We start from the raw sequence: 57,671 nt of genomic DNA on the forward strand, positions 1-57,671 counted from the left end.
GCAGGCCCATGGTGCGGGACGAGGTCGCCGTGATCCGGCGGGCCGTCATGTCCGGCAGGGTGGACAGCTTGTCGGGCTTGGGATCCTCGGACGTCCACGCCGTGCGGTCCCGGGAGGCGGTGACCTTGGAGCTGGGCGGGTCGGTGAGGGTGCGGCCCACGACGGTGCCGCCGGCCTTGGTGTAGCTCAGGGCCTGGTACGGGGTGCCGGCCAGCCAGGGGCTGTCGGTGATCTCCTCGTCCAGGGCGTTCTTCACCTTGATGCTGCGCTGGGACCCGTCGGACTTGTAGTCGCCGTCCATGCCCTGGAGGTAGGACACGGTGTTCTGGGTGATCGGGTCCGGTGCCGCGCCGGTGGTGGTGGTGACGGTGCGGAAGCCCCGGAAGTCGTTCCAGGTCCGGTGCTTGTCGTCGGTCAGGTCGGAGTCGTCGCGGTGCCAGGCCGCGCCGCCGCTGTAGGTGTAGTTGGTGACCTTGGCGGGCGAACCGGCCTTGGTGCGGTCGCTGTCGGTGACCTGGGCGACCAGCGTCTTGTGGAACCAGTCCTCGATGGGCTCCACGCCGCCGGGTGTGTTCCAGAACACCGGATAGCAGGCCATGGTGTTGCTGTCGGCCGCGTCCGGCATCTTCTTCTTCTCCCGCGAGCACTCCGGTGCGCGGTAGGTGACCGCGACCGACTCACCGGTCTCGGTCTGCACGCTGGAGATCCGCGGGTGGAACAGCGGCGGGGCGGCCGGGGTCAGGCCGTCCACGCGGTTGTCCATCTCGATGCCGGCGAACGTGACCGGGTCGAGGGTGATGGGCTTGTCACCGCCGGCCGAGGTGTCCTTGCCGGTATGGACGATGGACGAGAGCCACATCACCGACTGGAGCGAGCCCGTGCTCTTGGGGTCCTGGGTGTTGCCGGTGACCGGGTCGTAGGTACCACCCGCGTCCGAGAACACCTGCTTGAGTTCGTAACTGTCGACGTCCTGCCAGCCGGAGGCGGTCCGCACCGAGGTGTCGACGCCCTTGAGCCGGTACGTCGACCAGAAGGTCGGACCGGAGGTCAGACAGACGCCGTCGGTGTCGTCGTCCTCGACCTTGTTCTTCCAGTCGGACTCGCAGTGCAGGTCGTAGGGGGTGTCCGGCCAGTCCTTCGCGGTCTTCGAGGAGAGGTTGTCCGCCTTGCAGACCGTGTCGGAGGTGGTGCAGCGCTGCGCAGCACGGAAGACCACCTTGGCGGCCGGCTCCCGGCCTGCCCTGGCGTCGGCCAGCTGGTAGCCGTACGAGATCTGGGTGAGGCGCCCGCCGCGGACGTACTTGGTGATCTTGCCACCCTTGTCGTCCTCGGCGACCTGCCCGTAGCCCATGTTGTAGTAGTTGGACTCGGTGGCCCAGTCGTAGCGCTGCACGTTGCCGTGCGGGTCGACGACGAAGTCGAGGTTGAACCGGTACCCGACCGGCTTGTCGCACTGCGAGTCGTCGCCCTTGTCCGAGTCGTGGCAGGGGTCGCCGGACTTGGGGTGGTAGACCGGCACGCCCCAGGCGCTGTTCGTGGCGTCGTCGTCGGTGGTGCCGGGGGCGTGGTTCAGGCCCAGGTAGTAGGCGGTGCCGTCGGTTGTGGTGACCTTGAAGTACTCGCCGTCCCAGAGGCCGTTGGACGCTCCGGTGAGCCGTTGGATCCGGGTGCCGTCGTCGGCCTGGAGGTGGTACTCGCCGTCCGAGTCGCGTACCAACTGGCCGTTGTGAGTGCCGAGTTGGATGGTGGCGTTCCAGCCGCCCCAGCACTCGTCACCGGAGTCCTTGATGCCCTGGTCCTTGCAGCTCTTGTACGAGCGCTCGATGAACCCGGGGCTGTAGGACCAGCCGTCGCCGACCCAGGAGGACTGGGAGTTGCGTGCCGAGGTCTCGCCGTCCACCGACTGGGAGTCGTAGGACAGGCCGACGTTGGGCGCCTCACCGCCGAGGGAGGGTGGCACCGTGATCGGGTAGTTGTAGGTGAAGGCGCCCGAGGCCGAGGAGGACCAGGCGCCCGAGGCCGACAGCGAGGTGGCGCCGAAGTCTCCCTGCGAACCGTTGCCGCCCGCCACCGCGGCGACCGCGACACCCGAGGAGGCCAGGGCGGCGGTGCGAGCGGCCGTCTTGCCGGTCGCCTTGGCGGTGGTCCCGCCCATCGACTGCGCGGCCGTTCCGGCGGGCACCGCGAGGGTGCCGGTGACCTTGTGGGACCGCGAGTCGTTGACCGACTCCAGCGGCGTGCGAGTACGGCAGGCGGCGACCCGAGGCGTCGTCAAGGCACAGGCCGGCATTGCCACCAGCCGCAGCCGGGAGGCCCAACCGCCGCCGTACGCCTGCGCGATGGCGCTGTAGTCCAGCGAGATGGACACACCGCCGGCGCCGGTGCGCCGGTCGGTGCGGGACAGGCCGACCAGCAGACCGTCGACGCCGGCCCGCTTCGCCTGCCCGCGGTCCGCGAGCCGCACCCGTACCGTGCCGGCCGCCTCGACCGGCGTCCTGCCGAGGAGTGCCCTGGCCCGGTCGCTGAGCGCCGACGGAGCGGCGGACGACAGCGAGACGGGCGTGGAGGCGGCCTTCACCGTGCCGCCCGCCGCGGCCGCCGCGCGGCCGCGCACCTGGGGCGCCTTGCCGAGATCCACGGTCGCGGTGGCACCGGCGGGCCACTTCGGGGCCTTCACCTCGTGTCGGGCGAGTTCGCGGGCGCCGGACGGCGGGGTGGGCTCTTCGAGGCCGGGGCTGTCCGCGGGGTGTCCCGGGACCTTCGGCTGCTCGGGCAGCGGATCCGCCGCCCAGACCTCGTCCTTGTACTGGTAGCCGCCGACCACCACGTCGGCCACGGCCGGCTGAACGGTCAGCAAGAAGGCGGCTGTTGCGGCAGCCCAAAGGGTTGTCCGCCGCATCCATGCCCGCTTTCGGGCAGCTTGAACTCCGCGCGGTCCTGCGCGCATGTGTGATCCCCCATGTGAAAGGTCCAGACGCCGAATTGATCAGTGGTCAGCTGACGGTGCGTCTGAGCGGTTCGAAACGGTATTGCCATGTCAGGGGCACGGCAATACCCTTTCCCGGCGGTCACATCGTTCTCAGTCTTCACACAGGCCCCTCATAGGTTCTTCACAGCGGGGCGCGACGTACAGAACTACCGCAAATCCGACACGCGGCGGCCCACGGGGGGACGTGCCCCTGTGAGAAGAACCACAGGGTTACGCCGAGGGACGCCGCCCACGCTCCTCGAAAGGGCGATTCATGGGGGAGTACACCCGCGTCCGGAGTCATCCGGCGCGCAATCTGACGCGCCGTCTGACGCTGGCGGCGGCCGTGACCGGCCTGCTGATAGGCGCCGTCGGCCCGGTCTCCGCGGCGGAACCGGCCACCTCGGCGGCCGCCGACGGCACCGACGGCTCGCCACTCGCTACCGCCAGTGCCGAGGCGGCCGGCAGCGGACAGCCGGTCACCGTCGACCAGTTGACCACCGAGACCTCGGAGACCGTCGCCAACCCGGACGGCACCTTCACCCTGACCACGCATCTCCAGCCGGCCCGCGTCCGCACGGACGGCGGCTGGACGGACGTCGACGCCGGACTGGCCCGGAACTCCGACGGAACGTTCTCCACCAAGGCCACCCCGTCGGCACTGACCCTGTCCGGCGGCGGCGACGGACCGCTGGCCACCCTCGTCGACGAGGCCGGACACCGGCTGTCGTACACGCTCCCCTTCCGGCTGCCGGCCCCGGCCGTCACCGGTGACAGCGCCCGGTACGACGACGTGCTGCCGGGAGTGGACCTCAGGGTGACCGCCACCGACCAGGGCGGCTTCCACGAGGTTCTGATCGTCCACAACGCCGAGGCCGCCGCCGATCCCGACCTCGCCTCGCTCCGGCTGACCACCGGTACGAGCGACGGCATGGCTGTGAGCGCCGACCGGGACGGGCGGGTGACCGCCACCTCGGCCGACGGCACCGCCCTGTTCAGCTCGCCCACCCCGATGATGTGGGACTCGTCCGGCGCCTCCGCCCCCGTCACGGCGACGAAGGCGGCAGCACGTCGCTCCGTCCGCGCGGCGGACACCCCGCCCGTGGAGGGCGGCGGCAACGGTGGGACCGCCTCGACCGCGGAACAGCCGGGCAGCGCCGCACAGGTGCGGGCCATCGGCGTCACCGCCGAGCCGGGCGCGCTCACCCTCACCCCCGACGCCGACCTGCTCGGCGGCAAGGACACGGTCTGGCCGCTCTACATCGACCCGTACACCAGCCCGATCACGAGCAAGAAGAGCCACTTCATCACCGTCAAGGAAGGCTGTCCCTCCCAGAGCCCGTACGACGACGCCCAGGACAACGGCGAGGGCGTCGGCTACGAGCACTGGCGGGACTGTTTCGGCCTCAACCGGGCGTACTACGAGCTGAACACCGGCAACCTCACCAAGTCGATGGTCATCTCCAAGTCCGTCGTACACCTCACCTCGACCTACGGCGCCTCCTTCGACTGCGACAACGAGACGAGCGTGCGCCTCGCGACGGTTTCGGGGATCAGCAAGAACACCGACTGGGACCACCAGCCCAAGCTCGCCGGCGACGGCTACATCGGTGGCACGCAGAAGGTCAAGAGCTCCAACATGAGCCAGCACTGCGGCAACCACGACGTCAACTTCGATGTGACCGGTCAGATCAAGAAGCTGGCGGGCAAGGACGACAGCTGGACCTTCGGGCTGTGGGGCAACGAGTCGAAGTCCTCCGGCAACGACGACTTCGTGCGGTTCGCCACCAACCCCTACCTCACCACGGTGTTCGACATCGCACCCGCGGAGCCCGACCGGCTCGGCACCACCCCGGCCACGATCAACCCCGCGAGCAACGGCTGCGACGGCGCGGCGGACGGCTGGATCGGCCAGTCCGGGCTCGCCGGCGACACCTCCGACATCACCCTCAACGCGCACCTCAACACCGACATGAGCGGGGTCAACCTGCGCGCCCGGTACGAGGTGTGGGACACCAAGACCGCGGACGACGACGGAGGCTCGACCAGCAAGAGCAAGCCGGTCAGCGGCTGGGTCAGCGACGGTGGCACCACCCGGGTCAACATCGGCTTCAAGGTCGCGGACGGCCACCAGTACGGCTGGCACGTCAGGGCCGACGACGACACCCTGATGAGCGGCTGGTCGCCGAACTGCTACTTCAAGATCGACCTGAGCTCGCCGAGCATCCCGTCCTTCACCGACTCCGCCGTATTCCCGCCGCTCGGCGCCGACCAGGCGCCCACCGGCCATGCCGGTGACGAAGGCGTCAAGGTCAAGGTGACCGCGAACGACCCGACGCCCAGCGGCTGCACCCGGGGCAGCTGTGTCAGCAGCGGCATCGACCGGTTCGAGTACGCGCTGGACACCAACATCCCCGGCAGCGGCGCCGCCAAGGTGGACGCCGTCGCCACGAGCGGCGGCACCGCCACGGCGGAGGTCCCGATCGTGCTCAGCGCCGCCCAGTGGGGCGCGCACACGCTCTACGTCCGGGCGGTCGACAACGCGGGCAACACCCAGGGCACCGTGGGGCAGTACAGCTTCTTCGCCCCCTGGAACCCGAAGACCAAGGTGACCGCGGGCGACCTGGACGGCGACGCCGTCCCCGACCTCGCCGCCCCCACCACCGACGGGGACCTCGTCCTGGTCCGCGGCAACGCCGACCCGGCGGCCCCGCCCGTCCCGATGTCGACCAAGGCACAGAGCCCGGACGGCACCGGCTGGGACAACTACCTGGTCGCCCACCGGGGCACCGCCACGGGCAGCAACGTCGACGACCTCTTCGCCTTCGACAAGAAAACGCACGAGCTGTACCTCTACCCCAACGACGCGGTCACACCCGGTCACGCCGCCGGGCACTTCACCCTGACCCAGAACGTCGTCCCGATCCGCAACTCCGACTCCTGTCCCGCCAAGGGATCGGACGGCACCTGGAACAACGTCACGCAGATCCTGGCGCCCGGCAAGCTGGCCCAGTACGCGGACGTGCCCGACCTGATCACGGTCGACAAGGGCGAACTCTGGTACTACCCCGGCACCTTCCAGGCCGGCTGCAACCTCGGCCAGGGCGTGAAGATCGGCACCGGTGACTGGTCCGACACCACCCTGCTCGCCCCCGGCACCGTGGGCGGCGTCCCGACGCTGTGGGCCCGGGACAACACCACCGGCGCGATCAGCAGCTTCCCGCTGACCTTCGACGCGGGCGTCCCGACCGCCAAGCTGGCCGCACCGCGGCACGCACCCCTGGTCTCCGGCGTACTCGACACCGGCGGCAAGAACCTCTGCCTGGACATCGCCGGCGCCCGCACCGCCAATGGCACCGCGGCGCAGATGTACACCTGCAACGACTCCGACGCCCAGAACTTCAGCCTCGGCGCGGACCACACCGTGCACGCGTTGGGCAAGTGCCTGGACGTCACCAAGGGCGACACCGACAACGGCACCCTGGTGCAGCTCTACCAGTGCAACAACACCGGTTCCCAGGAGTGGGTCCCCGGCCCGTACCAGGGAACGCTCAAGAACCCCCAGTCCGGCCGCTGCCTCGCCGACCCCGCGAGCAACCGCAATCCGCGCACCCGGGTGGTGATCTGGGACTGCAAGAACATCGCCGACCAGAGGTGGACCGCCACCGAAGGCAATGCGCTGCCCGCCGCCCAGCCGGTGCTCCCGGTCGGCGTCGGCGAGCAGGACTACCCGACCGCCGCCTCTCCCGGCGACGTGCAGGGCACCGGTTTTCCCGCGCTGTACGCAACCTCCCGGTCCGGCCGGATGGTCGAGTACCCGGGCGCCGCGGCGGACGGCGGGCTGGCGCAGTTCGCCGCTCCGGTGAGCGTCGGTCACGTCCACCGGCCCGCCGACTGGTGGCAGCTCAAGGACACCGCGGACAGCGTTCGCCCCGCCAACGGCCTCGCCCTGAACGGCGGCGCCACCGTGACCGCCGACACCGCGCGGGGCGGGGCACTCGTCCTCAACGGCAGCAGCGGGTACGCGGCCACCTCGGGACCCGTACTCGACACCAGCCGCAGCTACACCGTCTCGGCCTGGGCCAACCTCAGCAGCCTGACCGCGAACTCCACCTTCGTCTCGCAATCCGGCACCAGCGCCAACGGCCTTCAGCTCTACTACTCCAGCGGCGCCCACGCCTTCGCCTTCGGCCACGCGCACGCGGATGACACCGCGGGCGAGTTCACCAGCGCCTATGGACCCACCACCGGGGCGCAGAGCCCGAAGACCAGCACCTGGTTCCACCTGGTGGGTGTCTTCGATGCCGACACGCAGCAACTGCGTCTCTACGTCAACGACGACCTGGCCGACACCGCCGCCTACGCCGGTACGGCCTGGAACGCGACCGGGCCGCTGCAGATCGGACGCCGCATCTACCAGGGCGCCTACGGGGAGTACACCGCCGGCAAGGTGGCCGACGTACAGCTCTTCACCGAGGCCCTCACTCCGGGCGGTGTCGCCTCGCTCGGCAGGAACCGCCCGGTTCCCACCCAGCTCTCCTGAGGCCGGGTTCCACATGCGGCGGCCTGCCACCCCCGGGGAGGGGGTGGCAGGCCGCCGTGCTCATGTCGTAGCAGCCGGGGCGCGGCAGGCACTGCCCCTGCGCAGCAAGCGGCACCGTCCCTTTGTCAGGTGCGCGTCCGGTCAGCGCGAGTCGGCAGGGCACGTGAGGCCTTGTCGTGGCCACCCTACGGAGAGTCATGCAGCCGAAGTACGGAAAGGCGTGCTCCCGCGACTGCACGATCTTCAATCGGAGCCGCTGCCGGAAGCGGCGACGAGTTCGGTGAGGGGTGCAGGAGCGTGCTGAGCAGGACGCGCTCGGCCGGCGTGAACGCCTCGTAAGGCAGCGGGCCTGGCGCTTTCCGGAGCCGTCCGGAGCTGTTCAGATGAACGCACGGTGACCGCCGGTCTCACTACCCTGAGTGGCGCCCTCCAGGGGGCGAGTGGCAGCCACGCCGGAGCTGGCAGAAGATGAGAGCACTGCTCCCGCGCCGCGCCGCCAAGGAGGCCCGGACATGCGCTGGTGGTCCTCGCTGGTCACGATCAGCCGGGACGGGCTGCGCGTTCAACGGGCATTCGCCGCCCCGTCGGCGATCGCACGGGCCGTACTGTCCGTGCTGCTCGCCACGGTCCTCGGCCTGGTGCTGGACGACCCGGTGGCCGGGGCCATGGCCAGCGTCGGTGCGTTCATCTGCGGCATCGGTACGCTGCTGAGCCCGCTGCGGCACCCTGTGGTGAACGCGCTCGGAATGGCCGCGGCCTTCAGCGCCATGGCGGTGCTGGGGGCCCTGGTGCACGGCACTACCTGGCTGTTCCTGCTGGTGCTCGCGGTCGCAGCGTTCGCCACCGGGCTGTGGCGGACGATGGGCATCGCGCCCGGCATCCGGGGGTGCCTCGCGGTCATCGGGCTGATGATCACGGCTGATCTCGCTCCCGACGTACATGGCGGCCTGGTGATCGCCGGCTGGATCGCGGTCGGGACCGGAGTCGTCGTGGTGGTGCAACTGCTCCCCCCGTACGGTCCGCGGTTCGCCGCCCAGCGCCGCGCCCTTGCAGCTCTGTACCAGTCGCTCGCCGAGGCTTCGGTCGCGGCCGGCTCCGCCGGCCTGGGCGGGTCCGCACCGTTCACGGCGGCCCGGCAGGCCCTGGACGTGCTGCCGCAGTTGAGCCGACCGGCGGCGGCGGCCATGTTCGGACTGCTGGGAGAGGCCGAGCGCATCCGCCGCGCGCTGCACACGGTGCGGCTGACGGTAGCGGCGGCCGGGAACCGGGAGGCACTGGCCGCTGCGGCGCAGGTGCTGGGCGACATCTCCCGTACGGTGGCCTCCGGCCGCGAGCACCGCACCCCCGAGGAAGCTTGGACCCTCCTGGAGTCCTGGGCGGCCGTCTCGCCCGTGCGCGGCCCGGGCGATCTGGCCGCACGGCTACGGACGGCCGAGCAGCTGGCCCGACGCTCGACCGACGACCGCCTGGGCGATGTACTGGAACCCCACACCGAGGTGCCGGGCCTGTACGCGGGCACCCCCTCCGTAGCACGCACCGCCCGGCGGATCCGGGCGCAGCTGCACCCCCAATCACCGATCTTCCGCCATGCGGTGCGGCTCGCAGTGGGCGTGGTGCTCGCCGAGGTCATCGGCCGGTCGATCGGCGGGTGGGGCGGGCTGGGCATCTCCACGCACGGCTTCTGGGTGGCCCTGACCACCATGCTGGTGCTCTTCCCCGAGTACGGTCATACCCTCGCCCGCGGCTGGGGACGTGCGGCCGGGTCCGTGCTGGGCGGCCTGTTCGCCTGGGTTCTGTCCCTGCCGAACTGGACGCCCGTCGGCCTCGCGGTCGTGGCGGTAGTGCTGGCCGCTGCGTCGTTTGTGACCCTGCGGACCGGGCAGTTGATGCTCAATCTATGGCTGACCACCTGGATCGTCTTCCTGATCCACCACGTCGGCGGGCTGCCCGGGCCCACAGCGTGGGCGCGCGCCGCCGACACGGTGGTCGGCGCCGCGATCGCCGTGCTCATCTTCCTGGTCTGGCCGACCTGGTCCACCCGGCGGGTGCCGGGCCTGCTCGCGGAGTGGCTGCGGGTGCAGGACCGGCTGCTGCCAGAGCTGCTGACCGGCTACGCCGACGTCGGGGCGACCGACCCGGCAGCCGTCGACGCGCTGCGGGCGCGGTCACGGCAGGTCAGGGAGCACCTGGAGGCCGCGGTGGAGCAGTCGCACGCCGAGCCGGCAGAGCACCGCGGCCCCTGGTCGAGTGTGCAGCTGGAGCAGCTCAGGACTCAGGTGTCCACGGTTGCCGGATGCGCCACCCTGCTGGGCGAACACCTGCCGCGCACTCCTCAGGACACCGTGCCGGAGCTGACCGAACTGGTCGATCCGCTGCACGAACACCTCACGGCCCTGGCCCGCGCCGCCGCCGGAGCCGAGACAGTGGCCCCGGGCGCATTGCGGTCGGTCTTCGACTCCTTCACCGCCCGCTCCGGCTTGCTGGCCGAGACACCCGACGGCTTCGGCAGCGCCCCGACCAGCCGCGCCGTCGTCCTGAGCACCGCGACCGTCGACGCCGTGGAGGCCCTGACCGCCACCATCGCCTCCCGCCACCGCCGCGGTCGCCACGCGGCAGCCTGAAACTCCGCAAAGTCGCTGTCCGCCCTGACGGTGGGGTCCCTGCCGGGGGGTGACGGGCGAAGCCGGATAGGCCCTGGGGATCGACGCCAGTGCAGGGCGGCGCGACGCGTTCCGGATCCCTACCCCGACCTGACCATCAAGCCGGTACCTGTCGAGTTGCGCGCACGCGCCAGGTCGCGCGACAGCAGCTCCGTGCCGATCGCCCCGGTCAGAATGGCCGACTCTTGCGTTCACCAGGCTGCCAGTGTCGTCATCGGTCGGGCGAGGGCGTCGATGGTGCAGTCACCTGGCAACGGCAACCGTAGATCGGCAATCTCGATCAGCAGGATCCAACCACCGCGCAGCGATGCCGCAACAGGCTGGTCGGCCGTGGCCGAAGCCTTCTCAATGGCGTGTTGACGGGCTTGCCCATGGTCATCGCGCACCCTGTAGCCGTGCCGGCATCACGACCGCCTTGCCATCACCGGTGGACGCGGCCTGCTACCACAGGTGGCGGACCGATGGGGAGAGGGTGGTGCGCTCACCTGCGGATGACGTGGTCCGACGGATACGGGGTGGTCGGCGTGACAGGTGGACCTCCGGCCGCTGCCGCCATCGGTTGCGCGTAGAGAAAGGGAACCGGAACCGCAGAGGTGGGAGGGAAGCCCGGCCTGGCGGCGTCGAGATGGGCATCCAGGCTAAGCGCGGCGGTGACAAGGGCGAGGTGGGTCAATGCTTGTGGGAAGTTGCCGAGTTGCTCGCCGGTCAGCCCGATCTCCTCGGAGTACAGGCCGAGATGGTTGGCGTAGGTGAGCATCTTCTCGAAGACGAGTCGCCCTTCACGCAGATGACCGGCGCGAGCGAGGGCTTCGACGTACCAGAAAGTGCACGCCGAGAAGGTGCCCTCGAAACCGAGCAGTCCGTCGGGAGAGGCAGAGGGGTCGTACCGGTATACGAGGCCGTCGGACACGAGATCTTTCCTGATCGCGTCCAAGGTCGAGAGCCACCGCGGATCCTGCGGGGGGATGAACCCGACCGCAGGCATCCGCAAAAGCGCGGAGTCCAGGACGTCGCTGCCCAGGGACTGCGTGAACGCTGCACGCTCCGGGCTCCACCCTCGCCGCAGGATCTGCCAGTAGATGGCGTCGCGTTCCTTCGTCCAGCGCTGCACCTCGGCGGGACGGCCGCTCCGGGTGGCCATGCGTATGGCCCGATCCAGCGCGGTCCAGCTCATGAGTCGTCCATAGGTGAAGTCCTTGTCACCGCCTCGCGTTTCCCAAATACCGGCTTCGGGACGGTCCCAGTTCTCGCACACCCAGTCCACCGTGTTGATCAGCCTCTGCCAGATGCGGCAGGTTGTCGGCAGACCCTGCTGGTCGGCGAAATGGAGGCACTCCAGTGCCGATCCGTAGATGTCGAGCTGCAACTGGTCAGCGGCACCGTTGCCGACCCGCACCGGAGCGGAGTGCCGGTAGCCCTCCCAGTGGCCCAGGGTCTGCTCTGCCAGGTCGGAGGAGCCGTCGACGCGGTACATGACCTTCAGAGGGTGTTCGCCAGGACCGGTGTATTCCTGAACGCGGTCGCCCAGCCACTCGGTGAACGCCACGGCTTCCTCGGTGAATCCCAGCCCGAGCAGCGCGTGAAGGGACAAGGAGGCATCACGCACCCACGCGTAGCGGTAGTCCCAGTTGCGCTCGCCTCCGACCTGTTCCGGCAGACTGGTGGTCGGAGCCGCGACCATGGCCCCGGACGGGGCGTACGTCATGAGTTTGAGCGTCATGGCGGAGCGGTTGACCGTCTCCCGCCACCGTCCGGTGTAGCGCGAACGCGCCAGCCAGTTGTGCCAGAAGGCGATGGTGTCCTCCAGTAGCTGCTCGCATTCCTGCGGCGAAACGATGCGTGGCGGACCGTCAGCGAACGTCTCCAGCACCAGGCCGCGGGTCGTACCAGCTCGCAGCCTTACAGTCATGCACACGCCACCTGACCGAATCCTGCGATCGCTCACGCACTCAACGTCAGGTGTGTCCACCACATGGACGGTCACGTCCGTACCTCGGCTGGCAAAATGCCAGCCGCCCATATGCGAGGTGACCTCATATGGTTGCTGCGCGTAGTCGAACCGAGGGGCGATCTCGATGTCGAACGAGATCTCGCCGCGTGTGCACCGCAGCATGCGGACCAGCCGGTGATTGCTTGTCGGATTACGTGGAGAAGCAGGCGGCATGAAATCCACGACCGATCCGACGCCTTGCTCGGTCATGAATCTGGTGAGCAGCACACAGGTGTCCGGGTAGTAGAGCTGCTTGGTCGCGTACGTCGGCGCCCGGGGGGCAATCGTCCAGTGACCGCCGTTCGCACCGTCGAGCAGTGCTCCGAAGATACTCGGCGAGTCGAACCGCGGGCTGCAGAACCAGTCGATCGTTCCCTCGGTGGAGACCAGCGCGGCCGTCTGCAGGTCACCGATGAGTCCGTGGTCGTCGATCAGCGGATATTCGTTCATGGGGCCTCTTCCCGTCCCGCCTGGCATGAGCGGTGACGTCGCTGCTACCGCCGTGCCCCTCGCGGACACACCTTGCGCCCCCCACCTCCAGACTGCCCGGCATGCCGCGGGTTCGCATTACTCCTCCGGTAGCCCTGGGGAGGTGAGGTACGCGCAGGGTGGTGGGCTGACCGACGCCGAGAGGGCCGCCCGGGAGCGGATCAGGTTGCAGGCTGTCGTCCGCTTCCAGGCCGGGCGGTCCCGGCTCAGCGAAACGCGGATCGCCAGGCTGGAGCAAGAGTTGGAGCGTGGCACGCTGGTCCACGACCGGGCGGACCTGCGGTGGACGCCGGCGCGGATCAAGACGTTGACCGGCCGGCTGTTCCACGTCTCCTGCACCGTTGAGGGCACGTAGCGGTTGCTGAAGCGGCATGGCTGGAGCCGGCAGCAGGCCAGGCGGGCCATCGAGCGGAGCGGGGCGATTCCGTGGTCGAGGTGTGGAAGAAGAAGGAGACCTGGCTGCGGGGTAAGAGCACCGCCGCGAGCACGACGCCTGGATCGTCGACGACGAGGCCGGAGTCCGGGTGGGCACCTCGGCTGGGGCCTCGATGGGGATCAAGACGAACCCTGGCTTCGGCAACTGTGGCAGGGGTCGACCCACGGGAGGATCCTCTCCCGAGGGACTGCCCGACAACAGCAGCCCTGGACCTACCGAGAAACGGTGTGACCACAGCGGTAACACCGCCGTTCCCATTTTGATACCGCCTTGCCGGCGTCGACTACGCCAGACTGGACAGAGGGGTGCGCCAGGCACAGCATCCCGATGGCTCCCGTGCTGGAGCTGGAGCACGCCCGCGGCAGCCCGCTGCCCGATCTCGCCCTTCCCTCACACCACGCATCCTCCCAGGAGCGCACATGCCTACCCTTGACCGCCAGGACAACGTCTTCGTGCTCGACCTCGGAGACGGTGAGAACCGCTTCCACCCCGACTGGATCGCGTCCGTCGACGCCGCCCTGAACGAAGTGGAGAAGGCAGAAGGACCGCGAGCCCTGGTGACCGCCGCGACGGGCAAGTTCTACTCCAACGGCCTGGATCTGGAGTGGCTGTCCGGCCACGCCGACCAGCACCAGGACTACATCGTCTCCGTCCATGAGCTCTTCGCCCGCGTGCTCTCGCTACCGATGATCACCGTGGCGGCCCTGCAGGGGCACACCTTCGCCGCGGGCGCGATGTTCTCCCTCGCGCACGACTTCCGCGTCATGCGCGCCGACCGTGGCTACTGGTGCCTGCCCGAAGCCGACATCAACATCCCCTTCACGCCCGGCATGTCCGCCCTGATCCAGTCCCGGCTGGCGCCGCAGACCGCGCACGAGGCCATGGTCACCGCCCGCCGCTACGGCGGGTCGGACGCCGCGGCCGCCGGCATCGTCGACCAGGCGGTCGCCGAGGACGCCGTCCGCTCCACGGCCGTGGCGATCGCCCAGGCACAGCTGAGCAAGGCCGGCGACACCCTCGGCACCATCAAGGCACGCATGTACGCCTCGGCTCTGGCGTCCCTCCGCGACACGGTCAACCCACGCGGCTGACGCCGTCAGGCAACCGACGGAGGGCGCCGGGCCCCCACTGCTGCGGGTGCCCGGCCCACCGGAAACATCTTCTGTCCCTCACCCATGACCTAAGCCCACCATGAACTGAGCGGCAGTTGACCAGCCATCGTCGTCGAATGCCCTGATGTCCAGCCGGAACGGGGGTTCGGGGAAAGCCTCGCCGCGCAGCTCGACCCATACGCCGGCCCGACGATGAGAACGGTGCCGTCAGTCGGTCAGCCCCCTCGGGGGCGCCGGGTGATCGCCTGGGGGGAGGCTGCCGGCCTTCCAGTAGCCGTCGAGGATCGTGAGCAGCCGTTCCGGCTCGCGGAAGAGCTCGGCGATCCGGTCTCCCTTGAGAAGCGGGTCGTTCTCGACCATTTTGCGTTCAGCCGCGGTGAAGGAGGAGGAGTACGCGTGACAGTTGCCGCACCACAGGTAGTTGATCCATGAAGGGGTGGGGCGACCGAATTCCTCGTGGTGGTAGTCCCGCATCACGGCGTGGCCGCAGATCGGGCAGATCCGTTCGGCCAGGGGCAGGTGCAGTTGGGCGCCGAGCGCCTCGCGGTGATGTTGGTCGTAGGGTCGGACCACGGATCCGCCTCTCGGAGGGGCTGGATACAACGGTCGTGGGGCTGGTCTCGGGGAGCATGCTCCCCGAGACCAGCCCGGCTTCATTTTCCTGTCAGCGACACGGAGTCGTCCGGCCGGTACGGTCCAGCGTCACCTGCGCCCGGATATCTTCCGCCACATCACCTGTGCGAATGCCTCCGGGTCCTTCTCGGTTCCGGTGTTCCCGTAGTTGGCCATGCGGTAGTGGTGGTAGGTCTCGTGGAAGAACGTCACCACCGGCTCCTCATGCTTCGCAGTGCCTTGTTCGAGAGCTGGATGACCGGCAGCCCGTTGCGGCCCAGGTTCGGGCGTTCGGTGTACGGGTGGGTCGTCTTCATCGTGTGCGGGCTGTTGCCGAAGTTCTACTCTCGGGTGGCCGGGTCGATGATCGAGTCCTCGTGAACCACGTCGCACTTGTCCCACTCGGAGCGGGCACGGCGCTTCCGGCCTTAAATGCGCAGGTCAACCTGCACAGAGTGTTCGTACTACCAGCAGACGAAGAACCCGCTGGTGTCGTACTCGGCGAAGAGGCCCGGCTTCTTCCAGACGCATGCGAAAAGGGGCCTGACCTGGGTTTTCACCCGTCAGGCGCCTTTCACTCAGGCCATTCTCGACCTAGCGCGGCTTGCGCGCCAGGAGGGCCGGCGGCGCCCCTTCCGCAAAGCCGCCCTCGTCAGCCGGTCATTCGCCGACCGCGGCGCCATCGAATACGCGACCGTCCTCGCGACCGACCGACACGACTCCCGTGCGAGCCATGGATCAGGGACAGACCCGCACCGCCGACCCGACGGCTGCGACACCGATGCGTCTACACCGTTCGAGGAATCCAGCACCGGTCGGTCATTCGGCGTCCGTGTCGAGTCGATCCGCCGCTTCGAGCAGATACTGAGGCACCTTCCTACGGGCCGCCAACACCTCCACGCCGATCAGGCGGCCGTCCGCGTCGAAGTCGAGATTGATCATGCCGGCGTCGATGGGATCGCAGGGATACATCCGCGCGACCGCGCGCTTGGACTGCGGCTCGGCGAGGGAGATGTACACGGCGTCCGCCTCTCCGTCGAACGTCACTTCGACTTCTGCCATGTTCAGCGGCCCTCCTTGAGACGCGCGATGTAGTCCGGCTTGACATCGATGATGATCGTATTCACGTTGCCATCGATGGTTTTGGCAACAAATATCTTGGACTTCGGGTCGTAATACCCGATCTTACTCTGACCTTCGTAGACGTAGCCGAAAGGCTCTCTCTCCATCACGGCCATGGCGGTGTCTCTATCCACGTCACGGTCCATCAGGCGTTGCACGGCGTGCTTGGTGAACTCGTCGGAACCGACCGTCATGTCCTCGGCCGTCTCCCCACGGGCCGCGGCCCCCCAGGCAGCCTCGCTCTCGGCGGCGACACCGGCCGCCTTGCCGCGCGGAACGGCGGGCTGCCCCCAGTTGCAGTAGCACTCCTCCGCGTGCTCGGAATTGCCGCAGGAATTGTGCACCAGCACCGGCACGTTTCCGGCCATCACGTAGTACGTGTGGAGTTCCCGGACGGTGAGGTTGTACATGTCCGCGGCGCCGGGGCGAGCGCGGACCGTGTCGATGCGGACGTGGTGGCCGGCGGCGGTGTTGAGGACGTGGCCGGGCTTGAGTTCGCCGGCACGGACCCAGGCGTGGAGCGTGCCGTCCCAGAAGGGGTGACGCGCGGTGGTGTGCAGCGTGGCTCTGTGGCCGTCGGAGCCGCGCACCGTCACGTCGACGAGATCGTGGTCATGGTGAACCAGCCGGGCGGTGACGGTGCGGAGTCCGCGGTGCCTGCCGTTCTCCGGGTCGGCGCTCTCCACGCGGTCACCCGGCTTGATCTTGCCTATCGGTTTCGTCTTCCGGTGCGCCATCAGCACCGGTGTCTTGGAATCGAAGCTGCAGAGGGGGACGCCCTCCATCGCGGCCTCGAGGGCTATGCCCGCGGCCAGGTCGCCGAGCGACTGGCAGAGGCTCACCGCCTCGCAGGGGTTGCTCGGGATGTCCTGGACGTCGTCCCAGTGGTGATAGAACGTCGAGAACCCCTGGCAGGAACTGGTCCAGAGAAGATCTTCACCGGTGCACCGTTCACGGAAGTAGACTTCGACGTTCTTCACCGGGGAGATGTCCGGTCGGTACGTGCCGTATCCGATCATCATCCGGACGGTGGGTATCGGATGCGCCGAGTTGAACTGCTTCAGGTACTTCATCGGCGGCAGGTAGCCCTCGTCGCCAGGCGCGTCGTAGCTGGTCCCGTCGTAGTCGGGTGCCGCGGGGTCGTTGTGCGACTTGTAGGTGCCGTACGTGCCGTTGGTGCCCGAGCAGAAGTGCGGGTAGCACGATTCGAGACCGGTCGGGTCGCTGCCGGAGATGGGGTTGTCGGCGGCGTAGGTGTAACCGCCCAGTTCCTGGGGATTGCCGGCCTCGAACACCGGGTCGACGCTGATGAAGCTGCCGAGGCTGGGGTCGTACTTGCGTGCTCCGACGTCGGTGTAGCCGGTGTTCTTGTCCTGTGGCTGACCGAGGTAGGAGCGGGTGGGGTCGGGCCAGGCCGTGGTGTTGGCGCTGGTCCGCGGCTGTCCGTAGGGGGTGTACTGCTGGCGGGCGATCTGTTGGGTGGTGGCGTCCATGGCGAGCGTCGCCGTGCCGTGCGCGTCGCTGAAGAGGTATTTCAGTCCGCCGCCCGGGAGGGTGGAGCGCACGGCCACGGGCATTCCGGAGCCGCCGTGGCTGTAGGTACGGACGCCGCCGAGCAGGACGTTGGGGGTGACACTCGTGTTGACGACGATCTGGGTGTCGCCGGTGAAGAGGGTGGTCTGGCCGGGGTCGCGACGGATGAGCTGGTTGCCGTCGGCGTCGTAGAGGTACTTGGTGGTCGTGGGGCTGGCGCCACCCGTGTCCACCTGGGCGAGTCTGCTCTCGTCGTCCCAGGTCAGGGTCTGGCCGGGGCCGGTGGTGGGGGTGCGGGTGTGCAGGTTGCCGTCTTCGTCGTAGGTGAAGGCGGTCGGGTTGGTGCCGCCGGTGGTGGCGGTGAGGGTGTGCGGCTGGGCGCCGGTGCGGTTGCAGTTGGCGGTGCAGCCGTGGCCGTAAGTGGTGGTGGCGGTGGTGCCGGAGCCGCCGATGGCGTGGTCGACGCTCTGGTGGCGGTTGCCGATGGCGTCGTAGCCGAAGGACTGCCAGTAGGAGCCCGGTGTCGTGGTGAGGGTGGTGCCGGTGGGCGGGTTGGCCGTGCAGTTGTCGTTGGCGGTCCAGGCGTCGGTGAGCCGGTCCAGGGTGTCGTAGCTGTAGCACTGCTGGTCGGTGACGGTGTTACCGGTCTCCGACTGCTGGTCGGTCGTGGACGTCGGGTTGCCGAAGGCGTCGTAGGCGTACTTGGTGTCGTCGACCGTCGGTCCCGGCGCCTGGGTCCGCGAGATCACCCGCTCGGACAGACGGCGGCTCTGGTCGTCGTAGCTGTAGGTGGCCCACGCCGGGTTGGTCGAGGCGCCGAACGTGACCTGCGAGGGTTCGGCGTAGTTCGTGTAAACGGTCCCGGCGACGTACGTGTTGATGCTGCTGCTCGTCTTCGTCGGGTTGCCCAGCGCGTCATGGCCGAAGGTGACGGTCTCGCTGTTCAGCCCCTGGACGCGCGGGTCGGTCTGCGTCGCCGGCAGCTGGTCCCGGGTGGTGTAGGTGTAGGTCGTGGTGTACGTCGACGGCAGCGGCGCCTCGGAGTCGGGCAGGGTGATCTTGGTGCCGGTCGACTTGCCGAGGGTGGTGTAGCCGGTGGCCGCGACGGTGTAGCCGCCGGTCACACCCTGGACGTAGCGGGTGGAGGAGGTCGGCTGGCCGATGCGCAGGGTGTCGTAGGCCCACGAGGCGAACTCGAAGTCGGACTTCGAGTGGTCGGTGGCGGTGAGCTTGCGGCCCAGGAGGTCGTAGGTGTAGTCGAGTTCGACCTGCCTGGCGTCGGTGGTGGAGACGAGGTCGCCCGCGTCGTCGTAGCCGTAGCTGCTGGCGCCCGCGTCCGGGTCGCTCTGCGATTTCTTGCGGCCCAGCAGGTCGAAGCCGAACGTCCACACCGTGTTGTCGGGGCCGGTGACCCGGGTCTGCTGGCCGGCGACGTTGTAGCCGTAGGCGGTGGCCGAGGTGGTTCCGCCGGTCACGGTGAAGCCAGCCGCGGCCGAGCCGCTCAGGCTGGGCAGGGTGGTGTACTGGTCGAGTTCGGTGGTCTGACCGCGGGCGTTGACCACCGTGGCCGTGGCCACGCCACCCTTGGCGGGCAGGACGGTGGTCCTGTCCCCGGTGCTGGCGGTCTCTGTGGTCCAGGTCTTGGCACCGTCGTGTTCCTCGGTCACGAGGTCGGCCCGGCCCTGCCCGTCGTAGTCCGTGACGGTGGTGTCGGGGATGGAGACCTGGGAGACCGAGACCAGGGCGTTGCCGGGATCGCCGCCCACGTTGTAGGCGTTGTTGGTGACGACCTTCCAGCCGTGCGAATCGTACTGGGTGTCCGAGACGGTGGTGCTGGAGTTCTCCGCCGTCTCCTGAGTCTGGAGCGGCCTCAGCAACCCGTCGTACAGCGTCTCGGCGGTCTTGTAGCCTCCCCCGTCCAGGAGCGTGTTGGACGCGATCACCGAAGGCGCCGACTTGGACAGGGTGTAGGTGTAGGTCATGTTCGCCGGCGCGCCGCCGGCCTTGCTCTCGTTGGGCAGCCACACCCCGGTCGTGCGGCCGAGCGCGTCGTACGTCAGTGAGGTCAGCAGGCCGGCCGCGTCCGTGTTGGCGGTGGTCAGGGCCCTGGCCGGGTCCAGGGTGGTGCCGGAGAGCCGGCAGTCCTTGGAGGAGACGGTGACCGCGGAGCAGTCCACGCCGGGCGTGACCTGGGTGACGGTCGTGCTGCCGGTGGGCAGTCCGCCGCTCGCGGGGGTGTAGGAGGTGAAGACGGTCTGGGCGAGGCTCTTGCCGTCGGGCGAGGTGGACTTCGGGGTCCGGGTGACCTTCGTCGCGCGGCCGTAGGAGTCGTACCTGGTGGCGGTCTGGTCGACGAAGGCGGTCGCGGTGGCGCCACTCGCGGCGGACGCCTGCTGGACGAGGGTGACGTCACCGGTCGTGGGCAGGGCGGGATTCTGCTGCCCGTCGCCGTCGTAGGCGAAGCCGTTGGTGTCGTACGACGTACGCGTGTCGGAGATCAGGGTGCCGCTGGGCGTGGCACCGGCGCTGGAGCAGTCCTGCGCGGTGGTGATGGTCTCGGCGGGCAGCACCTGGGTCGACGGGGTACCGGTGAGGTAGCGGGTGAAGGTGCACTTGGCGACGTTGGCGCTGTCGGTGGGTTCGCCCCGGTCGTCGACCTGCACCGGCATGCCGGTGGTCGACTTGCCCAGGGTCGTGTTGTAGAAGGTGTCGCTCTCGGTCCTGCGCCAGCCGTACGAGACCTTCTGCCGGGTCAGCGACTTGGCGGGGCGGACCATCTGCGCGGTCAGGTCCGGCACGCCGCTGCGACTTCGGGTCGCGGTGGGACCGATGACCGTGGGCACGGAGACTACGGCCTTGTCCAGGCTGCCGGTGGCGCTGGCGTAGGTGTCGGTCTCGAACGTCTGCCCCGCCAGGACGTCGTCGTCGGCGACGGTGGCGGTGGTGCCGTCCTGGCTGGTCAGGTCGGGAACCGAGCGGGTCTTGCCGCCGGGCAGGGTGTCCCCTTTCATGCCCAGGAAGTAGTACGTCTTGGTCAGGGTCTTCTGGTCGTGGACATCGACACCGTTCGTCTTGTGGAAGACGTTCGGGTCACCGGTGGTGACGTCCACTTCCGGGTAGCCGCGGAACTGGCCCCAGGTGCGGTTCTTGGCCTTGACGAGCTCGTTGTCGTCGTAGTGCCAGCCGGGGTTGCCCTTGTAGGCGTAGTCGGTCTCCAGCTCGGGCTGGGTGCCGTCCTGGTAGGAGTTGTGCGGGTCGGTGGTGACGACCGAGGTGACCTTGTACTTGTAGAACCAGTCCATCCACGGCGCGGGCTGCCCGTCCGGGGTCCAGTAGACCGGGAAGCAGGAGAGCGTGTTGGTGGACGCGAACGTCCTGGCCGCCGCGTCATTGGGGTCGTCGGGGTCGCTGGCCGGGGCGCTGGAGCAGTTCGGGCGGTCGTAGGTGACCGTCGTCTGTGCGCCGGTCTCGTTGGTGACCGTCTGGATGCGGTCGTGGTACATCAGCGGCATCTGCGGGATCGTGCCGACCCGGTTGGGCAGTTGCAGCGGCGGGTCGAAGCTCACCGCCGGAGTCGAGGTGCTGCCCGAAGCCCCGCCGAGGGTGTCCAGGCCCGTGTGCTGGACGGAGTCAAGCCACAGGGTGGGGGCGTGGTCGCCGCCGTCGGGGAAGGACTGGGTGAAGGTGTACTTGTCGACCTGCTTGGTGGTCCCGCCGGTCTGGATCTGCGTGGTGATGGCCGTCAGGCGCTTGCGTGACCAGAAACTCGGGCCGTGGTTGGTGCAGTTCGTGGAGCCCGATGTGCAGTTCAGGTCCACCGGTACGTCCGGCCAGTACGCGGCGTTGGCGGGGGTGAACTGACTGTCGGCGCAGGTGTTGCCGGCCGGGGTACCTGCTATGCAGCGCTCGGCGGTGTCGAACAGGATCTGCTCAGGGGCTGTACCGGAGTAGATCGTCGAGGACGTCATACCGTAGTCGACGCGCGACAGGGTGCCGCCGCGGACGTAGGACACCGCGTCGTTCTTGGCGTCCGCGCCGTAGTAGCCGGTCTCCGGGCTGTAGTACCAGGCGGTGGCGTTGCCGTGAGTGTCCACGACGTAGTCCAGGTTGAAGCGGTAGCCCAGCGTGCAGGCCGTGTCGGCGAAGGTCGTGCTGTCCGGGCACGCGGACACCCCGCTGTGCGCGTGGTAGACCGGCTCGGTCCACACGGACTTGGTCTCGTCCTTGCCGCTGGACCAGCCCGGCAGCCGGGAACGGCCGAAGAAGTACTGCACACCCCCCTCGGTGACCTTGAAGTACTCCCCGTTCGCGGTGCCGTTCGTGGCACCGGTCAGGTCCTCGATCTTGGTGGTGGAGTCATCGGCTGCGGGGCGGAAGGTCTTGGCCGAGTCGTCGTAGACGATGTCGGTGGATGTGCCGTTCAGTGACAGGGTCAGGATCTGTCCCGCCCAGCACTGGTCGCCGTCGTTGTCGGGGGCTCCGGACGAGGAGTCGTCCTTGCAGGACTTGTAGGTGCGCTCGACGTAGTTCTCGGTCGAGGCCCAGCCGTCGCCCAGCCAGGAGGACTGGTTGTTGGTCCCCTCGGTCCGCGTGTCCTGGCTCGATGAGCTGTAGGAGAGATCGACGTTCGGGACCGCGCCACCGATCGCCGGCGGTACCGGGATCGGATAGCTGTAGGTGAACGCGCCGGTGTTCCCCGAGGTCGACCAGGAGCCGCCCGGCGACAGACTGGTCGCCGCGTAGTCCCCGGCGCCGCCCGATGCGCCGGCGGTCGCGGCCATGACCACCGCCGCGCCGGAAGGCGCGGCCACCGACCGGGAGGAGTCCGCTGCATTCGGCGTCGCCGCCCCCGGGCTGACGACGGCGACCTGAGCGGACAGCGGGGTCCCCGCGGTGGTGCGCACGGGTGTCTGGACCTGGCACTTGGCCAGCTTCGGCGTGGTCAGCGCACAGGCAGGCAGTTTTACCAAGTGCAGGCGGGCGGCGAAGTCGCCGCCGAACGCGTAGCGGAAGGACGAGTCGTCGACCCGCAGCGCGCCCCTTCCACCGCCTGGGCTGATGCGCTGCAAGGTGAACAGCATGCCGTGGACCCCGGCAGAGCGCGCGGTCTTCTGGTCCAGCACCGTGACCCGCACACGTTGCGAGCCGACGATGGCGGCGGAACCCGGCCGCGCACCCGTTGCCGCGCCGAGCAGGACGGGCGTGGCACCCGCCCGCACCTGGGGTGCCCTGACCCCCACGGGCGCGACCGCGGTGGGGAGGGTCACCACTGCACGGGCCGGCGTGGGCAGCTTCGCATGTCCCGTGGGATCGAAGTGCTTGAACCGCTCAGGGGCGTGGACCGGCTTGGGCTTGGCATGAGTGAAAGGGATCAGCTTGCCACGCGGAACGGCGGGGGCCGGCACACGCCCCTGTTCCGAAGGGGTCCCTGCGGCGACGGTGGCGGGCAGCAGGCCCGCCACCAGGACGCCGACCGCCACCACTGCCGTGCGCCGAACGCTCTGGGCACCCCAGGCCGCCCAGCCGCGTCTCCACCTCGTAGTCCGCCCCACGACGAGTGTTCCCCTCCCCCGCTTCAAATCGCCCGACTGCCTTGGAGACAGGGCGATTTGATTGCATGTCAAAAGGAGGCATACATCGGTCGAGCCCCCGTGAGAGGTCACGCTAGGGCCTGCGAGCAGCCCGTCAGGTAAAGCGATTCCCGAGAAAATACCAAGGAAGTGCACAGCGGAGAGCGCAAGTTGACCACAATGTGTCACAAACGGACTGCGTACTGCCATCCGGCGAAGCGTTCGATCGCCTCCCGTACCGAGCGGGGCAGCGGCACCTCCCTGCCCCCCGCCTTGCGATGCTTCAGCTTCGCTGGCCGGTGCGTGTTGGAGTGAATCTGCTCATGCACCCGGTACACGTCGTCCGCCATCGCCCCCTTGTCGTAGGCTCCCGCAGAATCGCCTTGAGGGTGCGCAGTATGTTGACCTGATTGCCCCGGCCGACGCCGTCGACCTCCAACTCGTCCAGGAAACGCTCCACCACGACAGGGGCCACGGATATCAACTTCCGTGAACCCAGACGCGGGACGCGGCCGACCCGCCGACGAGCAGCACCCTGTCCACCACGGCCGGCTCGTACTGGCAGTCCTTCAGCTACGACGCGGTCGGCGACCGCAAGCAGAGCGTCGACCACGCCATCGGCAGCACCGGCACCACCGTCACCACGACCTACGCCGACGGCTGCACCACCGGCTGCAACAGCACCGGCGCCCAGCCGCACACCCTCACCGCCACGACGGGAGGCACCAACCCGACCAGGTTCGGCTACGACGAGACCGGCAACCTCCACACCCGCACCCCCACCACCGGCCCCGGCCGGACGTTGACCTGGGAGGACGAGAACCACCTCGCCCAGGTGGACACGGGAGGCGCCGGCCCCACCACCAAGTACCTCTACGACGCCGACGGCGGCCAGTTGATCCGCCGTGATCCCGGCCAGACCACCCTGTTCGCCGGCGACACCGAGATCATCGTCAACACCGGCGTGACGCCCAACACCCTGCTCGGCGCCGTCCGCACCTACAGCCACGGCGGCTCGGGTACCCCTGCGGCCGTTCGCTCCAGTCTCGCGGGCGGAGGCACGAAGTATCTCTTCAACGACCCGCACGGCACCGCCTCCCTGGCGATGGACACCACCACCCAGCAGGTCGCCCGTCAGCAGTACACCCCCTACGGCCAGCCACGCGGCAGCGCCAACACCACCACCTGGCCCGACCCCACCCACTCCTACCTGGGCATGCCCCCCAGGCCCGAGGGCGACCGGATACAGTGCGCGAGACGGCAGCCCGGTCAGGGAGGGGAAGCGTGACCGACACCAGCAACACCCGGCCCGCCGAGGGTGAGGCGCAAGCGCCGCGGCAGAACCCACTGATCCGCCTGATGCGCTACATCCCCCTGATCGCCCCCGTCCTGCTGTGGGCCGTGCCCTGCTGGGTGCTCCTGTACGGCGGCCAGCACTGGCCGCTGCCGGTCACGCTGGTCGGCACCGCCCTGTTCGCCCTCGGCCTCATCGGTATGCCGCTCGCGATGGTGCGCGGCCACGGCCGGCGCCAGCAGGACCGGGCGGCGATCATCGGTGACACCCTGCTGGGCACCAGCTGGGTTCTGTTCACCTGGTCCGTGCTGATCGGCGTCCTGTTGCGGCTCGCCATGACCGTGGCCGGCGTCGGCGAGAGCCAGGACCGGGCCCGAATCGTCACCTGGGCCGCCCTCGGCGTCTCCGCCGTGCTGCTCGCCTGGGGGTACGCCGAGGCCCGCCGCGTGCCGCGCGTGCGCCGGCTCGACGTGCGACTCCCGCGACTGGGCGCCGGGTTGGACGGCCTGCGCGTCGTCCTCATCACCGACACCCACTACGGTCCACTCGATCGCGCCCGCTGGTCGGCACGGGTCTGCGAGACGGTGAACGCCCTGGAAGCCGACCTGGTCTGCCACACCGGCGACATCGCGGACGGCACGGCCGAACGCCGCCGCGCCCAGGCCGTCCCACTCGGTACCGTGCGGGCCACCCGGGCCCGGGTGTACGTCACCGGCAACCACGAGTACTACACCGAGGCCCAGGGCTGGGTCGACCTGATGGACGAGCTGGGCTGGGAGCCGCTCCGCAACCGCCATCTGCTGCTCGAACGCGGCGGCGACACCCTCGTGGTCGCCGGCGTGGACGACGTGACCGCCGAGTCCTCCGGCCTGGCAGGCCACCGCGCCCATCTCGCCGGAGCTCTGGACGGCGCCGACCCCGACCTGCCCGTCCTGCTCTTGGCACACCAGCCCAAGTTCGTCGACCGGGCGGCAGCCGACGGCGTCGACCTCCAGCTCTCCGGCCACACCCACGGCGGCCAGATCTGGCCCTTCCACCACCTGGTCCGCATCGACCAGCCCGCGCTCGCCGGGCTCAGCCACCACGGCACCCGCACCCTCCTCTACACCAGCCGCGGCACCGGCTTCTGGGGCCCGCCGTTCCGCGTCTTCGCCCCCAGCGAGATCACCCTGCTCGTGCTCCGCTCCCCGCACCTGCCCACCTCGCCGTAGCCGTACGTGTCCTGGTGGCGTCGGGTCTCGGTGTGATGCTCGGAGCTCCAGGCGGCCAGCCGCTCGGGCTCCGTACCGGGCGCCGACGCACTGGTGGAGGCGGTCGCTCCGCGTACGGAGCAGCGACCGCCGGGCGCTTCCACCGTGTTCCCGCCCCGTCCCTCCGCCACGGTCCTCCGCGACGGGTGCTGCCCCGCGGACGCGTCAGGCGGTCGGAGGCAGGGTGCCGGCGCGCCGCTTGAGCTGGTCGTTGACCGTTTCCAGGAGTTCGTCGGAGAGCTCCTCGTCGGCCACGGCCCGGGACATGAGCACGGCGCCGACCATGGCGCTGAGCGTGAGCATGGCCTCGGCCCTGGCGTCGTCCGTGGCGTCGTCGTCCAGGCCCGCGATCAGGTCCAGGTACGCGCGGACCTGCCGCTCGTAGGCGTCCTTGAGGTGGAGGTCGCCCTCGGTGCCGTCACGTCCCGCGGCAGCGCCGAGCGGGACCAGGGCGCAGCCGGTGGCCGGTGTGTCGCGGTGCTGTTTCCCGAGATACGCGTCGAGAAGGCCGGCCCGTGCGTCCTGGTCGTTCTTCCGCGCGGCCCGCTCCATCTTCGCCGAGCCCTCGGCCAGGGCCGCGGCGGCGGCCTGGGTGACCAGGTCGTCACGCGACGCGAAGTGCTTGTAGAAGCCGCCGTGCGTGAGTCCGGCCTCCTTCATGAGGTCCGCGATGCCGAGGCGGCCGACGCCGTCGGTGCGGACCTTGCGCGAGGCGATCCGGAGGACCCGTTCGCGGCTCGCCGCCTTTTCCGCCTGCGAGTGGCCCATACCGACCCTGCCTCTCCTGGATCGACGCGTGCGCCATCGCGCAACTGGATGACGGTCATCATACACCCGCGCCTCGCAGACGTGCCGGGGGCATTCGTTTGACATTCAGGATGACCGGCGTAATCCTGAATCTGGATGTCAATCATCAGCCAGATTGGAGCTGGACTCATGTCCCAGACCTATGACCCACGTCGCACGGCTGTTCTGCTGATCGACCCCTACAACGACTTCCTGTCCGAAGGCGGCCAGATCTGGCCGCGCCTGGAGTCCATGGCGCACGAGATCGGCCTGCTGGACCACCTGCGCTCCGTGGTCGGCTCCGCCCGTGCGGCGGGCGTACGCGTGGTGTTCGTCCCGCACCGGCGCTGGGAGCCGGGTGACTACGAGACGTGGGAGCACCCCAACCCCACCCAGCGCAGCATCATGGAGCGGCACAGCTTCGCCCGCGGTACCTGGGGCGGGGAGTTCCACCCCGACTTCCAGCCGCACGCCGGCGACGTCGTGATCGCGGAGCACTGGGCGCAGAGCGGGTTCGCCAACACCGACCTGGACTTCCAGCTCAAGCAGCACGGCATCACCCACGTCGTGCTGGTCGGACTCCTGGCGAACACCTGCATCGAGTCCACCGGCCGGTTCGCCATGGAGCTCGGCTATCACGTGACGCTGGTGCGCGACGCCACCGCCGCCTTCGAGCCCGCGATGATGCACGCCGCGCACGAGCTGAACGGCCCCACCTACGCCCACGCCATCACCACCGCGGACGAACTCACCGCCGCGTTCGAGGGAGCGCACGCATGACCCTGACCGGAGACCTGCTGATCGGCGCGGCCCGGGTGCCCGCCACCGCCGGGACCATGAAGGCGCTCAACCCCGCCACCGGGGAGTTCCTCGAGCCGGAGTTCGCCTTCGGCGGCACGGCCGAGGTCGACCGCGCGGTCCGCCTCGCGGACGACGCCTTCGACAGCTACAGCCACACCTCACTCGCCGAGCGGGCCGCGTTCCTCGACCTCGTCGCGGACGGGCTGGAGGCGGTCAAGGACGAGCTCGCCGCCCGTACCGCGCTGGAGACCGGCCTGCCGGCCGCCCAGCTGGAAGGCGAGGCGGCGCGGACCGCCGGCGTGTTCCGCAAGTTCGCCGACGTCGTCCGCGCGGGCCGCTTCCTCCAGGCGGCCGTCGACACCGCGCAGCCGGACCGCCGGCCCGCGCCGCGCATGGACCACCGGCTGCAGAAGGTGGCCCTGGGACCGGTGGTGATCTTCGGCGCCAGCAACTTCCCCATCTCCTACTCCGTGGTGGGCGGCGACACCGCCTCCGCTCTCGCCGCCGGCTGTCCCGTCGTCGTCAAGGCCCACAACGCGCACCCCGGTGCCTCCGAGATCCAGGGCCGGGTCATACAGCGGGCGGTCGCCGCGGCGGGACTGCACGAAGGGGTCTTCTCCCTGGTCCGCGGCGCCGGCAACGAGATCGGCGAGGCGCTGGTCGACCATCCGCTGGTCCGGGCGGTCACCTTCACCGGCTCCGAGGGCGGCGGCATGGCCCTCCACCGCCGGGCCCAGCGGCGTCCCGACCCCATCCCCGTGTTCACCGAGATGACCAGCGTCAACCCGACCTTCGTCCTGCCCGCGGCACTGGCGGCCCGCGGCGCGGAGATCGGCGCAGGCCTGGCGCAGCGCGCCATGTACAACGTCGGGCAGGCCTGCCTGAAGCCGGCCGTCCTCCTCGCCGTCGACGGGCCCGGCTTCCGGGAACTGCGGGACGCCGCGACCGCCGAGGTGTGGAAGGCGGCCGCACGGACCATGCTCACGCCCGGCATCCACGACTCCTACACCCGCAACGCGCGGCGCTTGGAGGACGGCGGCGCCACCCTGATCGGCACCGGAACGGAACCGGCCCGCGCCGGGGAGGGCCAGTCCCTGCTGTACGAGGTCACCGGTGAGCGACTGCTGGCCGAACCCGCCCTGCGCGAGGAGGTCTTCGGCCCGGCGGTCCTGTTGGTGAGGCTGACCGGTGCGGAGCAGTTGTTCGAGGTGGCCCGCGCCTTCCGGGGACAGCTCTCGGCCACCCTGCACGCCGATACCGCCGACCGCGCGGCGGCCGAACGGCTCCTGCCGATCCTGGAGCGGCGCACCGGCCGCATCGTGTTCAACGCCTTCTCGATCCCGCAGGAGGTCTCCCACGCCGCCACCCATGGCGGCCCGTTCCCGGCGACCTCCGACAGCCGGTTCACCTCGGTGGGCATGGGCGCGGTCGAGCGGTTCGTCCGTCCGGTGACCTACCAGAACTTCCCTGACGACCTCCTGCCGGAGCCACTGCGCGAGGCGAACCCGCTGCACGTCTGGCGGCTCGTCGACGGCGAACCCGGCCAGCACTGACCAACCGGACGGGCTCCGTCCGCCCTCCCCGGACGGAGCCCGTCCGTTCCCCCGGAACGAAAGGCGACCCTGCCATGTCCATATCCGACCGAACGGCGGCGGAGAACGAACGCGCGGCGCGTGACGAGGTCCGCGAGAGGCTGCTCGGCGCCTGGCGACTCGTGTCGTACACCGCCACGAGCACCGACGGGGAGGTCATCAGCCCGCTCGGCCCCACGCCGTACGGCTTGATCGTCTACACCCCCCAGGGATACATGTCCGCCCAGCTGGGCCGCGGCGACCGGCCGCCCCTGCGGTCGGCACGCCTTGAGGACGCGGCGGCGGACGAGCTGGCCCGGGCGGCGGCCGGCTACCTCGCCTACGGCGGCCCGTTCGAGGTCGTCGGTCCGGCCACCGTCGAGCACCACGTCACGACCAGCCTCTTCCCGAACTGGATCGGACGGTCCCAGGTCCGGCGGGTGAGCTTCGACGGCCCGCTCCTCGCCCTCCGTGTCGCCACCCCCACCCGCTTGTGGGGCGCGGACCGCACGGCCGAACTCACGTGGAGCAGACTGGCCTGAGGCGGGCCGGCCAACGGGCACCGCGCGCCGTGCAGCGACAGGCGCGGTGCGGGGGTATGGGGCCGCATGCACCCAAAGCACTGGAAAAGGCGATGCGGAACAGGCGTGCGCGAGTCGGCGGCCACTGCCGGGCCGGTACCCCCTGTGGCACGCGCGGGCCTGCCCAATACCCGCACGGCGCGGGGGCGATGACCGGACCGGGCCGGCCGGAGGGTGCTTGCCCGCCGGTTCTTCGGGTACGGCGTTTGCATAGGTGATACCTGCAATGGCAGCGGGATTCGGAAAGCGATGCCTCCGTGACTGGTCTCAGTGGCTCCAGAGACGAACGATCAGGCCGACCGCGCGACGGTCCGCTCCCCCTCGCCTCGGCACTGGCCGAGGCGGTGGACTGTCTGACCCACCTGTGGTCGGACGCCGCGCAGAGTACGGAGCTGCGCCTGTCGCCGCACCAGCTGCGGGCACTGCGGATCCTGGAGGAGGAGCCGGGCCTCAACCTCACCGCCCTGGCGGTGGGCATGGAGATCGGGCTGCCGACCGCCAGCCGGCTGTGCGGCCGGCTGGAAGCGGCCGGTCTGCTGGAGCGCGTGCTGCATCCGCGCAAACGGCGTGAGGTTCGACTGCTCCTGACACGGCAAGGCCACCGGGTACTGGACGAGATGGCCTCGCACAGAGCCCGCGCCCTGGCCGTCGTGCTCGGGTCCATGGAGCCGGCCGCGCGGGAGGCCCTCCGGCAAGGGCTCCAGGGCTTTCTGGCCGCCGCCCAGGACCGCACGGGGCACGATCGGCACGACAGCGACCTCTGACCGGACCCGGCGCGTCGGCCCCGACGGCGGTACCGGCCTGGACCGGCGGCCGTACCGGCCGGGACCGCGGAAGGAGGGCGTCTGCCGTGCGGCCGGGGCGCGTCGGCGCACGGCGTCTGCCGTGCCGTCGGGCCGCGTCGGCGCACGGCGTCTGCCATGCGGCCGGGGCGCGTCGGCGCACGGCGTCTACCGGCGGTCGGGGGGCGCCGGCGCAGCGGGCCCTCCGTCGCCGGCCGGTCCCGCCGGGCGTTCGCGCGGCACAGGAGCGGGCGGGAACCCGCCTCCCGGGTCACGCCGGGCGGGGGCGCCCGCGCCAGTCCAGACAGACGGCCAGGGCGTCGTCCTCGGCCCTGACGGCCTCACCCCGGTGGCTTGCCAGTTCGCGCAGGATGGCGCGGGGCACCTCGGCGGCGGGCAGCAGCCGGGTGGAGTGGATGGCCCGGGCCAGCGCCCGTTCCCCGTATGCCTCGCCCTTCGGGGAGTACACCGCGTGGACGCCGTCGCTGACGAAGACGAGCCGGTCTCCGGGCTCGACCTCGAATTCCTGCGCCACGTAGTCCGTCTCCTCGAACATGCCCAGGGGCAGTTGTGCCTCGAAGGGGACGCGTTCGACAGTCCCGCCGCGCAGCCGCAGGAGCTGCGGCGAGCCCGCGTCCACGACACTCACCCGCCCGGTGTCCAGGTCGAAGTCGAACATGAGGACGGACAGATAGCGGTGGCCCCGGTAGTGGGCGTAGACGGCCTGGTCGGCCAGGGCGGCCTGGTCGGCGATGGAGATTCCGGCGCGGCGCGCGTTGCGCAGGGCGTTGATGGCGAGGCTGGTCAGCAGAGCCGCCTCTATGCCCTCGCCCATGCCGTTGGTGACGTACAGCATCAGACGGTCGGCGGTGGCGGACCAGTCGAAGTTGTCCCCGAAGACGGCGTAGGCGGGCTCCAGCTGGCCGCCCAGGTCGTACTCGGGCCGGGTGCAGGAGCGACCGGGCAGCAACTGCCACTGCATCTCGGCCGCCAGGGTGAGCCGGTCCTTGCGCCGGGCCTGGAGATACAGGTCCGTGTCGCGCTCGGCCACGAGCACCTCGTGGGCCAGGACATCGGCGATCTCGGCCAGTTCGGACACGTACCCGCGTGCCGCCTCGCCGGCGGGCAGCGTCACGGACAGCACGCCGAGCCGGTCGCCGCGCACGCTGACCGGCAGGTGGACGCGCATCCGCCGGTCCTGGCCCTCCTCGCAGTAGGGCTCCTGCGAACCGAAGGCCCGCCCGGCCGGGCTGCCGTGCACCGGCACCGGCACCAGGTTGTGCGGCCGCACCGACACCGGCTGCAGTGCTGTCAGGCCGTAGTCGGCCATGAAGAGCTCGACGGCCTCAGCGCCGTACTGCTCGGTCAGCACGACGCGGACGGCGTCGAGCAACGCGTGGGGAGCCGCTGTGCGCAGGGCACGCTCAGCGGTCTGGAATCTGTTCACAATGAGGAATGCACCATTCTTTCTCCCGGCCACGTGCGGGCCCGGCCGAGTGGGCGGGGCTTCGCGAGAGCCGCGTCGGTCGTTCCGAGGGGGGTCCGTGTGGGGTGGGGCTCCTAGTAGGCTGAAAGGTGCCCCAGTGCCTGCGAGAGTGTGATCGTGACTGCCTTCCGCCGCCGCCCAGAGCCCGATGAGGTCGCACGCGTGACCACCAAGGCCGTTGAGCTGTTGGAAGTTGTGTGGGGCCGTGCCTCGACCGCGCCTACCTCTGCCTCCCAGTTGCGGGTGCTGCACATCCTCGAGCACCACGACGGCATCAATCTGCGCACTCTCGCCGAGTCCCTCGCCTCCACTCCTCCGTCCACGAGCCGGCTGTGCGACCGGCTACAGGCCGCGGGATTCATCGAGCGCATGGTGGGCGCGGAGGACCGACGCGAGGTACGGCTGCATCTCAGCGGCCGGGGGCGCTCCTTCCTGGCCGATCTGCGTGCCCGCCGGGAGAGCGAGCTCCAGAAGGTGCTGGCGGACATGCCCGCCGCCAAGCGTGTCGCCCTGCTGGAGGGGCTTGAGGCGTTCTGCGCCACCGCGGCGACGCAGATACCCGACGAGGCCCCGGAGTCCGACAGCCGGACCGCCTGAACAACCCGTACGGCACCGGTGCCGCCACCGCTCCCTGACGATGGCGACCGGCATGGGGGGCGGCCCCCGTCCACCGGAACATTCCAGGTCCTTCCCCGTGTACGTCCGACTCGGCTACTCTGTTGCTTCATGGCTATTATTGTCAAACGACAACAGTTCCTGATGTCGCGCTTACCCTGTCCGACTACCCCCGTTCCGATGCGATCCGCGATAACCGTGCGATATGTCTCGTAAATCCCGAGACTGAACGTGATACAAGGATGGCGCGATGCCCGCGGCTCCCGAACTGAGAGCGCATATCGACCGCGACGAGCAGACCTTCGTGATCACCGTGCGCGGCGATGTCGACTACGCCGACGCCGACGGTTTCGAACAGGCCTGGGAGGCTGCCGATCGTGCGGCGATGCCCGTGACGGCGGTTGACCTGACGCAGGTCACCTTCGCCGACAGCATGCTTCTCAACGCCCTCATCGAGGCGCGTCTGCGCCATCAGGCCAGCGGGCGCGACCTGGTGCTGATCGGCCCCCTGCGGCCGGCCGTGAGCCGACTCCTGACGATCACCGGAGCCTTCCGGCTGTTCACCATCACCGAGACCGGCAGGTGACGGTCAGCGGGCCACGCGGTGCCGTGCCGCGTGCCGGAGTCTGACCGCGGCGTAGACGAGGTCGGCGAGAAGCACCACCGCACCGATGATCAGCAGGTAGAACAGCCCATGAGCGGTGAACCCGATGATGCCCAGGACGAGGGCCACGAGGATCAGAAGCAGGAACAGGCTCATCGGCTCTCCTATCGACCGTCGGCTTCGCTGGGTCAGCGGCGGGCCAGTCGGCGCTCGCCGCCGGCGCCAGGGGTGTACTCGAGTGCGTAGTGCGCGAAGACGGAAGGCTCCTGCGAGGCCGGCAGCTCGCCGTCCGTGTCGATCGCGGGGGCCTTCTTGACCGTGTCCTTGTCGTAGGCGACCTTCAGATAGCCCGGACCGACGGTCGCGTTCGCGAGCGGGACGAAGACCAGGCGCCGACGAGTGGGCAGGCCGACCGTCACGGTGGCGTAGAAGGGCTGGTCGGTCGCCGTGTCGACGTAGACCGATTCCAGGACTCCGACCTTGTGCCCGTGGGTGTCGACCACGTCGTGACCGCGCCACTCCCGGATATCGCCTGCTTCGAACATCTGACACCTCCGTAGGGACGGGTACCCCTGATCGCACGGTTGACGCCGTCGACCGGGCCGAACCACCGCGAGGGCGCGCCGTGCGTCCACGGAGTGCCGCTCCCCCGACGCCGGCAGCGCCGAGGCCCCCGTCCCGGCGGCGGCCCGTCAGCTCGGCGCCACGCGGATGCCCACGAGACAGGTGTCGTCGTCGGTGTCGGATCTGCTGTGGGTCAGCAGGCGGTCCAACTGCTGCTCCAGGGTCGGCGGAACCATGCGCGCGGTCGTCAGCATCTGCGCCAGGGACTCCTCCACGGATCGGTCACGGCGCTCGATCAGGCCGTCCGTGTACATCAACAGCGTGTCGTCGACGGCGAGTTGGACCTCGTGTTCCTGGTACCCGGCCTCGGGCACGGCACCCAGCAGCAGCCCCTGGACCAGGGGCAGCGGCTCCGCCTCACCGCCACGGACCAGCACGGGCGGCAGATGACCGGCCCGCGCCCAGCGCAGGGTGTGGCGGTCGGGGTCGTAGAGACCGCACACCGCGGTGGCCGTGACGGAACCGGTCAGATGGTGGGTCACCATGTTCAGCCAGGACAGCAGCTGCCCGGGTCCGGCGCCGGTCACGGCGAGCCCGCGCAGCGCGTTGCGCAGGACGACCATGCTGGTGGCCGCCTCGATGCCGTGCCCGGCGACATCGCCCACGCAAACCAGCACCAGCCCGGACGGCAGCACGACCGCGTCGTACCAGTCGCCGCCGACCAGGTGCTGGGTCTCCGCGGGCCGGTAGCGCACGGCCAGGTCCAGCCCGGGGACCGCCAGCGGGGCGTGGGCGGGCGGCATGATGGCGTGCTGGAGCTGGAGGGTGAGCCGGTTGCGTTCGCTGGCCTGCTGCTCGGTGTGGGCGAGCTGGTCGCGGGTCGCGGCGAGAGCGACCTCGGTCCAGTGGTGTGCGGAGATGTCCTGGTAGGCGCCGCGTACGACGTACAGCTGCCCGCCGGAGTCGAGGACCGGTTCGGCCGCCAACCGGATATGGCGGGTGACGCCGTCGGGGCGCTGCAGGCGGAAGGCAGTGGACGCGGGCCGGCGGTGGTGCAGCAGGGTGCGCAGGAAGCGGCCGATGGTGACGGCGTCGTCGGGGTGGGCATGGGCGGGCAGGTCCTCCAGCGGCACCGGGGCGTCGGAGGCGGGCTTGCCGTAGAGGTGGTAGAGCTGGCCGTTCCAGGTGATCTCGCCGGTGAGGAGGTTCTCCTCGAAGCCGCCGACACGGCCCAGCCGCTGCGCGTGCTGGAGCAGGCTGGCCAGGCGGGCGGTCTCGTCCTCGATGCGCCAGATGAGCAGGACGCAGCCGCCGTGCCGGCTGACGTTGATGTCGGCGACCGCCGCCAGCGGGACGTCGTCGACCAGGGCGGTGAGCCGCATGCGGTGGGCGCGGTAGGGCTCGCCGGTGGCGTAGACGCGCTCGATCCGCTCGAAGAGCTCGCTGTGCCCGGCGGCCATCGGATAGGTCTCCAGCAGCAGGGCGCCGTTGATGACGGCCCGTGGCCTGCCGCCGGGGTCCAGGAAGCGGCTGTTGACATGGTGGATGCGGAAGTCCACGAGGTCGCGGTCGGCGTCCAGGTGCGGAATGAGCACCAGGGCGGGGTCGTGGAGTCCGTCGGCCAGGTCCATCAGCTCGGTGACGCCGGGCAGGACGGGCCGGCCGGTGTCGCCGTGGGCCTGGTCCGGGGATCCGGTGTCCAGGGTGTGCGCGCACAGCGCGGCCAGGGCCTCGATCTGCCGGACGACCGGCGCGGGAGGCATGTCCAGCGGCACGGGCCAGACGATCTCCAGTACGCCGTGGATACGCCCGCCGGTGCCGGCCGCAACGGCGACCCGGCCGCCGTCGGGATGGTGGTGCTGGCCGATGGAGGGCAGCCCGGTCTCGGCCAGGCTGCGGATCCAGTGCCCCGAGCGCTCGGCGAGGCCGCGGCGGCCCACCGTCGCCACGCCCGGCGGTACATGCCGCCAGCGCCCGGCCTCGGCGGCGGAGAATCCGGCGTTGCCCGCCAGGGTGAGCGAGCCGTCGGCGCCCAGTGCCCAGATCGCGACCGCCTCCGCGCCCAGGGGCGCCAGCGCATGTTCCAGCAGGGACTCGGCCACGGCCTGGGTGTCCTGGGCGGCCAGCGCACCGCTCTCGGCGGCCCGCAGCCTTACGGCGGACGAGTGGCTGTCCTCGGGGTCGACCGCCTCGGCACGGACGGCGGTGGCCGCGAAGAAGGCGGCGGTCACCTCCGACATCCGGTCCCGTGCGGCCTGGTTGATGACGTCGACCGCGAACTCCAGAGGTGTCACCCCCGCCTGCTCGGCGAGTTCGGCCAGCTGCCGGGCCGCCTGCGCCGGGCCACAGCTCAGCCGTTCGACCAGGATGCCCTTGGCCAGCTCGATCAGGGCACGCCCGTCGGCCTCGGCGTGCGCCGCCCGCACCTCGCGGCGCAGCCGCTCCACGGTCGCCGCCAGTCTGCCGAGGGGGGACGACCGGCCGGGCTCGTCCGGCTCACCGGTGGCGGCTCCCCGCGTGTTCTCGACGACGCCGGGCGGCTCGACGCCCACCGGGCCGATGCCTTCCGGCATGCGTGGGTCGCCCGCCTGGTCTTCGTAACCGGGCGGTTCGGGAGGTTCGGGCGATGGGCGGAGATCACTCACGGTGGGCCTGTTTCTCGGCTGGGACGCCCCGGGGCGTTACGCGGCCTGCTGGTGGACGCCGTGGCGGTGGCGCGTTGTCACACGGCCAGCCAGCGACGGACGCGGGCGATGAGGTCGTTCGTGTCGACGGGCTTGGTGATGTAGTCGTTGGCCCCCGAGGCGAGGCTCTTCTCCTGGTCGCCCGGCATGGCCTTCGCGGTGACGGCGATGATGGGCAGCTCAGCGTACTGGGACATGGCGCGGATCTCCGCCGTGGCGGAGTAGCCGTCCATCTCCGGCATCATCACGTCCATCAGCACCAGGCAGACGTCCGGGTGGGCGAGCAGCATCTCGATGCCCTTGCGGCCGTTGTCGGCGTGCAGGACCTGGAAGCCGTGCAGTTCCAGTACGCCGCTGAGGGCGAACAGGTTGCGCGCGTCGTCGTCGACCACCAGGACCGTCCGGCCGAGGAAGGAGTCGTCCACCACCTGCGCGGCCGGGCGGTGCGGCTCCTCGGCGCGCACCAGCGACAGCACGTCACCGGGCTGTTCGGCGGACAGGTGCAGAGTGATGCGCTCGCGCAGCTCGTCCAGACTGGACAGGAAGTCCAGCGGCCGGCCGCCCGCGAGGGCACGCAGCGCCTGCTCCTGGGCCAGATCCACCCGGTGCCCGGTGTGCACCAGGACGGGCACGCTGGCCAGCGCCGAGTCGCCGCGCATGGCCTCCAGGAAGTCCGCGCCCTCCTTGCCGGGCATGCCCAGTTCCAGGACGACGCAGTGGCAGGGCTCGGCCGCCAGCGTGCTCGCCGCCTCCTGCGCCCCCACGGCGGTGATGAGGTCGATCGCCCCGTGCGGGTCGCCGGGGTCGTGCGCGAGGTCCGCCACGGCCCGCTCGGCGACCAGGGTGAGCAGACCGCGCGGGCGCTCCTCGATCACCAGGAGCCGGCGCCTGCGGTGCTCGGGGACCGGCACGGAAGCGGGCAGCGGCCGGGGCGTCGGTGCCGTCTCGGACGCGGCGACGGCGCGGGGCTGCTGCTCCACCGGCCGGGCGCCGGTCTCCAGCAGCTCCTCGAAGTCGGCGCGCGCGACGGGCAGGTACAGCGTGAACGTACTGCCCTGGCCGGGGGCGCTGTCGACGGTGACGGCGCCGCCGAGCAGATGGGCGATCTCCCGGGTGATGGACAGGCCGAGACCGGTGCCGCCGTACTTGCGGCTGGTGGTCCCGTCGGCCTGCTGGAAGGCGCCGAAAATCGTCTCCAGCTGCTGGTGGGGGATGCCGATGCCGGTGTCGACGACCCGGAAGGCCACCACCGGACCGCCGCGCAGCACCCCCGGCGGCACTTCCCGGTCGGCGGCCGGCTCGATCCGCAGCTCGACGCCGCCCTGTTCGGTGAACTTCACCGCGTTGGACAGCAGGTTGCGCAGGATCTGGCGCAGCCGGGAGTCGTCGGTGAGCAGGTCGGCGGGCGTGCCGGTCGCGGTGGCCACCGTGAACTCGAGGCTCTTCTGGGAGGTCATCGGCCGGAAGGTCGCCTCGACGTACTCCAGCAGCTGGCGCAGCGGGACCCGCTCGGGAGTCACGTCCATCTTGCCGGCCTCCACCTTGGAGAGGTCGAGGATGTCGTTGATCAGCTGCAGCAGGTCCGAGCCCGCCGAGTGGATGATGCCCGCGTACTCGACCTGCTTCGGGGTGAGGTTGCGGGAGGGGTTCTGCGCCAGCAACTGGGCCAGGATCAGCAGGCTGTTGAGCGGGGTCCGCAGCTCGTGGCTCATGTTGGCCAGGAACTCCGACTTGTACTTGGAGGCCAGCGCCAGCTGCTGCGCACGGGTCTCCAGTTCCTGCCGCGCCTGCTCGATCTGCAGGTTCTTCGCCTCGATGTCACGGTTCTGCGAGGCCAGCAGGGACGCCTTCTCCTCCAGCTCGGCGTTGGAGCGCTGCAGTTCGTCCTGCTGCACCTGCAACTCCTCCGACCTGGCCTGCAGTTCGGAGGTCAGCCGCTGGGACTCCCCCAGCAGCTCGTCGGTGCGGGCGTTGGCCACGATGGTGTTGAGGTTGACACCGATGGTCGGCATCAGCTGTGCGAGGAAGTCCTGGTGGATCTGGGTAAAGCGGGTCAGCGAGGCCAGTTCGATGACGCCGAGGACCTGCTCCTCGACCACGATGGGCAGCACGACCAGGGCGCTGGGCACGGCCTGCCCGAGTCCGGAGGAGATGGTGACGTAGCCTTCCGGCAGTTCCTCGACGGTGATGACACGCCGGTTGCGTGCGGCCTGCCCGACCAGGGAACGCCCGACCGGAATACGGGTGGGCCGCTCCGCGTCGTCCGGATAGCCGTACGAGCCGACCAAGCGCAGTTCGTGGCCGCGCTCGGTGTCCTCCGCCAGGTAGAAGGCGCTGTACTGGGCCGACACCAGCGGAGTGAGCTCGTCCATGATCAGCTCGGCGACCACGGGCAGGTCGCGGTGGCCCTGCATCAGGCCGGAGATGCGGGCGAGGTTGGTCTTGAGCCAGTCCTGTTCCTGGTTGGCCCGGGTGGTCTCGCGCAGGGACTCCACCATGGAGTTGATGTTGTCCTTGAGGTCGGCGACCTCGCCCGACGCCACCACGGTGATGGAGCGGGTCAGATCGCCCTCCGCGACGGCGCTCGTGACCTCGGCGATCGCCCGCACCTGCCGGGTGAGGTTCCCGGCCAGTTCGTTGACGTTCTCCGTCAGCCGCTTCCAGGTGCCCTCGACACCCTCCACCTCGGCCTGACCGCCCAGCCGTCCCTCGCTGCCTACCTCGCGGGCAACGCGGGTGACCTCGGCGGCGAACGACGACAGCTGGTCGACCATCGTGTTGATGGTGGTCTTCAGCTCGAGGATCTCGCCCCGGGCGTCGACGTCGATCTTCTTCGAGAGGTCGCCGTTGGCCACCGCGGTCGTCACCAGGGCGATGTTGCGCACCTGCCCGGTGAGGTTGTTGGCCATGGAGTTGACGTTGTCCGTCAGGTCCTTCCAGGTCCCCGCCACGTTCGGCACATGGGCCTGGCCGCCCAGACGGCCCTCGGTGCCCACCTCGCGCGCCACCCGGGTGACCTCGTCGGCGAACGCCGACAGCGTGTCGACCATGGTGTTGATGACGTCCGCCAGGGCGGCGACCTCGCCCTTGGCCTCCACGGTGATCTTCTGCGAGAGATCACCGCGCGCGACAGCCGTGGCGACCTGGGCGATCGACCGGACCTGCCCGGTCAGGTTGGACGCCATCACGTTGACGTTGTCCGTGAGGTCCTTCCAGGTCCCCGACACGCCCCGCACGATCGCCTGGCCGCCGAGGTTGCCCTCGGTGCCGACCTCGCGGGCGACGCGAGTGACCTCGTCGGCGAAGGCGGACAGCTGGTCGACCATCGTGTTGATGGTGTTCTTCAACTCAAGGATCTCGCCCCGGGCGTCCACGGTGATCTTCTGGGACAGATCGCCCTGCGCCACCGCGGTGGCCACCTGGGCGACGTTGCGGACCTGCGCGGTGAGGTTGCCCCCCATGAAGTTCACGGAGTCGGTCAGGTCGCGCCAGGTGCCCTTGACCCCCTTGACGTCCGCCTGTCCGCCGAGCCGGCCTTCGGTGCCGACCTCGCGGGCGACGCGAGTGACCTCGTCGGCGAAGGCGGACAGCTGGTCGACCATCGTGTTGATGGTGTTCTTCAGTTCCAGGATCTCGCCCCGGGCGTCCACGGTGATCTTCTGGGACAGATCGCCCTGCGCCACCGCGGTCGTCACCTGGGCGACGTTGCGGACCTGGGAGGTGAGGTTCCCGGCCATGAAGTTGACCGAATCGGTCAGGTCACGCCAGACGCCGCCGACTCCGGGCACCTGCGCCTGGCCGCCCAGCCGGCCCTCGCTGCCCACCTCGCGCGCCACCCGGGTGACCTCGTCGGCGAAGGCGGACAGCTGGTCGACCATCGTGTTGACGGTCTCCTTCAGCTGGAGGATCTCCCCGCGCGCGGGCACGTCGATCTTCTGGGACAGATCGCCTCTGGCCACCGCCGTGGCCACCTGGGCGATGTCACGGACCTGCGTGGTCAGATTGCCCGCCATGGCGTTGACCGAGTCGGTCAGATCCGCCCAGGTGCCGGAGACCCCGGGGACCTGCGCCTGGCCGCCCAGCGTGCCCTCGGTGCCCACCTCGCGTGCCACCCGCGTCACTTCCGAGGTGAACAGGGACAGTTGGTCGACCATGCCGTTGAAGACCGTGGCGATGTCGCCGAGCAGTCCCTGTCCGTCGGAGGGCAGCCGGGTGCCGAAGTCACCGTCCCGTACCGCCGTCAGGCCGGCCAGCAGCTGCCGCAGCTCCTGCTCGCCCGGCCCTTGGACCTGGGCGTCCACCGACATGCCGCTCATGCACACCCTCGTTCCGCTCCCCAGAGTCCCCACCCCGAGGACCCGGAACCTCGCCGGAGCCGTAGAGCTCCGCCCACCAGCGGCGATTCCGCGTTCGGCGGACTCGGCCGTTGAGAAAATCCGTCGCAGATTAACTCAGTTGTCGGCCGACAACCAAAGCCGGGCGCGGATATCGCGGCGCACCGAAAACTGGGGCTGGAAAGAGGGCATGCCGAAGCCGGTCCGGGGTACCCCACAAAGTTTCACCGAAGGTAGGCCCGCGGCGGGACGCCCGTCTCGTCTCACGCGGCGATGGCGTCCCGCACGGTCGGGTGGCAGGTGGCGAGGGTGTCGAGTCCCACCAGCCGCACGGTGCGCAGCACGGAGTCCCGGACCCCCGCGAGACGCAGCCATCCCCGCGCGGCCCGAGTCACCTGGTGGGCGGCGATCAGGGCGTTGATCCCGCTGGAATCCATGAACGTGACCCCGCTCAGATCGACGACCACCCGAGAGCCGGCGGTGGGGTCCACCGGAGGCATGGCCCGGGTCAGGGCACCCACACTCTCGTAGTCGATCTCGCCGCACAGGCCGAGCACGGTGATGCCGTCGACCTCGGTCCGGGTGACGGACAATTCGCCGCGGTCCATCGCTTTTTGTTCGTCTGCCACGTGTGTCCTCCGCACCCTCGGTCCGGTCCGCGTCACCTTTCTGCAGCCTACGTGCCCAGGGATGCGCGGTGCGATGCACGGGACGGGGCATCCGAATCCGGGCGGCGCGGGAGTAACACGGCTGATCGCCGGGTAGACGCGCGCTCATGAACGGGGTATCGCCGATCGTCGGCAGGAAATCTGTCCCGCCTGAGGAGTGTTCCCGGATGGCGGATGCCGCACCTGCCGATGTCACCATCGCCTTGGACGGGGCGGACGGCTGTATCGCCGACGCACGGAACCAGACGTCGGACTTCCTGACGCGGGCCGAGTCCGCGTCGGGACTGCCGGTGCCGGCCCGCACCCGGGAGCTGGCGCAACTGGTGGTCAGCGAGCTCGTCACCAACGCACTGAAGTACGCGCCCGGACCGGTACTGCTGCGCCTGAGTGCCGCCGACGGCCTGGTGGAGATCGAGGTGTGGGACACCGATCCGACCCTTCCGCTGGCCCGGGCGGCCGACGCCGGACGGGTGGGCCAGCACGGTCTGGAGATCGTCCTGGCGGTGGTGCGGGACTTCGAGGCCCGACGGGAGCCCGTGGGCAAGCGCATCGTCGCCCGGATGGCGTTGTTCGAGTGATCGCCGCAGTCCGGTGCGACGGTCCGAGCGGTGCAGTCGTCGGTCATCGGGTCGGCCGCAGCGCGCACCGCACCCGTTCGGCGTAACGTGAGGCGCTGGGGCGGCTTCGAGCCACGCAGGGCGCCGATGCCGTGCGGCGGCCCGCCGGTCCCCGTGGCCTGCACCTCTCACGAGTCAGGAGCGCACCATGGCGACACCCGTCCGCCGGCCCGCGGGCCGCGGCTCCGCCGCCCGGCGTACCGCCGTCGGGCTCGTCACCACCTTGGCCGCCGTCGGCGCGTGCAGCGCGCCGGCCGCCGGGGAGGAAGCCCACCGCGTGTCCGCCACCGCCTGCGCCGACAAGGTCTATACGGGAATGACCCAGGCGCAGCGGGTCGGCCAGCTGTTCATGGGCGGGGTCGCCGCCGCCCGCCCCAGCACCACGGACCTGCGTACCCTGCGCATCTACCATGTCGGGTCCGTCATGCTGACCGGGCGCAGCACCGCCGGCACCACGGCGACGAAGAAGGTCGTCGACGGGGTGCGTGCGCAGGCCGACACGGTCGCCGGCCACCGGGTCGGGCTGATCGTGTCCACCGACCAGGAGGGCGGCCAGGTCCAGGTGCTCAGCGGCGCCGGCTTCTCCGTCATACCGAACGCCCTCACCCAGGGCACCTGGAGCACGACGACACTGCGCGCCCGTGCCGGGACCTGGGCCAAGCAGCTCAAGGCGGCGGGTCTCGACCTGAATCTCGCCCCGGTCGCCGACGTGGTGCCCGCGAGTCTCGGCACCCGCAACGCTCCCATCGGCCGCTACTACCGCGAGTACGGCCACACTCCCGCCGTCGTGACCTCGCACACCGGCGCCTTCGCCGCGGGCTTCCGCGCGGCCGGGGTCATGACCACCTTCAAGCACTTCCCGGGGCTGGGCCAGGTCACCGGGAACACCGACACCACCGCGAACGTCGTCGACTCCGTGACCACCGCCTCCAGTTCGAGCCTCCAGCCGTTCCGCAGCGGGATCGCTGCCGGCACGCCGTTCATGATGGTCTCCTCGGCGAAGTACACCAAGATCGACTCGAAGCACCTGGCCGTGTTCTCCCCGACCGTCATCAACTCGCTGCTGCGCACCAAGTTCGGCTTCAAGGGAGTCGTCATCTCCGACGACATCGGCCAGGCGGTCGCGGTGCGCGCCTACACCCCGGCCCAGCGGGCAGTGAACTTCCTGACCGCCGGCGGCGACATGATCCTCACGGTCAAGGCGTCGACCGTGCCGGCGATGGTGCAGGGCGTGCAGGCGCGGATGGCGACGGACGCCTCCTTCCGCGCCAAGGTCGCCGCCTCCGTGCACCGGATCCTCACGGCCAAGGCCACGGCAGGCCGGCTCACCTGCAGCTGAGCCCCGCCCCGTCCGCCCGTCCGCCCGCCCGCCGCACACAGCCAGGCGTATTTACTTATGGCTGGTTGAGCAGTCCAGACTGATAAACCTAGTATTAGTACATGTGAAGACAGACATAGTCTCCGACGCCGGCGGTACACGCGATCCGAGCGACCCCTCCCTGCTCGCCGCGGAGCTCCGGCTCGCGGTGGGTCGTATGACGCGGCGGCTGCGACAGGCCCATGCGGTGGGGGACGTGTCCCTCTCGGGCGTCTCGGTGCTCGCGCGGCTCGCCGCCGATGGCCCCGAGTCCCCCACGTCCCTCGCCGAGACGGAGCGGGTGCGGCCGCAGGCCATGGCGACCACCCTCGCCCAGCTCGAACAGCGCGGTTGGGTCCGCCGTACCCCCGACGCCACGGACGGGCGGCGGAGCATCGCGGCCGTCACCGACGAGGGGCGGGCCATGCTCGCCGAGCGGCGCTCCGAATCGGTGCGGCGGCTCGCCGACGTCCTCGACACGTTCTCCGCCGAGGAGCGCGAGACGCTCGGGGCGGCCGTGCCGCTCCTCGCCCGGCTGGCGGAGCAGCTGTGAGCGGGCGGGGCTGGACCGGCTCCCTGCGCTCGGCCCGTCACAAGGACACCCCTCCCGGGCCCGGCTACAAGTGGGTCGCGCTCTCCAACACCACACTCGGTGTGCTGATCGCCACGATGGACGCGTCGATCGTGATCATCTCGCTGCCGGCGATCTTCCGCGGCATCGGCCTCGACCCGCTCGCGCCCGGCAACATCGGCTATCTGCTCTGGATGATCCTGGGCTACCTGCTGGTCTCCGCGGTCCTGGTGGTCGTGCTCGGACGGCTCGGCGACATGTTCGGGCGGGTGAAGATCTACAACCTCGGGTTCCTGATCTTCGCCTGCGCCTCGGTCGCGCTGTCGCTCGATCCGTTCCGTGCGGGGGCGGGCGCGATGTGGCTGATCCTGTGGCGGATCGTGCAGGCCTTCGGCGGGTCGATGCTCACCGCCAACTCGGCCGCCATCCTGACCGACGCCTTCCCCACCCGGCAGCGCGGCATGGCGCTCGGCATCAACCAGATCACCGCGCTGGCGGGCCAGTTCCTCGGTCTGCTCGCGGGCGGTCTGCTCGCCGTCGTCGACTGGCGTGCCGTGTTCTGGGTGAGCGTCCCGGTCAGCATCACCGGCACGATCTGGTCTTACCTGAGTCTGCGCGAGACCTCGACGGGCCGGCCCGGCCGGATCGACTGGCTGGGCAACATCACCTTCGCGGCGGGCGCCGGGATCCTGCTGGCCGGGATCACGTACGGGATCCAGCCGTACGGCGACAGTGCCACCGGCTGGGGGAACCCGTGGGTGCTGACCGGCCTGATCGGTGGCGTCGGTCTGCTGCTGGCCTTCTGCGTCATCGAGACACGGGTCGCCGAGCCCATGTTCAACCTGGCGCTCTTCAAGAACAGGGCGTTCGCGGCGGGCAACGTGGCCGCCCTGCTGACCTCGATCGCGCGCGGTGGCCTGCAGTTCATGCTCATCATCTGGCTACAGGGCATCTGGCTGCCGCTGCACGGCTACGACTTCGAGGACACCCCGCTGTGGGCCGGCATCTTCATGCTTCCGCTCACGCTCGGTTTCCTCGTCGCGGGCCCGGTCTCCGGCTACCTGTCGGACCGGTTCGGCGCCCGGTTCTTCTCCACCGCCGGCCTGGTGGTCGTCATGCTGTCCTTCCTCGGCCTGCTCGCGCTGCCCGTCGACTTCGACTACGGGCTGTTCGCGGCGCTGCTGCTGCTCAACGGGCTCGGCCAGGGCATGTTCTCGGCGCCGAACACGTCCTCGATCATGGGCAGTGTCCCGGCCGAGTACCGGGGGGTCGCCTCGGGCATGCGCTCGACCTTCCAGAACTCCGGTACGGCGCTGTCCATCGGCGTCTTCTTCTCGCTGATGGTCTCCGGCCTCGCCTCCTCGCTCCCGGGCACCCTGAAGAGCGGGCTCATGGCGCACGGCGTGCCGGCCGCGTCCGCCGCGCACGCCGCCTCACTGCCGCCGGTGAGCACGCTGTTCGCGACGTTCCTCGGCAACAACCCGATCGAGCACCTGCTCTCCGCCGAGGGCGTACTGGACCATGTGACCAGCGCCCAGCGGTCCGTCCTGACCGGCCACACCTTCTTCCCGCAGCTGGTCTCCGGTCCGTTCCACCACGGCCTGGCCATCGTGTTCGGCGTGGCCGCGGGCATGGCCCTGGTCTCCGCCGTGGCCTCCGCCCTGCGCGGCGGCCACCGGCCCGACCTGGACCGCCAGGACCGTCCGGAGCCGAAGGACCAGCCGCCGGTGCGGACGGCAGAGCCCCGGCACAACGCTCCGTCCTGAAACACACGGGTGCCCCGGCGGAGGTCCGCCGGGGCACCCGTGTTCCGCTCAGGGAGCGACGGTCACGGGTAGGAGGCGAGGTTGGCCACGTTGGTCGAGGAGTTCGACGGGCCTCCGGTGTTGTTGATGACGTGGCTGATGGTGCCGGTGCCGCCGAGGGAGACCGTCACCATGCTGGTGAAGCGGACGCCCGAGTTGTTCGGCGCCTCGACGGCGTGCGCCGCGACCACGCTCGGGTTGACGTTGAAGTAGCAGTAGCTGCCGAGGCCGTACACCTGGTGGCTGGTGACCGAGTCGGCGACCTTGTAGGCCGCGTAGCCCTGGGTCGAGCCGTTCATCCAGGCCGCCTGGTTGGGCGGGTCGTACGGCATCTCGTTCTGGTAGAAGTACGTCCGGCCGCCGTTGCCGTTCCAGACGGTCTGGTACTTCTGGAAGTGCTCGACGAACAGGCCGTACATCGTCACGTTGTCACCGTTGACGACCAGGCCGGTGTCGGCGGTGTTGCTGGTCCAGCCGACTCCGCTGCCGTGGTCGGCGCGCCAGATCCACATGTGGTCGCCGATCACGTTGTCGCTGTTGACGACCAGGCTGGTGGTGGCCTTGCCGACGCCCGCGCCGCCGACCCGGAAGTACACGTCGTGCAGCGAGGTCGGGTCGGCCGCGTGCGAGGCCGAGGAGTTGCTCGGGCCGACCTCGACCAGGGTGGAGGAGTTGGTGGTGCCGGCGTCGAAGAGCAGGCCCGCGATCTGGACCCCGTCGACGTCCGCGACCTTCATGGCGGTGACGCCGTTGTCGGGGACGAAGGTGGCGAGGCCGAGGCCGAGGACGACGGTGTCGGCGCGGTTGATCTGCAGGGTCTGGTCGAGGTGGTAGACACCCGGGGTGACCAGGAGGTTCTTCCCCGCCGTCAGGGCCGCGTTGATCTGGGAGGCGGTGGCGCCCGGCTTCACGATGTAGAAGCTGTCCAGTGAGAGCGACGAACCGGCCGCCGAGCCCGAACTCCAGCTGGTACCCGAGGAGTTGGAGCGCGTCGACGGCACGAACACCTGGTAGTTGCCGGAGCCGTCGACGTACAGGAACGGCTTCTCACGGGTCACCGGGCTCTGCGCGACCGTGGTGTCCGGCGGGCTGGGGAACGTGGTGGACGGCACGCCCGTGCTGCCCACGAAGACCATGTTCCAGTTGGAGCCGGTCCAACTGCCGAGCTGCGAGTTGCGGGTCAGCCACTGCTGCTGGCTGCCGGAGTTGACCTGCCCGTCGATCTTGCTGTCGGCGATCAGGCCGCCGCTGGACCAGCCGCCGTCGTCCAGGGCGAGGTTGCCGCGCAGATGCATCCGGCGGTAGGCGGAGGCCTGCGAGACCGCCCAGCGGTCGGAGCCACCGGTCGGGGTGACGGAGAGGTTCTCCGCGCCGCGCCAGAAGTTCTGGGTGGCGTTGCCCTGGAACCAGTCGGCCTCGGCGTGCACCGCGCCGTTGATGTTGACCGCGTCCGGGGTCAGGCCGAGGCCGAGGACCTGGGTGTAGAACCCGACGTTGACGTCCGCGCTGTAGGTGCCCGGCTTGAACATCACGGCGTAGCGCTGGGAGCCGAACTGGTTCGTCTCCTGCTGCTGGAAGATCGAGTTGAGGCGGCTCTGGATGGTCGACGCCGACATCGACGGGTCGAAGACGACCACGTTCGGGCCGAGGTCGGGGTCGCCGGTGGACGGCGGCGTCACGGCGGTCACCTGGAAGCGCTGGGCCGCGGTGTTGTTGCAGGTGTACTGGACCAGCTGCACGCTGTCCGCGGTCGAGGCGGCCGGGTCGTCGAGGCACTTGCCGCTGTTGCGGTTGACGAAGTGGTAGGCGCCGCCGCCCTCGTCGACCGGCAGCCACTGCTGGTTGGCCCCGCCGCCGTAGGCCCACAGCTGGGTCAGGGCGTTGTCGGCGGTGGAGACGTCGGTGACGTCGACCACCTGGCTGGTGTTGTTGCCGTTGTTGATCCGGACGTAGCCGCCGCTGGTGGCGGTGAAACTCCACTGCTGGGCGGTGGTGTTGTTGCAGGTGTACTGCTGGACGGCGGTGCCGTTCGCGGTGGCGGCCGACCTGGCGTCCAGGCACTTGCCACTGGCGGCGTTGGTGAGGGTGGCGAAGCCGGTGGGCAGGGCGGTGGCGGCCGCCTGCGCGGACGGGGCGGCGGTCAGCAGGGACGCTCCGAGAACGGCCAGCACTGCGGCGCTCGTCGGTCTGCGGCGCCAGGAAAGGCGAAGCACTGGATCTCCTAGTCCGAGGTGTGGGGGGTCAGCCGGTGTAGCCGGCGAAGACGCGCGTGTAGTCCCAGTTGGACTGGCTCACGCCCGAGCAGCTGTCGGCGGAGCCGCCGGTGCAGGGCCGGTCGCGGTTGGCGGACCAGAAGGTGAGCCGGGCCAGGTGGTGCTGCTGCGCGTAGGCGAGGATGGTCCGGAAGTCGGCGACCGTCACGGTCTCGCTGTTGTCGGTGATGCCGTTCATGGACGAGATGCCCATGTCCCGGTAGGCCTGGTCGTCGCTGTAGTGGTACGCGTTCTTCAGCGCGTTCTTGAGTCCCTCGGCCGCCTGGGTGGTGAGGTTCCCCATGTTCTGGCCCGCGCCGCCGAAGTCGAACGGCATGATCGCCCAGGCGTCGACGGTCAGCCCGGAGGACGCGGCCCGGTTGATCAGGCTGGTGTCGGGGCCGCTCTGGCCGGTGCCGATGGTGATGTACACCTTCAGACCGGAGTTGTTGGCCTTCACCGTCTTCAGCGCGTCCACGACCCGCTGCTGCACGGTCCCGTTGCTGTAGGCGTCGGCCTCCAGGTCGATGTCGATGGCCTTGAGACCGCCGTAGGCGTTGATGACCTTCTGGTAGGCCGCCGCCAGTTCGCCCGCGCTGGAGCAGGAGCTCTCCAGCTTGTTGCCGCTGTAGCCGCCGAAGGACGGGATGATGTCACCGCCGTTGGCGCGCACGGTGTTGACGGTCTGCTGGTCGACACCGCCGGTCAGCGCCCGGCTGCCGTCCCACTGCGGGTTGCAGTAGCCGTTGCTGAGGACGAACGCGAGCGTGTAGTATTTCACGCCGGTCGCGTTGGTGATCGTGGTCGGGCTCGGCGGGTCGCCCCAGCCGTTGTAGAGGTAGGGCGCCACGGCCATCGGCGAGGACGGGGTGGTGCCACCGCCGCCGGCCGCGGGCGCGGTCCACTTCTGGTTGGCGGTGCCGGCGCACGTCCAGATCTGGGCGCGGGTGCCGTTCGCCGAGGAGTTGCCGGTGGCGTCCAGGCACTTGTTCGCCTGCGGGTTGACGATGTCGTGGGCGGAGCTGACGGTCCACTGCTGGTTGGCGCCGCCGGAACAGGTCCACAGCTGGGCCTTGGCGCCGTCGGCGGTCGAGTTGCCGGTCACGTCGAGACACTTGCCGAGGGCGCGTATGGTGCCGTCGCTGCCGACGGTCCACTGCTGGGCCGCGGTGCCGTTGCAGTCGTAGAGCTGGACGGCCGTGCCGTCGGCGGAGCTGGCGCCGGCCACGTCGAGGCACTTGCCGCCGAGGCCGGTGATGGTGCCGGTGGCGGCCTGTGCGGGGGAGGCGGCGAACAGGCCTGCGGAGAGGGTCAGGGCGGCTAGGGCGGCAGCCGTGGGGAGAGGTCTGGCCATTGCGGGGGGTTGGCCTTTCACGCGGGGGGATGCAGCACGGTTTGTGCCCAACACCCGTGTTGTCATCGGGCGTTGAGCACATCCGTGAGGCTTTGTTTAAGGCGTGAAGCTAAAGGTCCGGACCAGTGTCGTCAAGGGGGGGAGCGCTCCCTTCCCGGAATCACAGGAAAACGTGACGGTGAAGTGAACTCCGCCGTCAGGGCGTCGGCGCCGCCGCGAACTGGGTGCGGTGCAGTTCGGCGTAGCGTCCGTCCGCCACCAGGAGTTCCTCGTGGGTGCCGCGCTCCACGATGTGGCCGGCCTCGACCACCAGGATCTGGTCGGCGGCCCGGATCGTGGACAGCCGGTGGGCGATGACCACGGCCGTGCGCCCCTCCAGCGCCTCGGTGAGGGCCTCCTGGACGGCCGCCTCCGAGGTGTTGTCCAGGTGGGCGGTGGCCTCGTCGAGGATGACCACGCGCTGCCGGGCCAGCAGCAGCCGGGCGATGGTCATGCGCTGCCGCTCGCCGCCGGAGAGCCGGTAGCCGCGCTCGCCGACCACCGTGTCCAGGCCGTCGGGCAGCGACCGTACGACCTCGTCGAGACGGGCTCGGCCGAGGGCGACCCACAACTCCTCGTCGGTGGCCGCCGGCCGGGCGAGCAGCAGGTTGGCGCGGACGCTGTCGTGGAAGAGGTGGCCGTCCTGGGTGACCATGCCGAGGGTGGCCCGCAGGGAGCCCGCGGTCAGGTCGCGGACGTCGGTGCCGCCGATGCGCACGGCGCCCGCGTCGACGTCGTACAGGCGCGGCAGCAGCTGGGCGATGGTGGACTTGCCGGCGCCGGAGGAGCCGACCAGGGCGACGGTCTGCCCGGGTTCGGCGCGGAAGGAGATGCCGTGCAGGACCTCGGCGCCGCCGCGGCTGTCCAGGGTCGCAACCTCTTCGAGTGAGGCGAGGGAGACCTGGTCGGCGGCCGGGTAGGCGAAGCGGACGTCCTCGAACTCGACGGCCACCGGGCCCTCGGGCACCTCGCGGGCGTCGGGTTTCTCCTCGATCAGGGGCAACAGGTCGAGGACTTCGAAGACCCGCTCGAAGCTGACCAGCGCGCTCATCACCTCGACGCGGGCGCCGGCGAGGGAGGTGAGCGGGGCGTAGAGCCGGGTCAGGAGGAGGGCGAGGGAGACGACCGCGCCCGGCTCCAGGGTGCCGCGCAGCGCGAACCAGCCGCCGAGGCCGTAGACCAGGGCGAGCGCCAGCGAGGAGACCAGGGTGAGGGCGGTCATGAACACCGACTGGGCGGTGGCGGTGCGCACCCCGATGTCCCGGACCCGGGCGGCACGCGCCGTGAACTCCGCCGACTCCTCCTCGGGCCGCCCGAAGAGCTTGATCAGGGTGGCGCCGGGCGCGGAGAAGCGCTCGGTCATCCGGGTGCCCATGGCCGCGTTCAGCGCGGCGGCCTCGCGCTGCATCCGGGCCATCCGGCCGCCCATCCGGCGGGCGGGCACCACGAACAGCGGCAGCAGCACCAGGGCGAGCAGGGTGATCTGCCAGGACAGGGTGAGCATGACCGCGAGGGTGAGCACCAGCGTGACCAGGTTGCTGACCACGCCGGAGAGGGTGTTGGCGAAGGCGCGCTGGGCGCCGATCACGTCGTTGTTGAGACGACTGACCAGCGCTCCCGTACGAGTACGCGTGAAGAACGCGACGGGCATGCGCTGCACATGATCGAACACAGCCGTTCGCAGGTCGAGGATGAGTCCCTCCCCGAGCGTCGCCGAGAGGCGCCGCCCGAGCACCCCGAGCGCCGCCTCCGCGACCGCGACGCCCGCGATCAGCAGCGACAGCCGTACGACCGTGCCGGTGTCGTGCCCCGACACGATCGCGTCGACGACATGGCCGGCCAGCACCGGGGTCGCGACGGCGAGCAGGGCGGTGACCACCCCGAGCAGGACGAAACGGACTATGCCGCCCCGGTGCGGGCGGGCGAAGGCGGCGATACGACGCAGCGTGGCCCGGTCGAACGGGCGGCGCTCCTGCTCGGCGGTCATCACGCTGTGCAGTTGCGTCCAGGCGGTGGTCTCCATACTCATGGGAGAGAACGTACGACCTCAAGCTTCGTTGAGGTCAATGTCCGCTCGCCGTCCCCCTGTACGAAGGACCAGATGAGCCTCCCGAAGGCCCCGCCCGGCCCTGCGAAAACCGGTGCGAGAACCGGTGTGAGAACCGGTGCGAAGACCGATGCGAGAGCCCACGCGCATGCCCGGCCGGGCCTCCCCCCTCACCCGCTTCCCGTCCGTCATCCGGTGTCTCCTCTTCCGCCACCCGCAGTTGGCGCGGCGCGGAAAACCTCTCCCGGTGTGACAGCGGTAAGAATCCCCGGCTTCCGTGCGGGCCGTCTCCCCCGGCTCGCCCGCCGTGTCCCCTGGCGGCACATCCTCACCCTGATTCCGCTCCTGCTCGTGGCGGTCATCGCGGTGCAGCACCGGTCGGTCCTCGTCGAGGGCTTCGCCCACCTCCGTGACGCCTCCTGGCCCTGGCTGCTCGCGGCGGGCGCCGCCACCTGTCTGACCTGGGTGGCCGCGGCCTTCACCCGGCAGGGCGCGGTGGTCCAGCAACTGCCCCGCTGGCGGCTCCTCGCGACCCAGCTCGCGGCCGGCTCGGCCAACCACCTGCTGCCGACGGGCCTGGGCTCCGGCGCGGTCAACCTGCGGTTCATGACCGTGTGCGGGGTGCCGCTCGCCACCTCCTCGGCCGCGCTCGCCCTGTATCTGCTCGCCGAGTCGGTGGCCCGGGTCGGCCTGATGGCCGTGTTCTTCTTCGCCTTCCCGGACGCGCTGCATCTCGGCAGCCTGCTCCCGCACGGGACGGTCGGCCCGGTCCTGGCCGTCGTCGGCGCGCTGGTCGCCGTGGCACTGGCCGCGCTGTTTCTCGTACGACGGGTGCGCGAGCCGGTGTTCCGCTTCGTGCGCTCCGCCCTGAGCGAGGCCCGCTCGGTGCACACGCGTCCGTCCCGGGCGCTGGCGCTGTGGGGCGGCTCGCTCGCCTTCCCAGCCCTCCAGGCGGCCGGTCTGGTGGCGGTCGGGCAGGCACTGGGCCTGCCGGTGCCACCCGCGCACATGGCGCTGGCGTACCTGGCGGCCACGGTCGCCGTCGCGCTGATCCCCACGCCGGGCGGTCTGGGTTCCGTGGAGGCGGCGCTGATCGTGGCGCTGGTGGCCGCGGGCGGCCCGGTGGCCGTCGCCACCGCCGTCGTCCTCGCCTACCGGATCATCACCGTGTGGGTGCCGTTGCTGCCGGGAGCACTGACACTGGGAGCGCTGGTGCGACTGAAGGTCATCTGACCGCGGATGGCCTTCCGAAGGAAGGAAACGCATGCCGGTCCGCCTGGAACGCAAGGGTCCTGTCACCACGGTCGTCCTCTCCCGGCCCGAGGCGCGCAACGCGGTGGACGGGCCGACGGCGGCCGAACTGGTCGCCGCCTTCCGTGAGTTCGAGGCGGACGACGCGGCCAGGGTGGCGGTGCTGTGGGGTGAGGGCGGCACCTTCTGCGCGGGCGCGGACCTGAAGGCGGTGGGCGGCGAGCGCGGCAACCGGGTGGCCGAGGACGGGGACGGCCCGATGGGCCCGACCCGGCTGCGGCTGTCCAAGCCGGTGATAGCGGCTATCGCCGGGCACGCCGTGGCGGGGGGCCTGGAGCTGGCCCTGTGGTGCGATCTGCGGGTCGCCGAGGAGGACGCGGTGTTCGGCGTCTTCTGCCGCCGCTGGGGCGTGCCGCTGATCGACGGCGGCACGGTACGGCTCCCCCGGCTGATCGGCACCGGCCGGGCCATGGACCTGATCCTGACCGGCCGTGCGGTCCCGGCCGCCGAGGCCTACGAGATGGGCCTGGCCAACCGGGTCGTCCCCACCGGCCGGTCCCGGGAGGCGGCCGAGGAACTGGCCGCGTCCGTCGCCGGTTTCCCGCAGGCGTGCCTGCGCAGTGACCGGGCGTCGGTGCTGGACCAGGAGGGGCTGGACGAACCGACGGCGATGCTCGGTGAGATCCGCCACGGGATGGCCGTGTTGGCGGAAGGACTGGCCGGAGCGGCGCGCTTCGCTGCGGGAGCGGGCCGGCACGGCTCCTTCACGGACGACTGACCAGCCGCTCCAGCACGGCGCCGGCGGCCCGGGCCCTCCCGCGCGGCCGTCCGGGCGTCCTGGCCCGGGCGGCGCGGACAGCCGACGGCGAAGACACCCCAGGTGGTCGGCGTCCAGCCGGTGGCGAAGACACCCCAGGTGGTCGGCGTACGCCCTGTGGCGGCCCCAGGTGGTCGGTGCACGGCCGGTGGCCGAGGTGATCCGGGCCCGGCACGCGAGTTGGTCCTCGGCGACGGAGTCCCCGGTGAAGACGACCGTGTCGCAGGGCAGGACACCGGTACACGCCCGTCGAGGTGCCGGATCCGGGCGAGCGCGTCGCCGCCGGCCCCGGCGCCGACGACCGTCACGTCGTAGGGCGGGCGGGCGGCGGGCCTTCGACGGTGACGGCCACCGTCGTAGGGACGGTGGGAGGCGGGCCTTCGGCGGTGACGGTCATCCGGATGCTCCGGCCCCGGCGCGGGGGAGCAACGCCGCGACGGCCGCGCGGAAGGTGCCCAGGCGCTCGGCGGCTTCCCCCGCCGAGATGCGCGGCTCGTAGACGGCGGACGGTCTGCTGTCCGGCAGGAAGTCGGTGGGGTCGGTGCCCAGGTAGGCCAGGGCACCCACCCCGAGGGCGGTGGCGTCGGGCAGCGTGGACACCTCGACCGGGCGTTGCAGCAGGTCGGCCTGGGTCTGCATGAGCAGCGCCGAGCGGGTGAGACCGCCGTCGACGCGCAGCGCGGTCAGCGGGGTGTTGAGGTCGGACTCGGCCGCTTCGGCGAGTTCCGCCACCTGGGCGGCGAGGCCCTCGCACAGGGCGCGCACCAGATGCCCGGGGCCGGTGTCGAGGCCGAGTCCGGTGAGCGAGCCGCGCAGCTCGCCGCGCCACCAGGGAGCGGCGAGTCCGGCCAGCGCGGGGACGAAGGTGACCCCGCCGGCGTCGGGGACGGCGCCGCCGACCCGGTCGAGGTCGGCGGCGCCGGAGATCACGCCGAGGTCGGTGAGCCAGCGGACGGCCGAGCCGACCGCGTACACCTGGCCCTCCAGGCAGTAACCCGTCTCTCCGGCAAGGCGCCAGGCGACACAGCCGACCAGTCCTGAGGCGCTGCGCCGAGAGGTGTCGCCGGTGTGCGCGAGCAGGAACGCCCCGGTGCCGTAGGTGCACTTGGCGCCGCCCGGACCGGTGATCCGCTGGGCGAGGAGGGCCGCCTGCCGGTCCACGGCGAGTCCGGTGAGCGGGATCTCGCGCCCGAACTCCTTTGTCGTGCCGACGAGTTGGCAGTTGCCGACGATCTCGGGGAGGCGTTCGGTGGACAGTCCGAAGAGGTCGAGGGCGCGCGGCGACCACTGCACCCGGTCCAGATCGAGGAGTTGGGTGCGGCCGGCGGTGGCGGCGTCGGTGACATGGGCGCCGGTGAGCCGGTGGACCAGCCAGGCGTCGGTGGTGGTGACGACTCCCCCGGTGGTGAGATGGCGGCGGATCCAGGCCATCTTGGGCGCGGCGAAGCCGGGGTCGAGGGGCAGGCCGGTGACTTCCCGTAACTCGTCCGCGTGTTCGAAGAGTTCGGCGCAGACGGACTCGGCCCGGCGGTCCTGCCGGAGGATCGCGGTGGTGAGCGGGCGCCCGGTGCCCGGATCCCAGGCCAGGACGGTCTCGCCCTGGCCCGCCAGGCCCAGCGCGGTGACCGGTTCGCCCGCCTCGGCGAGCGCTCGGCGGCCGGCGACGAGCACCGAGTCGTAGAGCTCCTCGGGGTCCCCCTCCGCCAGGCCGCCGGGCGGGTGCCGGGGTTTGGTGGCGACGAATCCGGTGCCGATGACGCCCCGTTCGGGGCAGATCACCAGGGCCTTGGTACCGGACGTGCCCTGGTCGACCGCGAGCACCGGACCTGTCATCGAGCCTCCCTGGCGATCACTGCGCGACAGCCTGCCGCCGTGCGGCGGCCCGCGTCAACCAGACACGGTGTGGCGAGAGTTCGAGCCGCACAGATTCAGCGCGGTCCCGGCCGACGGAGGCCGCGGCACGAACCTCTGTGCGGATTCGGCTCCGTGGATACGGCAGGATGAGCGGTTGCACAATCGAATGGGAGGTAACCGGTGAACCGAGCGCTCACCGTCGATGACCTGGTCCTGGCCGGCATCGCCCTGGCGGCCGGCCTGTTGCTGGCCTTTCTGTCCCGCGGCATGCTGCGCTGGCTGGCCAGGCACGCGAAGCGGACCCGCTGGAGCGGTGACGACGTCATCGTGGACGCGCTGCGCACGGTGGTCCCGTGGGCGGCGCTCTCGGGCGGCGCGGCGGCCGCCGCGGCGGTGCTGCCGCTGACGAGAACGGTCCAGCACCACACCGACCAGTGCCTGAAGGTGCTGCTCATCTTCGCGGTGACGGTCTCGGCGGCGCGGGTGATCGCCGGACTGGTGCAATCGGTCACCCAGTCCCGCTCCGGGGTCGCCGGTTCGGCCACGATCTTCGTGAACATCACCCGGGTGCTGGTCCTGGCGATCGGCTTCCTGGTGGTGCTCCAGACGCTGGGCATCTCCATAGCGCCCCTGCTCACCGCCCTGGGCGTGGGCGGTCTCGCGGTCGCGCTCGCACTCCAGGACACCCTGGCCAACCTCTTCGCGGGCATCCACATCCTCGCCTCCAAGACCGTGCAGCCGGGCGACTACATCCAGCTGAGCAGCGGCGAGGAGGGCTACGTCGTGGACATCAACTGGCGGCAGACGACCGTCCGTCAGCTCTCCAACAACCTGGTGGTCATCCCCAACGGCCAGCTGGCGAAGACGAACATGACCAACTACACGCGTCCCGAGCAGCAGTTGACGATCCTGGTGCAGGTGGGCGTGAGCTACGACAGCGACCTGGACCAGGTCGAGCGGGTCACGCAGGAGGTCATCGCCGAGATCATGACCGAGATCACCGGCGCGGTCCCGGAGCACGAACCGGCCATCCGCTTCCACACCTTCGGCGACTCGCGGATCGGGTTCACGGTGATCCTGGGCGTCGGCGAGTTCAGCGACCAGTTCCGGATCAAGCACGAGTTCATCAAGCGCCTGCACCGCCGCTACCGCGAGGAGGGCATCCGCATCCCCGCCCCGACCCGCACGGTGGCGCTCCAGCAGGGGGCCGTGGTGATCCCGCAGCAGCGCGTCCCGGACGACCTGCCGTCGGGCCTGCCGCACACCGACTAGCCCCCTGCCCCTCGCGCCTACAGCGTGGCGGAGTTGTCGTGGTGGTGGCCGCCGCGCAGGCTGTGCGGGGTGGCCGCCGACGGGGTCACCGGGGTGACCGTCCAGTCGGGGTGGCCGGGCATCCGCGGGGTCGTGGTGCCGTAGAGCCAGTCGCGCAGGAAGCCCGACTGGTCCTGGCCGGAGACCTCGGTGGCGACGGCCATGTAGTCCTCCGTCGATGCCGAGCGGCGCCGGAAGCGGTCCAGGAAGGTGCGCTCGACCTGGTGGAAGACGTCCTCGCCGACCAGCTCGCGGAAGGCGTACAGCGTCAGGACGCCGCCGAGGTAGCGCTGGCTGTCGAAGAGATTCACCGCGTTCGGGGCGGCCACCGGCCCCGAGTCGTGGCGCCACTGGTCGCCGCGGGCGTAGGTGTCCTTCATCCGGGCCTCCATGGTGGTCATGCCCAGGGAGTCCGGCCAGCCGCGTTCGTAGCGGTAGAGCAGCCCGTAGAAGTCGGCGTGGCCCTCGTTCAGCCAGAGGTCGGCCCAGGTGGCGGGGGAGACCAGGTTGCCGAACCAGGAGTGGACCAGCTCGTGCATCATGTGCGAGCCGATCTTCGCCTCCTCCTGGAGCAGGAAGTTCGGCTTGTAGAGGGTGAGGGTCTGGGTCTCCAGCCCTGTGAAGTCGAAGGCGTTCGGGTCGTCGGAGTTGCAGGGCAGCAGGCCGTACGTCTCGAACGGGAAGGCGACGCCGAGCCGGTCCTCCAGCCACGCCACCTGGCCCGCGGTGAGGGCGAGCGCCGGTTCCAGGGCGGCGGCCCGGGCGACGGGGACGACGTCCCGCAGCGGCAGGCCGTGCGGGCCCTGCCGGTCCTTCACGACGTAGTCGCCGACGGTGATCTGGACGAGTTCCGTGGCGATCGGCGCGCGGGAGCGGTACGCGTACGCGGTCCGGTCGCCGGGGAGGCTCTCGGTGCGGGTGAGCAGGCCGTTCGCGACGCCGCGCAGGCCGCTCGGGACGGTGATGCGGAAGGTGAAGTCCGCCTTGTCCGAGGGGTGGTCGTTGCACGGGAAGACGGTGTGCGCGGAGTTCGGCTGCGGGCAGACGGCGAAGCCGTCCGGGGTGGCCACCCAGGCGGTGTGCGGGAGGGTGCGGCGCGGATCGGCGCCGTACGCCACGCACACGGTGACGTGGTCGTCCTCCCGGAGCGGGCGGGCCGGGGTGATCCGCAGCTTCTCGCCGGCCTGCTCGAAGGCGGCGCTCCGGCCGTCGACGCGCACGGTGCGTATGTCGAGGCCCAGCGCGTCCAGGGAGAGGCGGGACAGGTTCCGCGTGGTGCGGACGCGCAGCGTCGCGGTGCCGTCGACCAGGCGGGTCGTGGCGTCGTAGGCGAGGTCGAGG

At 70.4% G+C, this 57,671-nt stretch carries 40 protein-coding genes (2 of these 40 running past the window's edge); 20 read left to right on the top strand and 20 right to left on the bottom strand.

Features of this window, described 5'->3' with window-relative positions; genetic code table 11:
* Nucleotides 1-2,857, bottom strand: partial view of an RHS repeat domain-containing protein gene (locus tag ACZ4N4_RS19090; protein ID WP_467590054.1) — the beginning only. Its footprint begins 4,361 nt before the window's first position; the window shows 2,857 of its 7,218 coding nt (coding positions 1-2,857); its start codon is at nt 2,855-2,857; its stop codon lies beyond the left edge, outside the window.
* Between the two features lie 385 nt (nt 2,858-3,242).
* Between ACZ4N4_RS19090 and ACZ4N4_RS19095 the strand changes: the two genes are divergently transcribed.
* Together ACZ4N4_RS19095 and ACZ4N4_RS19100 are read left to right on the top strand one after the other, a co-directional pair.
* Nucleotides 3,243-7,511: a ricin-type beta-trefoil lectin domain protein gene (locus ACZ4N4_RS19095; RefSeq protein ID WP_467590056.1), complete on the top strand. Its 4,269-nt coding sequence runs from the start codon at nt 3,243-3,245 to the stop codon at nt 7,509-7,511.
* A gap of 512 nt (nt 7,512-8,023) precedes the next feature.
* Entirely contained in the window at nt 8,024-10,132 is a 2,109-nt protein-coding gene (locus tag ACZ4N4_RS19100; RefSeq protein WP_467590059.1) for an FUSC family protein, read from the top strand.
* Nucleotides 10,133-10,362: 230 nt separating this feature from the next.
* Here ACZ4N4_RS19100 and ACZ4N4_RS19105 read toward each other — a convergent pair whose 3' ends face one another.
* Nucleotides 10,363-10,557, bottom strand: a complete 195-nt coding sequence (locus tag ACZ4N4_RS19105) for a hypothetical protein (protein WP_467590063.1) — start codon at nt 10,555-10,557, stop codon at nt 10,363-10,365.
* A gap of 95 nt (nt 10,558-10,652) precedes the next feature.
* Nucleotides 10,653-12,611 carry a glycoside hydrolase family 15 protein gene (locus ACZ4N4_RS19110; protein WP_467590066.1) on the bottom strand — a complete coding sequence of 653 codons (1,959 nt, stop codon included), beginning with the start codon at nt 12,609-12,611 and terminating at the stop codon, nt 10,653-10,655.
* A 142-nt stretch (nt 12,612-12,753) separates the two neighbouring features.
* Between ACZ4N4_RS19110 and ACZ4N4_RS19115 the strand changes: the two genes are divergently transcribed.
* Both ACZ4N4_RS19115 and ACZ4N4_RS19120 read left to right on the top strand, forming a co-directional pair.
* Nucleotides 12,754-13,005, top strand: a complete 252-nt coding sequence (locus tag ACZ4N4_RS19115) for a hypothetical protein (protein ID WP_467590669.1) — start codon at nt 12,754-12,756, stop codon at nt 13,003-13,005.
* A 500-nt stretch (nt 13,006-13,505) separates the two neighbouring features.
* On the top strand, nt 13,506-14,177 hold the full coding sequence (locus ACZ4N4_RS19120) for an enoyl-CoA hydratase-related protein (RefSeq protein WP_467590069.1): 672 nt from the start codon (nt 13,506-13,508) through the stop codon (nt 14,175-14,177).
* 228 nt (nt 14,178-14,405) lie between these two features.
* Here the strand turns inward: ACZ4N4_RS19120 and ACZ4N4_RS19125 are convergent, their stop codons facing one another.
* Both ACZ4N4_RS19125 and ACZ4N4_RS19130 read right to left on the bottom strand, forming a co-directional pair.
* Nucleotides 14,406-14,771, bottom strand: a complete 366-nt coding sequence (locus ACZ4N4_RS19125) for a hypothetical protein (protein ID WP_467590072.1) — start codon at nt 14,769-14,771, stop codon at nt 14,406-14,408.
* Between the two features lie 129 nt (nt 14,772-14,900).
* Nucleotides 14,901-15,023, bottom strand: a complete 123-nt coding sequence (locus ACZ4N4_RS19130) for a hypothetical protein (protein WP_467590075.1) — start codon at nt 15,021-15,023, stop codon at nt 14,901-14,903.
* 12 nt (nt 15,024-15,035) lie between these two features.
* On the opposite strand from ACZ4N4_RS19130, the gene ACZ4N4_RS19135 reads away from it, so the two are divergent.
* The gene (locus tag ACZ4N4_RS19135) at nt 15,036-15,191 is read left to right on the top strand and encodes a hypothetical protein (protein ID WP_467590078.1); all 156 of its coding nucleotides are present in this window, start codon (nt 15,036-15,038) and stop codon (nt 15,189-15,191) included.
* A gap of 438 nt (nt 15,192-15,629) precedes the next feature.
* On the opposite strand, the gene ACZ4N4_RS19140 is transcribed toward ACZ4N4_RS19135, so the two are convergent.
* From ACZ4N4_RS19140 to ACZ4N4_RS19150, 3 genes are all read right to left on the bottom strand, one after another.
* Nucleotides 15,630-15,872, bottom strand: coding sequence for a DUF2283 domain-containing protein (locus tag ACZ4N4_RS19140; protein WP_453378136.1), 243 nt, complete (start codon nt 15,870-15,872; stop codon nt 15,630-15,632).
* Between the two features lie 2 nt (nt 15,873-15,874).
* Nucleotides 15,875-23,017 (bottom strand): polymorphic toxin-type HINT domain-containing protein, encoded by a 7,143-nt coding sequence (locus ACZ4N4_RS19145; RefSeq protein WP_467590081.1) that lies wholly within the window; start codon nt 23,015-23,017, stop codon nt 15,875-15,877.
* A gap of 203 nt (nt 23,018-23,220) precedes the next feature.
* Nucleotides 23,221-23,385 (bottom strand): hypothetical protein, encoded by a 165-nt coding sequence (locus tag ACZ4N4_RS19150; protein WP_467590084.1) that lies wholly within the window; start codon nt 23,383-23,385, stop codon nt 23,221-23,223.
* A 452-nt stretch (nt 23,386-23,837) separates the two neighbouring features.
* On the opposite strand from ACZ4N4_RS19150, the gene ACZ4N4_RS19155 reads away from it, so the two are divergent.
* Together ACZ4N4_RS19155 and ACZ4N4_RS19160 are read left to right on the top strand one after the other, a co-directional pair.
* Nucleotides 23,838-24,323 carry a hypothetical protein gene (locus ACZ4N4_RS19155; protein ID WP_467590087.1) on the top strand — a complete coding sequence of 162 codons (486 nt, stop codon included), beginning with the start codon at nt 23,838-23,840 and terminating at the stop codon, nt 24,321-24,323.
* Nucleotides 24,320-25,540 (top strand): metallophosphoesterase, encoded by a 1,221-nt coding sequence (locus ACZ4N4_RS19160; RefSeq protein WP_467590090.1) that lies wholly within the window; start codon nt 24,320-24,322, stop codon nt 25,538-25,540. The genes ACZ4N4_RS19155 and ACZ4N4_RS19160 overlap by 4 nt, the downstream gene beginning before the upstream one ends.
* A gap of 204 nt (nt 25,541-25,744) precedes the next feature.
* Here the strand turns inward: ACZ4N4_RS19160 and ACZ4N4_RS19165 are convergent, their stop codons facing one another.
* Nucleotides 25,745-26,347 carry a TetR/AcrR family transcriptional regulator gene (locus ACZ4N4_RS19165; RefSeq protein WP_453568063.1) on the bottom strand — a complete coding sequence of 201 codons (603 nt, stop codon included), beginning with the start codon at nt 26,345-26,347 and terminating at the stop codon, nt 25,745-25,747.
* Between the two features lie 168 nt (nt 26,348-26,515).
* Here ACZ4N4_RS19165 and ACZ4N4_RS19170 point away from each other — a divergent pair, with 168 nt between their 5' ends.
* The 4 genes from ACZ4N4_RS19170 to ACZ4N4_RS19185 all read left to right on the top strand — a co-directional run bounded on the left by ACZ4N4_RS19170 (nt 26,516) and on the right by ACZ4N4_RS19185 (nt 30,082).
* The gene (locus tag ACZ4N4_RS19170; protein WP_467590094.1) at nt 26,516-27,145 is read left to right on the top strand and encodes a cysteine hydrolase family protein; all 630 of its coding nucleotides are present in this window, start codon (nt 26,516-26,518) and stop codon (nt 27,143-27,145) included.
* Nucleotides 27,142-28,719, top strand: coding sequence for an aldehyde dehydrogenase (NADP(+)) (locus ACZ4N4_RS19175; protein ID WP_467590097.1), 1,578 nt, complete (start codon nt 27,142-27,144; stop codon nt 28,717-28,719). Before ACZ4N4_RS19170 ends, ACZ4N4_RS19175 begins: the two co-directional genes overlap by 4 nt.
* A 74-nt stretch (nt 28,720-28,793) precedes the next feature.
* Nucleotides 28,794-29,279: a lipocalin-like domain-containing protein gene (locus ACZ4N4_RS19180; RefSeq protein WP_467590100.1), complete on the top strand. Its 486-nt coding sequence runs from the start codon at nt 28,794-28,796 to the stop codon at nt 29,277-29,279.
* Between the two features lie 296 nt (nt 29,280-29,575).
* Entirely contained in the window at nt 29,576-30,082 is a 507-nt protein-coding gene (locus tag ACZ4N4_RS19185) for a MarR family winged helix-turn-helix transcriptional regulator (protein ID WP_467590103.1), read from the top strand.
* 289 nt (nt 30,083-30,371) lie between these two features.
* On the opposite strand, the gene ACZ4N4_RS19190 is transcribed toward ACZ4N4_RS19185, so the two are convergent.
* On the bottom strand, nt 30,372-31,547 hold the full coding sequence (locus ACZ4N4_RS19190; RefSeq protein WP_467590106.1) for a PP2C family protein-serine/threonine phosphatase: 1,176 nt from the start codon (nt 31,545-31,547) through the stop codon (nt 30,372-30,374).
* 201 nt (nt 31,548-31,748) lie between these two features.
* Here ACZ4N4_RS19190 and ACZ4N4_RS19195 point away from each other — a divergent pair, with 201 nt between their 5' ends.
* Nucleotides 31,749-32,183, top strand: a complete 435-nt coding sequence (locus tag ACZ4N4_RS19195; protein WP_351703529.1) for a MarR family transcriptional regulator — start codon at nt 31,749-31,751, stop codon at nt 32,181-32,183.
* Between the two features lie 268 nt (nt 32,184-32,451).
* The gene (locus ACZ4N4_RS19200) at nt 32,452-32,787 is read left to right on the top strand and encodes an STAS domain-containing protein (protein WP_453568052.1); all 336 of its coding nucleotides are present in this window, start codon (nt 32,452-32,454) and stop codon (nt 32,785-32,787) included.
* Between the two features lie 3 nt (nt 32,788-32,790).
* On the opposite strand, the gene ACZ4N4_RS19205 is transcribed toward ACZ4N4_RS19200, so the two are convergent.
* The 5 genes from ACZ4N4_RS19205 to ACZ4N4_RS19225 form a co-directional block, all read right to left on the bottom strand.
* Nucleotides 32,791-32,961 (bottom strand): hypothetical protein, encoded by a 171-nt coding sequence (locus ACZ4N4_RS19205; protein ID WP_453568050.1) that lies wholly within the window; start codon nt 32,959-32,961, stop codon nt 32,791-32,793.
* Between the two features lie 32 nt (nt 32,962-32,993).
* On the bottom strand, nt 32,994-33,350 hold the full coding sequence (locus ACZ4N4_RS19210) for a PRC-barrel domain-containing protein (RefSeq protein ID WP_467590111.1): 357 nt from the start codon (nt 33,348-33,350) through the stop codon (nt 32,994-32,996).
* Between the two features lie 147 nt (nt 33,351-33,497).
* Nucleotides 33,498-35,942, bottom strand: coding sequence for a SpoIIE family protein phosphatase (locus ACZ4N4_RS19215; protein ID WP_467590114.1), 2,445 nt, complete (start codon nt 35,940-35,942; stop codon nt 33,498-33,500).
* A gap of 149 nt (nt 35,943-36,091) precedes the next feature.
* Nucleotides 36,092-40,369 (bottom strand): HAMP domain-containing protein, encoded by a 4,278-nt coding sequence (locus ACZ4N4_RS19220; protein WP_467590116.1) that lies wholly within the window; start codon nt 40,367-40,369, stop codon nt 36,092-36,094.
* Between the two features lie 281 nt (nt 40,370-40,650).
* Complete coding sequence (locus ACZ4N4_RS19225) at nt 40,651-41,016, bottom strand: STAS domain-containing protein (RefSeq protein WP_467590119.1); 366 nt, start codon at nt 41,014-41,016, stop codon at nt 40,651-40,653.
* A gap of 206 nt (nt 41,017-41,222) precedes the next feature.
* Here ACZ4N4_RS19225 and ACZ4N4_RS19230 point away from each other — a divergent pair, with 206 nt between their 5' ends.
* From ACZ4N4_RS19230 to ACZ4N4_RS19245, 4 genes are all read left to right on the top strand, one after another.
* Nucleotides 41,223-41,633 carry an ATP-binding protein gene (locus ACZ4N4_RS19230; protein WP_467590121.1) on the top strand — a complete coding sequence of 137 codons (411 nt, stop codon included), beginning with the start codon at nt 41,223-41,225 and terminating at the stop codon, nt 41,631-41,633.
* A 187-nt stretch (nt 41,634-41,820) separates the two neighbouring features.
* Nucleotides 41,821-43,011, top strand: coding sequence for a glycoside hydrolase family 3 N-terminal domain-containing protein (locus ACZ4N4_RS19235; protein WP_467590124.1), 1,191 nt, complete (start codon nt 41,821-41,823; stop codon nt 43,009-43,011).
* Nucleotides 43,012-43,114: 103 nt separating this feature from the next.
* A complete protein-coding gene (locus ACZ4N4_RS19240; protein WP_467590127.1) occupies nt 43,115-43,582 on the top strand; it encodes a MarR family winged helix-turn-helix transcriptional regulator in 468 nt (155 codons plus the stop codon).
* 116 nt (nt 43,583-43,698) lie between these two features.
* Entirely contained in the window at nt 43,699-45,366 is a 1,668-nt protein-coding gene (locus ACZ4N4_RS19245) for an MFS transporter (RefSeq protein ID WP_467590650.1), read from the top strand.
* Between the two features lie 62 nt (nt 45,367-45,428).
* Here the strand turns inward: ACZ4N4_RS19245 and ACZ4N4_RS19250 are convergent, their stop codons facing one another.
* The 3 genes from ACZ4N4_RS19250 to ACZ4N4_RS19260 form a co-directional block, all read right to left on the bottom strand.
* Nucleotides 45,429-47,618 carry an RICIN domain-containing protein gene (locus ACZ4N4_RS19250; protein ID WP_467590130.1) on the bottom strand — a complete coding sequence of 730 codons (2,190 nt, stop codon included), beginning with the start codon at nt 47,616-47,618 and terminating at the stop codon, nt 45,429-45,431.
* Between the two features lie 28 nt (nt 47,619-47,646).
* Nucleotides 47,647-49,011 (bottom strand): lectin, encoded by a 1,365-nt coding sequence (locus ACZ4N4_RS19255; RefSeq protein ID WP_453568036.1) that lies wholly within the window; start codon nt 49,009-49,011, stop codon nt 47,647-47,649.
* A gap of 196 nt (nt 49,012-49,207) precedes the next feature.
* Entirely contained in the window at nt 49,208-51,073 is a 1,866-nt protein-coding gene (locus tag ACZ4N4_RS19260) for an ABC transporter ATP-binding protein (protein ID WP_467590653.1), read from the bottom strand.
* A 273-nt stretch (nt 51,074-51,346) separates the two neighbouring features.
* Here ACZ4N4_RS19260 and ACZ4N4_RS19265 point away from each other — a divergent pair, with 273 nt between their 5' ends.
* Together ACZ4N4_RS19265 and ACZ4N4_RS19270 are read left to right on the top strand one after the other, a co-directional pair.
* Entirely contained in the window at nt 51,347-52,330 is a 984-nt protein-coding gene (locus ACZ4N4_RS19265; protein ID WP_453568034.1) for a lysylphosphatidylglycerol synthase transmembrane domain-containing protein, read from the top strand.
* A 31-nt stretch (nt 52,331-52,361) separates the two neighbouring features.
* Nucleotides 52,362-53,126 (top strand): crotonase/enoyl-CoA hydratase family protein, encoded by a 765-nt coding sequence (locus ACZ4N4_RS19270; protein WP_467590134.1) that lies wholly within the window; start codon nt 52,362-52,364, stop codon nt 53,124-53,126.
* A gap of 432 nt (nt 53,127-53,558) precedes the next feature.
* On the opposite strand, the gene ACZ4N4_RS19275 is transcribed toward ACZ4N4_RS19270, so the two are convergent.
* Nucleotides 53,559-54,998, bottom strand: a complete 1,440-nt coding sequence (locus ACZ4N4_RS19275; RefSeq protein WP_467590137.1) for an FGGY family carbohydrate kinase — start codon at nt 54,996-54,998, stop codon at nt 53,559-53,561.
* Between the two features lie 201 nt (nt 54,999-55,199).
* Here ACZ4N4_RS19275 and ACZ4N4_RS19280 point away from each other — a divergent pair, with 201 nt between their 5' ends.
* Nucleotides 55,200-56,291 (top strand): mechanosensitive ion channel family protein, encoded by a 1,092-nt coding sequence (locus ACZ4N4_RS19280; protein WP_453568027.1) that lies wholly within the window; start codon nt 55,200-55,202, stop codon nt 56,289-56,291.
* Nucleotides 56,292-56,308: 17 nt separating this feature from the next.
* Here ACZ4N4_RS19280 and ACZ4N4_RS19285 read toward each other — a convergent pair whose 3' ends face one another.
* Nucleotides 56,309-57,671, bottom strand: the 3' portion of a protein-coding gene (locus tag ACZ4N4_RS19285; protein WP_467590141.1) for a M1 family metallopeptidase. It continues 221 nt past the right edge of the window; only the last 1,363 of its 1,584 coding nucleotides appear in the window; the start codon falls outside the window, past its right edge — the gene reads right to left on this strand; it ends in the stop codon at nt 56,309-56,311.

Source organism: Streptomyces sp. NPDC026538, assembly GCF_055567535.1.

Coding starts and splice junctions, on each gene's coding strand:
- ACZ4N4_RS19260 (WP_467590653.1), bottom strand. CDS start 51,073: ATGGAGACCACCGCCTGGACGCAACTGCACAGCGTGATGACCGCCGAG.
- ACZ4N4_RS19220 (WP_467590116.1), bottom strand. CDS start 40,369: ATGAGCGGCATGTCGGTGGACGCCCAGGTCCAAGGGCCGGGCGAGCAG.
- ACZ4N4_RS19150 (WP_467590084.1), bottom strand. CDS start 23,385: ATGGCGGACGACGTGTACCGGGTGCATGAGCAGATTCACTCCAACACG.
- ACZ4N4_RS19180 (WP_467590100.1), top strand. CDS start 28,794: ATGTCCATATCCGACCGAACGGCGGCGGAGAACGAACGCGCGGCGCGT.
- ACZ4N4_RS19215 (WP_467590114.1), bottom strand. CDS start 35,942: ATGCCGGAAGGCATCGGCCCGGTGGGCGTCGAGCCGCCCGGCGTCGTC.
- ACZ4N4_RS19210 (WP_467590111.1), bottom strand. CDS start 33,350: ATGTTCGAAGCAGGCGATATCCGGGAGTGGCGCGGTCACGACGTGGTC.
- ACZ4N4_RS19165 (WP_453568063.1), bottom strand. CDS start 26,347: ATGGGCCACTCGCAGGCGGAAAAGGCGGCGAGCCGCGAACGGGTCCTC.
- ACZ4N4_RS19120 (WP_467590069.1), top strand. CDS start 13,506: ATGCCTACCCTTGACCGCCAGGACAACGTCTTCGTGCTCGACCTCGGA.
- ACZ4N4_RS19255 (WP_453568036.1), bottom strand. CDS start 49,011: ATGGCCAGACCTCTCCCCACGGCTGCCGCCCTAGCCGCCCTGACCCTC.
- ACZ4N4_RS19110 (WP_467590066.1), bottom strand. CDS start 12,611: ATGAACGAATATCCGCTGATCGACGACCACGGACTCATCGGTGACCTG.
- ACZ4N4_RS19245 (WP_467590650.1), top strand. CDS start 43,699: ATGGACGCGTCGATCGTGATCATCTCGCTGCCGGCGATCTTCCGCGGC.
- ACZ4N4_RS19270 (WP_467590134.1), top strand. CDS start 52,362: ATGCCGGTCCGCCTGGAACGCAAGGGTCCTGTCACCACGGTCGTCCTC.
- ACZ4N4_RS19135 (WP_467590078.1), top strand. CDS start 15,036: ATGCTTCGCAGTGCCTTGTTCGAGAGCTGGATGACCGGCAGCCCGTTG.
- ACZ4N4_RS19230 (WP_467590121.1), top strand. CDS start 41,223: ATGGCGGATGCCGCACCTGCCGATGTCACCATCGCCTTGGACGGGGCG.
- ACZ4N4_RS19170 (WP_467590094.1), top strand. CDS start 26,516: ATGTCCCAGACCTATGACCCACGTCGCACGGCTGTTCTGCTGATCGAC.
- ACZ4N4_RS19200 (WP_453568052.1), top strand. CDS start 32,452: ATGCCCGCGGCTCCCGAACTGAGAGCGCATATCGACCGCGACGAGCAG.
- ACZ4N4_RS19275 (WP_467590137.1), bottom strand. CDS start 54,998: ATGACAGGTCCGGTGCTCGCGGTCGACCAGGGCACGTCCGGTACCAAG.
- ACZ4N4_RS19095 (WP_467590056.1), top strand. CDS start 3,243: ATGGGGGAGTACACCCGCGTCCGGAGTCATCCGGCGCGCAATCTGACG.
- ACZ4N4_RS19140 (WP_453378136.1), bottom strand. CDS start 15,872: ATGGCAGAAGTCGAAGTGACGTTCGACGGAGAGGCGGACGCCGTGTAC.
- ACZ4N4_RS19205 (WP_453568050.1), bottom strand. CDS start 32,961: ATGAGCCTGTTCCTGCTTCTGATCCTCGTGGCCCTCGTCCTGGGCATC.
- ACZ4N4_RS19235 (WP_467590124.1), top strand. CDS start 41,821: ATGGCGACACCCGTCCGCCGGCCCGCGGGCCGCGGCTCCGCCGCCCGG.
- ACZ4N4_RS19175 (WP_467590097.1), top strand. CDS start 27,142: ATGACCCTGACCGGAGACCTGCTGATCGGCGCGGCCCGGGTGCCCGCC.
- ACZ4N4_RS19100 (WP_467590059.1), top strand. CDS start 8,024: ATGCGCTGGTGGTCCTCGCTGGTCACGATCAGCCGGGACGGGCTGCGC.